General features: G+C 64.5%; 45 protein-coding genes and 3 pseudogenes. 14 read left to right on the forward strand and 34 right to left on the reverse strand.

The genetic code is table 11. The features are described from left to right. Positions 1 to 136: 136 nt before the first annotated feature. The 11 genes from MKK84_RS03130 to MKK84_RS03180 form a co-directional block, all read right to left on the reverse strand. Positions 137 to 574 (reverse strand): PAS domain-containing protein, encoded by a 438-nt coding sequence (locus MKK84_RS03130; protein WP_313899311.1) that lies wholly within the window; start codon positions 572 to 574, stop codon positions 137 to 139. 77 nt (positions 575 to 651) lie between these two features. Beyond that, positions 652 to 1,293: a chemotaxis protein CheX gene (locus tag MKK84_RS03135; protein WP_243916579.1), complete on the reverse strand. Its 642-nt coding sequence runs from the start codon at positions 1,291 to 1,293 to the stop codon at positions 652 to 654. Next, positions 1,290 to 1,673 (reverse strand): response regulator, encoded by a 384-nt coding sequence (locus tag MKK84_RS03140; protein ID WP_243916580.1) that lies wholly within the window; start codon positions 1,671 to 1,673, stop codon positions 1,290 to 1,292. Before MKK84_RS03140 ends, MKK84_RS03135 begins: the two co-directional genes overlap by 4 nt. Before the next feature lie 110 nt (positions 1,674 to 1,783). Continuing rightward, positions 1,784 to 2,026 (reverse strand): hypothetical protein, encoded by a 243-nt coding sequence (locus tag MKK84_RS03145; RefSeq protein WP_243916581.1) that lies wholly within the window; start codon positions 2,024 to 2,026, stop codon positions 1,784 to 1,786. Next, the gene (locus MKK84_RS03150; protein WP_243916582.1) at positions 2,023 to 4,302 is read right to left on the reverse strand and encodes a chemotaxis protein CheA; all 2,280 of its coding nucleotides are present in this window, start codon (positions 4,300 to 4,302) and stop codon (positions 2,023 to 2,025) included. Before MKK84_RS03150 ends, MKK84_RS03145 begins: the two co-directional genes overlap by 4 nt. Then, positions 4,299 to 4,703 carry a response regulator gene (locus tag MKK84_RS03155; protein WP_243916583.1) on the reverse strand — a complete coding sequence of 135 codons (405 nt, stop codon included), beginning with the start codon at positions 4,701 to 4,703 and terminating at the stop codon, positions 4,299 to 4,301. The genes MKK84_RS03150 and MKK84_RS03155 overlap by 4 nt, the downstream gene beginning before the upstream one ends. Beyond that, on the reverse strand, positions 4,696 to 5,559 hold the full coding sequence (locus tag MKK84_RS03160; protein WP_243916584.1) for a CheR family methyltransferase: 864 nt from the start codon (positions 5,557 to 5,559) through the stop codon (positions 4,696 to 4,698). The genes MKK84_RS03155 and MKK84_RS03160 overlap by 8 nt, the downstream gene beginning before the upstream one ends. Before the next feature lie 4 nt (positions 5,560 to 5,563). Next, the gene (locus MKK84_RS03165) at positions 5,564 to 6,037 is read right to left on the reverse strand and encodes a HEAT repeat domain-containing protein (protein WP_243916585.1); all 474 of its coding nucleotides are present in this window, start codon (positions 6,035 to 6,037) and stop codon (positions 5,564 to 5,566) included. A gap of 68 nt (positions 6,038 to 6,105) precedes the next feature. Next, complete coding sequence (gene cheB / locus MKK84_RS03170; protein ID WP_243916586.1) at positions 6,106 to 7,212, reverse strand: chemotaxis-specific protein-glutamate methyltransferase CheB; 1,107 nt, start codon at positions 7,210 to 7,212, stop codon at positions 6,106 to 6,108. After that, a complete protein-coding gene (locus tag MKK84_RS03175) occupies positions 7,209 to 8,672 on the reverse strand; it encodes a chemotaxis protein CheW (protein ID WP_243916587.1) in 1,464 nt (487 codons plus the stop codon). The genes cheB and MKK84_RS03175 overlap by 4 nt, the downstream gene beginning before the upstream one ends. Beyond that, positions 8,665 to 10,590 carry a methyl-accepting chemotaxis protein gene (locus tag MKK84_RS03180; RefSeq protein WP_243916588.1) on the reverse strand — a complete coding sequence of 642 codons (1,926 nt, stop codon included), beginning with the start codon at positions 10,588 to 10,590 and terminating at the stop codon, positions 8,665 to 8,667. The genes MKK84_RS03175 and MKK84_RS03180 overlap by 8 nt, the downstream gene beginning before the upstream one ends. 1,491 nt (positions 10,591 to 12,081) lie before the next feature. Between MKK84_RS03180 and MKK84_RS03185 the strand changes: the two are divergent. Continuing rightward, a pseudogene (locus MKK84_RS03185) lies at positions 12,082 to 12,490 on the forward strand (transposase); the annotation flags it as partial. 163 nt (positions 12,491 to 12,653) lie between these two features. Further along, on the forward strand, positions 12,654 to 13,067 hold the full coding sequence (locus tag MKK84_RS03190; RefSeq protein WP_055950637.1) for an ester cyclase: 414 nt from the start codon (positions 12,654 to 12,656) through the stop codon (positions 13,065 to 13,067). 111 nt (positions 13,068 to 13,178) lie between these two features. Here the strand turns inward: MKK84_RS03190 and MKK84_RS03195 are convergent, their stop codons facing one another. From MKK84_RS03195 to MKK84_RS03225, 7 genes are all read right to left on the reverse strand, one after another. Next, a complete protein-coding gene (locus MKK84_RS03195; RefSeq protein WP_243916589.1) occupies positions 13,179 to 13,748 on the reverse strand; it encodes a type 1 glutamine amidotransferase domain-containing protein in 570 nt (189 codons plus the stop codon). A 54-nt stretch (positions 13,749 to 13,802) separates the two neighbouring features. After that, positions 13,803 to 14,885: a catalase family protein gene (locus MKK84_RS03200; protein WP_243916590.1), complete on the reverse strand. Its 1,083-nt coding sequence runs from the start codon at positions 14,883 to 14,885 to the stop codon at positions 13,803 to 13,805. Positions 14,886 to 15,219: 334 nt separating this feature from the next. After that, positions 15,220 to 16,008 carry an alpha/beta fold hydrolase gene (locus MKK84_RS03205; RefSeq protein ID WP_243916591.1) on the reverse strand — a complete coding sequence of 263 codons (789 nt, stop codon included), beginning with the start codon at positions 16,006 to 16,008 and terminating at the stop codon, positions 15,220 to 15,222. A 275-nt stretch (positions 16,009 to 16,283) separates the two neighbouring features. Further along, positions 16,284 to 17,207: a molybdopterin-dependent oxidoreductase gene (locus tag MKK84_RS03210; protein WP_243916592.1), complete on the reverse strand. Its 924-nt coding sequence runs from the start codon at positions 17,205 to 17,207 to the stop codon at positions 16,284 to 16,286. Continuing rightward, the gene (locus MKK84_RS03215; RefSeq protein ID WP_243916618.1) at positions 17,204 to 18,022 is read right to left on the reverse strand and encodes a cytochrome b/b6 domain-containing protein; all 819 of its coding nucleotides are present in this window, start codon (positions 18,020 to 18,022) and stop codon (positions 17,204 to 17,206) included. The genes MKK84_RS03210 and MKK84_RS03215 overlap by 4 nt, the downstream gene beginning before the upstream one ends. 140 nt (positions 18,023 to 18,162) lie before the next feature. Beyond that, positions 18,163 to 18,396 (reverse strand): hypothetical protein, encoded by a 234-nt coding sequence (locus tag MKK84_RS03220; RefSeq protein ID WP_243916593.1) that lies wholly within the window; start codon positions 18,394 to 18,396, stop codon positions 18,163 to 18,165. 703 nt (positions 18,397 to 19,099) lie between these two features. Then, positions 19,100 to 20,431 (reverse strand): MFS transporter, encoded by a 1,332-nt coding sequence (locus MKK84_RS03225; protein WP_243916594.1) that lies wholly within the window; start codon positions 20,429 to 20,431, stop codon positions 19,100 to 19,102. Positions 20,432 to 20,606: 175 nt separating this feature from the next. Here MKK84_RS03225 and cyoA point away from each other — a divergent pair, with 175 nt between their 5' ends. From cyoA to MKK84_RS03250, 5 genes are all read left to right on the forward strand, one after another. Continuing rightward, positions 20,607 to 21,713: a ubiquinol oxidase subunit II gene (gene cyoA / locus MKK84_RS03230; protein ID WP_243916595.1), complete on the forward strand. Its 1,107-nt coding sequence runs from the start codon at positions 20,607 to 20,609 to the stop codon at positions 21,711 to 21,713. 68 nt (positions 21,714 to 21,781) lie between these two features. Then, a complete protein-coding gene (gene cyoB / locus MKK84_RS03235; RefSeq protein ID WP_243916596.1) occupies positions 21,782 to 23,776 on the forward strand; it encodes a cytochrome o ubiquinol oxidase subunit I in 1,995 nt (664 codons plus the stop codon). A gap of 1 nt (position 23,777) precedes the next feature. Continuing rightward, positions 23,778 to 24,410, forward strand: coding sequence for a cytochrome o ubiquinol oxidase subunit III (gene cyoC / locus MKK84_RS03240; RefSeq protein ID WP_243916597.1), 633 nt, complete (start codon positions 23,778 to 23,780; stop codon positions 24,408 to 24,410). Continuing rightward, on the forward strand, positions 24,407 to 24,787 hold the full coding sequence (gene cyoD / locus MKK84_RS03245) for a cytochrome o ubiquinol oxidase subunit IV (RefSeq protein ID WP_243916598.1): 381 nt from the start codon (positions 24,407 to 24,409) through the stop codon (positions 24,785 to 24,787). Before cyoC ends, cyoD begins: the two co-directional genes overlap by 4 nt. A gap of 118 nt (positions 24,788 to 24,905) precedes the next feature. After that, positions 24,906 to 25,448, forward strand: coding sequence for a hypothetical protein (locus tag MKK84_RS03250; protein WP_243916599.1), 543 nt, complete (start codon positions 24,906 to 24,908; stop codon positions 25,446 to 25,448). A 3-nt stretch (positions 25,449 to 25,451) separates the two neighbouring features. Here MKK84_RS03250 and MKK84_RS03255 read toward each other — a convergent pair whose 3' ends face one another. Further along, positions 25,452 to 26,159 (reverse strand): Crp/Fnr family transcriptional regulator, encoded by a 708-nt coding sequence (locus MKK84_RS03255; protein WP_243916600.1) that lies wholly within the window; start codon positions 26,157 to 26,159, stop codon positions 25,452 to 25,454. Positions 26,160 to 26,272: 113 nt separating this feature from the next. Here MKK84_RS03255 and MKK84_RS03260 point away from each other — a divergent pair, with 113 nt between their 5' ends. After that, a complete protein-coding gene (locus MKK84_RS03260) occupies positions 26,273 to 26,506 on the forward strand; it encodes a hypothetical protein (RefSeq protein WP_243916601.1) in 234 nt (77 codons plus the stop codon). On the opposite strand, the gene MKK84_RS03265 is transcribed toward MKK84_RS03260, so the two are convergent. Together MKK84_RS03265 and MKK84_RS03270 are read right to left on the reverse strand one after the other, a co-directional pair. Further along, positions 26,496 to 27,227 carry a Crp/Fnr family transcriptional regulator gene (locus MKK84_RS03265; protein WP_243916602.1) on the reverse strand — a complete coding sequence of 244 codons (732 nt, stop codon included), beginning with the start codon at positions 27,225 to 27,227 and terminating at the stop codon, positions 26,496 to 26,498. The genes MKK84_RS03260 and MKK84_RS03265 overlap by 11 nt on opposite strands. A 94-nt stretch (positions 27,228 to 27,321) precedes the next feature. Next, positions 27,322 to 27,603 (reverse strand): hypothetical protein, encoded by a 282-nt coding sequence (locus MKK84_RS03270; protein ID WP_313899312.1) that lies wholly within the window; start codon positions 27,601 to 27,603, stop codon positions 27,322 to 27,324. Between the two features lie 373 nt (positions 27,604 to 27,976). Between MKK84_RS03270 and MKK84_RS03275 the strand changes: the two genes are divergently transcribed. After that, complete coding sequence (locus tag MKK84_RS03275) at positions 27,977 to 28,261, forward strand: LysR substrate-binding domain-containing protein (protein ID WP_243916603.1); 285 nt, start codon at positions 27,977 to 27,979, stop codon at positions 28,259 to 28,261. 46 nt (positions 28,262 to 28,307) lie between these two features. Here MKK84_RS03275 and MKK84_RS03280 read toward each other — a convergent pair whose 3' ends face one another. The 3 genes from MKK84_RS03280 to MKK84_RS03290 form a co-directional block, all read right to left on the reverse strand. Further along, complete coding sequence (locus MKK84_RS03280; protein WP_243916604.1) at positions 28,308 to 29,696, reverse strand: MFS transporter; 1,389 nt, start codon at positions 29,694 to 29,696, stop codon at positions 28,308 to 28,310. Positions 29,697 to 29,907: 211 nt separating this feature from the next. Further along, positions 29,908 to 30,660: an SDR family oxidoreductase gene (locus MKK84_RS03285; RefSeq protein ID WP_243916619.1), complete on the reverse strand. Its 753-nt coding sequence runs from the start codon at positions 30,658 to 30,660 to the stop codon at positions 29,908 to 29,910. A 43-nt stretch (positions 30,661 to 30,703) separates the two neighbouring features. After that, positions 30,704 to 31,681: a 2-hydroxyacid dehydrogenase gene (locus MKK84_RS03290; RefSeq protein WP_409566433.1), complete on the reverse strand. Its 978-nt coding sequence runs from the start codon at positions 31,679 to 31,681 to the stop codon at positions 30,704 to 30,706. Between the two features lie 235 nt (positions 31,682 to 31,916). Here MKK84_RS03290 and MKK84_RS03295 point away from each other — a divergent pair, with 235 nt between their 5' ends. The 3 genes and pseudogenes from MKK84_RS03295 to MKK84_RS03305 all read left to right on the forward strand — a co-directional run. Then, entirely contained in the window at positions 31,917 to 32,267 is a 351-nt protein-coding gene (locus tag MKK84_RS03295) for a transposase (protein ID WP_243916606.1), read from the forward strand. Further along, positions 32,249 to 33,061 (forward strand): annotated as a pseudogene (locus MKK84_RS03300) (IS3 family transposase); the annotation flags it as partial. The gene MKK84_RS03295 and the pseudogene MKK84_RS03300, both read left to right, overlap by 19 nt. Positions 33,062 to 33,095: 34 nt before the next feature. Continuing rightward, positions 33,096 to 33,551, forward strand: a pseudogene (locus tag MKK84_RS03305) (response regulator); the annotation flags it as partial. 901 nt (positions 33,552 to 34,452) lie between these two features. Here the strand turns inward: MKK84_RS03305 and MKK84_RS03310 are convergent. From MKK84_RS03310 to MKK84_RS03320, 3 genes are all read right to left on the reverse strand, one after another. After that, entirely contained in the window at positions 34,453 to 35,439 is a 987-nt protein-coding gene (locus MKK84_RS03310) for an NADP-dependent oxidoreductase (protein WP_243916607.1), read from the reverse strand. 61 nt (positions 35,440 to 35,500) lie between these two features. Next, positions 35,501 to 37,135 (reverse strand): MDR family MFS transporter, encoded by a 1,635-nt coding sequence (locus MKK84_RS03315; RefSeq protein ID WP_243916608.1) that lies wholly within the window; start codon positions 37,133 to 37,135, stop codon positions 35,501 to 35,503. 108 nt (positions 37,136 to 37,243) lie between these two features. Further along, a complete protein-coding gene (locus MKK84_RS03320) occupies positions 37,244 to 38,398 on the reverse strand; it encodes an HlyD family secretion protein (RefSeq protein WP_243916609.1) in 1,155 nt (384 codons plus the stop codon). 144 nt (positions 38,399 to 38,542) lie between these two features. Between MKK84_RS03320 and MKK84_RS03325 the strand changes: the two genes are divergently transcribed. Beyond that, the gene (locus MKK84_RS03325) at positions 38,543 to 39,463 is read left to right on the forward strand and encodes a LysR family transcriptional regulator (RefSeq protein ID WP_243916610.1); all 921 of its coding nucleotides are present in this window, start codon (positions 38,543 to 38,545) and stop codon (positions 39,461 to 39,463) included. 33 nt (positions 39,464 to 39,496) lie between these two features. Here the strand turns inward: MKK84_RS03325 and MKK84_RS03330 are convergent, their stop codons facing one another. From MKK84_RS03330 to hmpA, 6 genes are all read right to left on the reverse strand, one after another. Further along, complete coding sequence (locus MKK84_RS03330) at positions 39,497 to 39,895, reverse strand: cupin domain-containing protein (RefSeq protein WP_409566434.1); 399 nt, start codon at positions 39,893 to 39,895, stop codon at positions 39,497 to 39,499. A gap of 130 nt (positions 39,896 to 40,025) precedes the next feature. Beyond that, a complete protein-coding gene (locus MKK84_RS03335; protein WP_243916620.1) occupies positions 40,026 to 41,156 on the reverse strand; it encodes a cytochrome-c peroxidase in 1,131 nt (376 codons plus the stop codon). 98 nt (positions 41,157 to 41,254) lie between these two features. Beyond that, positions 41,255 to 41,482 (reverse strand): hexameric tyrosine-coordinated heme protein, encoded by a 228-nt coding sequence (locus MKK84_RS03340; protein ID WP_243916612.1) that lies wholly within the window; start codon positions 41,480 to 41,482, stop codon positions 41,255 to 41,257. A 121-nt stretch (positions 41,483 to 41,603) separates the two neighbouring features. Further along, positions 41,604 to 42,758 (reverse strand): hypothetical protein, encoded by a 1,155-nt coding sequence (locus MKK84_RS03345; protein WP_243916613.1) that lies wholly within the window; start codon positions 42,756 to 42,758, stop codon positions 41,604 to 41,606. A 274-nt stretch (positions 42,759 to 43,032) separates the two neighbouring features. After that, the gene (locus tag MKK84_RS03350; protein WP_243916614.1) at positions 43,033 to 43,947 is read right to left on the reverse strand and encodes an AraC family transcriptional regulator; all 915 of its coding nucleotides are present in this window, start codon (positions 43,945 to 43,947) and stop codon (positions 43,033 to 43,035) included. Between the two features lie 392 nt (positions 43,948 to 44,339). Then, positions 44,340 to 45,581 carry an NO-inducible flavohemoprotein gene (gene hmpA, locus MKK84_RS03355; protein WP_243916615.1) on the reverse strand — a complete coding sequence of 414 codons (1,242 nt, stop codon included), beginning with the start codon at positions 45,579 to 45,581 and terminating at the stop codon, positions 44,340 to 44,342. Between the two features lie 93 nt (positions 45,582 to 45,674). On the opposite strand from hmpA, the gene MKK84_RS03360 reads away from it, so the two are divergent. Then, the gene (locus tag MKK84_RS03360) at positions 45,675 to 46,148 is read left to right on the forward strand and encodes an Rrf2 family transcriptional regulator (protein ID WP_243916616.1); all 474 of its coding nucleotides are present in this window, start codon (positions 45,675 to 45,677) and stop codon (positions 46,146 to 46,148) included. Positions 46,149 to 46,361: 213 nt separating this feature from the next. Here the strand turns inward: MKK84_RS03360 and terL are convergent, their stop codons facing one another. Beyond that, the gene (gene terL / locus MKK84_RS03365; RefSeq protein WP_243916617.1) at positions 46,362 to 47,063 is read right to left on the reverse strand and encodes a phage terminase large subunit; all 702 of its coding nucleotides are present in this window, start codon (positions 47,061 to 47,063) and stop codon (positions 46,362 to 46,364) included. Positions 47,064 to 47,228 lie beyond the last annotated feature (165 nt).

The raw sequence follows: 47,228 nt of genomic DNA on the forward strand, positions 1-47,228 counted from the left end.
GTCCTTGTGAGACCAGCACGTCGACCTGACGCAGCTTGCTCACGATCTCCTCGGGCTTGGGTCGTTGGGCCATCGATTCCGTCCTCTGTCGGCGCAAAAGCCATACTTCAGGGCGGACCACTTCAAAGGGGGACGATCAGCCCTGTGCGTCGGCGAGGCGGCGTTCGATGCTGACGAGGCGCTCCTGGGCCGCCTCTCCCCGGCGTGCGTGGGTCACGTCGACCTGCGACGCAAAGAAGTTGACGAGGTCGCCCGCCTCGTCGAACACCGGGCCAAGATACAGCTCGTTCCAGAACGAGCCGCCGTCTTTGCGGTAATTGAGAAGCGTGATCTTGATTTCCCTCCGTCCGGCGATTGCCTCCCGAACGAGGGCCACGGCGTCCGGATCCGTGTCAGGGCCCTGGAGGAAGCGGCAATTGCGCCCGAGGATCTCGTCGGCCCCGTAGCCCGTCAGCGCCAGGAAGGCGGGATTGGCGAAGATGATGGGGTTGTCGGGGAGCCGCGGGTCCGTAACCACCATCGGCTGCCGGGTGCGCTCCAGGGCCGCCACGAAGGGACCGGCTAAGCGGCGCATCGACGCCGTTGCTTCAGCCAGCTGGGCGGATGGCTCGACGGTTCGCCTGCTCTGGCCTCCGCTGGACGGGACGCCCGTCACGCTTCCATCCCGCCGATGGTGCGCTCGACGAAGTCGTCGATCAGCACCTTGAGGTTCTCCAGGGACGGTAGGTCCATCAGCATGGCGATATAGCCCCGGATGTCGCGCTCGCGCACGGAAAAGTTGATGTAGAGGAACAGGACGAGCCCGTCCGTGCCCTCGTCGCCAACCGGCCGGAAGATCCGGGGACCGTCGCCGCGCATGACCTCCGGCAGTGACATCGTCAGCGTCCGCTGCAAGAGGTTCGCCATCGTGGCGAGACAGCCGTTCAGGATGACGTTTCCGGTCTCCGTCAGCGCCTCGTCCTCCATCTCCGTGGCCTCCTCAGAGGAGAGATCCCCACCTGCCACCGCGTGAACCAACGCGCGCCCATGCTCCTGAGGGAAGATCAGGAGGGCGCGGCCGGTGAAGGCGCCGGAGAAGTCCTGCTGGACGACGACCAGCTCGGCCGCTTCGCGCTCGCCGATCATGCGCGCGGCCTGGGCCCGCGAGACGATCTCGACCGCTGGCACCGACAGGAGGACCTGGACGCCGATCATCCCACGCAGGCTCGCCGCGGCCTTGCTGACACCGATGTTCACCAGTTCAGTGAAGGCGTCGCGCTGGAGCTCAGTGAGATCGACGGTACCCGCCGTCACGGCGCTGCTCGGCGCAACCGGAGCGCGGCGCCGGACACGAAGCCCGCCAGCGCCTCCTCGGTGAGCGGCTTCGGCAGGAACGTTGCGCCCACGCCCCGGGAGCGGGCGATGATCTCATCCTGGATGTTGGCCGAGACCACGGCGATGGGCATGCCCGGATTGGCGGCGCGCAGGTCCGCGGCCAGTTCGAGACCGTCCCTGCCGGGCATGTTGAAGTCGAGCAGCGCCACGTCGATCCGACGCTCGCCGACCATCGCCGCCGCCGCGTCGGCATTGGCGGCCTCGACGACATCCCAGTCGGGCTTAACCTGCCGCAGGAGCTTGGCCGCGACGAGCCGGGCGAGCTTGCTGTCGTCGACGATGAGAACCGTTGTCGTCATTGGTGCGATGCTGATTGGGTTGCGCGCGATACGGTCGGCTACGTGGGGGTGGCCTCCTATATGCGTCGGGACGTCTCCGGAGCATAGCGATAAGTCCTCGCGCCGCCGCGTTATCCTGGCCCGGGCCGGTCCAGCCATAGATCGACGAAGGGGTCGCCGCAGGCGCCCAGGACGACGGGTCGCAGGCTAAGCAGGACTTGGTACACCGCGGTGTGCATCCGGGTGCAGCCGACCCAGTCCACCGGCCGCCCGGGATCTTCCAGGATGAGCGCGGCGAGGGTTTCCGCGTCCTCGACCGGGCAGGTTCCCTCCAGCCGTATCGTTCCGTCATCCGTCCTGAGCACCACGGTCATCGGCCTTCCCCGAATCGTCCCATGCCCATGGACGCCGCATCCGCGATCAGGGCGGTGGGATCGAGGACCAGCAGGACGCCGCCGTCGCCGCGGACTGTCGTACCGCCCACGCCGGGCACGGTGCCAACCAGGCCGGCCGGGGGGCGTACCACGGCGTCGAGGCGGTCCTGGATACGGTCGACGTCCAGCGCCACGGTTTCCCCGCCCGAGCGGATCACCAGCAGTAGCGCTTTCGCCTGAGTGCACGACGGGTCCGGCCGGTTGAGGAGCTCGGCCAGCCGCATTATCGGCACGGTCCGGCCTCGCCGGACCATCGCGTCCCCGCCGTCGACCGCCCGGATGCCCGACCGGGGCACTCGGACGACCTCAAGAACGGCGTCCATCGCGATGCCATACGATTCCTCGCCCACCCCGACGACGAGGATACGGGAGAGGGCGATGGTCCGGGGCAGGTGCAGGCTGACGGTGGTGCCGGCGCCGACCCGGCTCTCGACGGAGACCCGGCCACCCATGCGCCCCGCCGCGACGCGTACCGCGTCCATGCCGACGCCGCGTCCCGAGAGCGCCCCGACGCTGTCCGCGGTAGAGAACCCGGGCGCGAAGATCAGGTCGACGACGGCCGCGTCGTCCATGTCCGCGAGGGCGTGGGGCGAGCGCAGGCCTCTCTCGGCGGATCGGCGACGGATGAACGCCGGGTCGATCCCGCGCCCGTCGTCCGACACCGACACGACGATGCCGTCGCCGTCCGGCCCGGCCGCGATGCGGATGCGACCGACCGCGGGCTTCCCGAGGCGCAACCTGTCCTCGACGCCCTCCAGGCCATGGTCGACGGCATTGCGCACGACGTGCAGGAGCGGCTCGAACAGGTTCTCGACGATTTCCCTGTCCGCTTCCGTGCCCTCGCCCTCCATCTCCAGGACCACCTCCTTGCCGAGCCCGCGCACGGCGTCGCGCACCGGACGTGTGAAGCGACGGAACACCTGGGACAGGGGCATGAGCCGAAGCGAAACGGCGTTCCGGTGCAACGCCATGGAGAGGCGGCCCATGTTCGCGTCTGCGTCGCGGATCGCGCGGGCCAGCGTTGCCGCATCCTCGCCGGCCTCCGCCCGGGTCGCAACGTGGCTTAGGGCGTTGCGGGCCACGACGAGCTCGCCAACGAGGGCGACGAGGGCGTCGACGCGGGCGGCGTCGACCCTGAGGGTACGAACCGCATCCCCGCCAGCCTGCTCGGACCCTTCGGCCGCCGCTTCGGCCACCGCCGCGGGCATTTCCCCAGGTCGACCCGCCAGGACGGCCTCGATGGTAGCCCGAAGACCCTGACGACCGCCCACGGAGTCTAGGCGGCAGCGTTCGGCTTCCTCGGTACGTCCGGCAAACGCCATGGCGTTCGCCACCGACCGCGCGCACGCTTCGAGGCAACCCGCTGCAATCGTCGCGTCACCCGTCGCGGCGAGCACGCGGACCTGCTCCGAGAGGATTGCGGCGACGACAGGTTCCGTTTCCGCCAGGGCTGCGTCGCCCCTATCCACCCCGGTCGGAGCAGGCTGTCGGCCGCCGTCCGGTACGTCCACGACCGTCACCTGGTCGGCAACGAGGCGGAAGACCGCGTCCAACTCCGGGCGTCCGGAGTTCGTGAGGATGGCGATATCGAGGTTGCAGGCGTAGGCGTCGAACTCCTCGCCGGCGGGCCGGGGGCCGGCGGGTTCGACCGACACCGCCAACAGGCCGGGAACCTTCCTGACGAAGCCGAGCGGATCGTCCCCGGAGAAGAAGCAATCGCTCCGCGGCCGGTACCGCAACGCCGTCGTTGGGGTTCCAGCGTCAGTCGAGCCGACGAGCCGGGCCGCCCAGTCCGGAAGCGCCGAGGCGGCCGTAACCCCGGCTTCCGGCGCCCGATCCAGGAGGGAACGGTACCGGTCCGCTAGCGTGGCCGCCTCGGCGGTGGCCGTCTCCGGCAAGCGTTCGGTCGCCTCGACCGCATCCGTCCAGCGGGCGGTAGCGTCGAGGGCCTCCAGCGACAGGTCGACCAAGACGGCATTGACGGCCAGGGTTCCGGCCCGCGCCGCGGAGAGGCCGTCCTCGGCTGCGTGCAGGAGCGCGAACCACGCCGGGTAGTCGAACAGGCCCACGCCACCCTTCAGGGTGTGGAACGCGCGGAACACCCGGTTCAGGGCCTCGGCGTCGCCCGGTGCCGCCTCAAGGGACAGGAGGTCCTCCGTCCCGGACTGGACGAGCTCGCGCGTCTCGACGAGGAACTGTTCGAGCAGGTCGTTCACGCTTGCCGTCCCACGAGCGCCCGGGCGTGCGCGACCAGCGTCTCCTCCGGCACCGGCTTCACTAGGTAGAAGTTGGCGCCCGCGGACCGCGCGGTTTCGCGGTCGCCCTCGCCCGCTTCCGTGCTGGTCATCAGGGCGGGTATGGAGCGGACCGGAGGCTCGCGTCCCCGCAAGGCCCGCAGGAAGCTGAACCCGTCCATCTTCGGCATGTTCACGTCCACGACCAGGAGGTCGTAGGCCACCGTGAGGACGCGCTCCAGACCCTCGATGCCGTTGAGCGCCTCGTCCACGGCGAAGCCGGCCCTTTCCAAAGCGCCGCGATAGTACAAGCGCACGAGGCTCGCGTCGTCGACGACGAGGACTCGTGGCGGGGCGGGGGGGACGGTTCCGGGCTCAGACATGATCGCCCTCGCGGGGCCTTTGGTAGACGATGGCGTCATCGTAGCGGCAGACCCTGAACAGCGGGGAAATCCGGCTCATGCTCTCGGTGTGGCCGAGGCAGACGTAGCCGCCGGGAACCATGGCGTCGTAGATGTGATCGGCCGCGATCCGTCGGGAGGCGTCGTCGAAGTAGATCAGCACGTTGCGGCAGAACACGACGTCGAACCGTCCGTGCGCCGCCATGTCCGCCGCGTCCGTGAGGTTGCAGGGCGTGAAGCGCACGGACCCGCGCAGGTCGGCGATGATCCGCCATGCGGGTCCCAGGCGCGTCTCCTCCCGGACGAAGTAGCGCGCGACGAGGTCCGGCGTGAGCCGCATGAGGGCACGCTCGCCGTAGAGCCCTTCCTCGGCGGCGGCGAGCGCCCGGGTGTCGATGTCCGAGCCGACGATCTCGACGTCGTAGCGGTCGACGTCCGGCCAGTTCTCCAGGAGCCAGACGGCCACCGAGTAGGGTTCCTCGCCGGTCGAGCATGGCATCGACCAGATCCGCACCGTCGACCCAGGAGCCTTGCGTGCGACGACCTCCGACAGCAGTGACGCCGTCAGGCAGCGGAGCTGGTGGTCCTCCCGGTAGAAGTAGGTTTCGTTGATCGTGAAGGCGTTGATCAGCCGCTCGACCTCGCCGTCTGTGTCGGAGCGAAGCCGCGCGAGGTAGACCGGGAACGACCGCGACGCGGTGGCCAGCATCCGCTCGGCCAGCCGGCGGTCGACGAAGTAGCGCTTTGCCGGGGTGAACAGGATGCCGGTGCGGCGGTACAGGAACTCGCAGAATCGCGTGAAATCGGCGTCGGTGACCGGCGACGGAAGATCAGACACGCGTTCAGCGTCCCGGACCGATGCGGGCGAGCACCGTGTCGATGGCCATGGGCAGGAATGCCTCAGAAGCGAACCGGGCGCGGGTAATCCGCAGCGCCTTCACCGCCCCCGACGTCCCAACCTCCGCCAGCACCTCCACGGCCGCTCCGCAAACGTTCGGGTGGGTTTCCGCTTCCAGCAAACGCGCGAGCAGGGCATTGGCGGCCTCGGCAGGCTGGGTCCGGGCGATTTCGGTGGCCAGTAGCCGGACGTCCGGGTCCGGGTCCGAGAGCAATCCCGGCAGGACCGAGAGTGCCGCGTCGGGCATGGCCTGAAGCGTCTCGATGCAGGCGTTTCGCAGGCCCGCATCTTCCGAACGCAGGTGCTGGGCGAGTGCGGCCGCGGCGGACGCGTCGGCAATGGCCAGAAGCGACGCGAGGAGGGCCTCACGCCGGCGGAGATCCCCCTCCGATCCCAGGGCTGCGCCGAGCTCTTCCACGGACCGGACCGGCGACGTGACAGTTGCCGCTCCCTGCGGTCCGGGAGGGTCGCGACGGACGAGCGGCATCAGGGCACCATTTCCAGAAGCGCGTCGGCGATGTCTTCGAGCGCGACGACGACGCTGGCGCCCCCCGTCCTGACCAGCTCGCCCGGCATGCCCCACACCACCGCCGTCTCCTCACTCTCGGCGATGGTACGGCCGCCGCGCGCCCGCAACGCGGACATCGTCTCCGCCCCGTCCCGCCCCATACCCGTCATCAGGACGCCGACGAGGCGGTTCGGCTCGACGAGGTCGAGCGCACTCGCCACGAGGCGGTCGACGCTGGGATGCCAGGGGTAATCGGCCCGTGCAGGGACCGGTTGCACGACGAGGCCGGACCAGCGGCGGGCGATGGTGACGTCGGCATCCCCCTTGCCGACGTAGACATTGCCGGGCGCCAGCGACATCGGCCGCGACGCCTCCTGCACGTTCAAGGCGCACAGGCCGTCGAGTCGCCTTGCCAGAGGGCCGGTGAAGCTCCCCGGCATGTGCTGGGCGACCACGATCGGCCATGGGAAATCGGCGGGCAGCCGCGACAGCAGGGCGTCGAGGGCCGGCGGGCCGCCCGTCGAGGTTCCGACCAGCACGATGCCTTCCGGCGGTCCCGGCGCCGGCAGGGGGGCGGACCGTGGACTGGGCGCCGGCGTTCGCGTCGGTTTCCTCGCAAGCCCGGCCGACGCACCATCGAGGGAACCTGTCCGGGCGCGGATGCGCTCGGCGAGACGCAAGGTGGGACGCAGGCGGGCCCGGGCCGCCGCCCGGACCTTCTGAACGATCAATGGCCCGAGGCGGTCCATCTCCAGCGAGACGGCCCCTCCGGGCTTGGCCACGAAGTCCACCGCCCCCCGTCCCATCGCGTCGAGGGTGACCTCTGCGCCGTCCGCGGTCAGCGACGACACCATCACCACCGGGGTCGGACGGTCGAGCATGATGCGGTCGAGGCACGCCAGGCCGTCGAGGCCCGGCATGTTGACGTCGAGGGTGATTACGTCGGGACGGAAGCGCGCGTGCTCTGCAAGGGCCTCGTCGCCGTTGCGCGCGAAGGCCACCTCGAAGTCCCCCTCGGCCCCGAACACCCCGCCGAGGAGCCTGCGCATCAGGGCAGAGTCATCGACGACGAGAAGCCGGATCATGCCGTGGCGTCCAGCCCGGGCTGCGAACCGGCGATCCCCTTCACAGCCGCCCGCAGGCTGCGCTCCGTGCCGACGAGGAGCGCGTGCGCGTCCACGAGAGGTAGAAGGGTGCCGTCTTCGAGCGTTGCCACCCTGTCCACCGCCGCGCCAGGTTCCCCCGACATGCAGGGCACGGGGCGGACGGCGTCCGAAGGGAGGCGGAGCATGCGCGAGACCCCGTCGACGAGGATGCCGGCGACCGTTCCCCCGTCTTCAAGGAGGAGGATGCGCCGGCGTGGGTCCGCCTCGCCCGGGGGAAGGCCGAAGCGACGGCGCTGGTCCACGACGGCGAGGACGGTCCCGCGGACGTCGATGGCCCCCGCCACCAGATCGGGCGAACGCGGAAGGCGCGTCATTGTCGTTGGGACGCGCAGCACCTCACGCACGGCGGCGACCGGCACACCGTAGCTCTCGCCGCCGACGTCGAAGACCACGAACTGCTCCGTGGCGCCCGTCGTCCGGTCATCCGGATCCCTCGTGTCGGAGGCGCGTGGCGTCGATGCGGTCACGGTCGTTCCTTCGAGCAGGCGGTCCACGGACAGGATCGAGACCAGTGCGCCGTCACCGTCGAGGCGGCAGATCGCGTCGACGGCCGTCATGCCCCCACGACGCAGGGCGGCCGGCACCGGGTCGACGGCATCCGGCGCGACCCGCAGGATCGGTCCCAGGGCGTCGACGACCAGGCCGACCTCGGTTTCCCCGATGCGCGCGACCACGATGCGCGCATCCGCGGAAGGTGGGGGCGCGGCGTGGCCGAACAGGGCCGGCAGGCCCAGCAGCGGAAGCACGCTGCTCCGCAACGCGACCACGCCAAGGGCGGCCTTGTCCGAGCGGGGGACCGGCACGACGTCCGAAGGGAGGGCCATCACCTCGGACACCCGTTCCAACGGAAGTGCGTAGGACCGCCCGGCGGCGGCGAAGGAGACCAGCGCGATGCGTTCCGCATCCACGGCCACTGGCTCGCCGTTACCTGCGGCGAGGGTGGCGGTGGGCGTTTTTGTGCGGCGGGGAAACGCCTGTCCGACGAGTGTCGGCAGGTCGATGATGCGGGCACGTCCCGAGCCGACCGAGGTGTGAAGAGTACGGGTATTCGAGGTCGCATCCTCCTCAGCGGCCTTCGTGCCGCCAACGAAGGCTAGTACATGGTCGACCATGAGCCCGACCGGCTCGCTGGCTTCGGCCACGACGACGCGGGTTGCCTCCGAGGCCGGTTCGACGTCCGGACGCATGACGCGACGCAGGTCGATCACGGGCAGGGCCGTTCCGCGCAGGTTGGCCAACCCGGCCAGCGTGGCCGGCGCACCTGGGATCCGCGTCAATCGCGGTGGACGAAGGAGTTCCCGGACGCTGCCCGCATCGAGGGCGAAGTCGTCCGGCCCCAGGGTGAAGACAAGGTAGCGGTCGTCGCCCGTCTCAGGCATCCGCAGCCTGCAGCTCGTCAGCCAGCGCCGCGATCTCCTCGATGCTGGCCGCGAGGTCCTCGGCGCCGCGCGACTGCTGGCGGGCCGCGGTGGCCGCCTCGCCAGAGGCCCGGTCGGCCTGCTCGGCCGCAGCTGCGATCTGCTGCGAGCCCTTCAGCCCCTCGCGTGCGGCGATGACGATATCCTCCGCACCGGACAGGACGGCGACGTTGCCGACCTCCAGGTTCGAGACGTCCTCACCGACCCCGGCGAGGGTGGCGGTCAGACCGCGGTTGCGTCGGACCTCCGTCTCCGACTCGGCGACGACCTGTTCCAGGGACCGCCGCACGGCGGCGACGCCGTCCTGAATGTCCCGCACCGTGTCGCGGATGCGGTCGGCGTTCTCGGCGGCGTCGCGGGCCAGCACGCGGATGTCGTTGGAAACGACGGCGAAGCCCCGCCCGCCCTCTCCCGCACGGGCTGCCTCGATGGATCCGCTGACCGCGAGCATGTTCACCTGCACGGCGACCAGGGCAATGGAGCCGACGATCTTGTCGATGCGCCGGTTGCTCACCTCCAAAGCCGCGATGCGCCCCAGGCAGCCGCGGGTCTCGTGGAGCGAGCGCTCGACGCCGTCGGCGAGGGAGTCGATGGCCGTGCGCACGTCACCCAGTGTCACGCCGATGCCGGCGACGCTCTCGCGGGCGTTCGTCGCGTTCGTCCGGAAGATATCGGCGCTGCGCTCGACCTGCACCATCGCGGCGCTTGATTGCTGCGCCGCGGAGCTCTGGATGGCCGTGCCGCGGCTTATTTGGTCGATGGCCGCAAGGATCTCGCCGGCCGCGCCGGAGAGTTCCTGCACCGTCGCCGAGAGTTCCTCGGCGGCAGATGCGACCTCCTCCGTGCGCGCCTGCACCGAGCCGCTCCCTGTGAGGTCCTCGGCTAGGCTTGCAAGGGACTGCGCCGTGGCCTGGGCCTGGTCGAGCGACTGAACCTGTTGCGCCACCGCCTGCTGCGCCTGCCCCGCGGCGGCGGCCTGCTCCTCGGCAGCGGAAGCGATCTGCTCCGCTCCGCGCTGCGCCTCCCGGATGGCAGTCTCTGCCTCGATGGTGGCGGCGAGGATCGCCTGTGCGCCCTCCGACACCCCGCCGAGGTCCGTCCGCGCCGTCTCAAGCCTGACCGTAACGCGCCCGCCGGCCTCGGCCTCCGCCGTCGCCGTCCGGGCCGCGTCACGGATGATGTCGCCGATGCCCCGCACCTCGGTGCGGATGGCCTCGGCCAAGGTGCGGACCTCCGCCGCGCTCGCCTCGGACGTCTCGGCCAGCGCCCGGACCTCGTCGGCGACGACTGCGAAGCCACGCCCATGCTCGCCCGCCCGTGCCGCCTCGATGGCAGCGTTCAGGGCCAGCAGGTTGGTCTGGTCGGAGACGTGCTCGACGGTGCCGGTGATCTCGCCGATGCTTGCCGCCCCGCGGTCGAGTTCCTCGATCAGGGCGACCGTGGCGGACTGGCGCGCGGAGTTGGCCTGCACCGCCGCAACCGAGGCGGTGATCTGGACTCCGGTCTCGGCCAACTGCGTCTGGAAGGCCGCCGTGGACCGGCGCGATGCGTCCGCCCGTTCCCGCGCCTCGCCCAGACGGCCGAGGATACCGCCGATGGCCCCGAGGGATTCTTGTGCGGCCCCCGCGGCCTCCTCGGCGCCGGCGGCGATCTGTTCCATCGAGCGGCGAAGCTCCTCCGCGGCGGACGATGCCTCGGTCACACCGACGGCGAGTTCTTCGGTGGCCGCCGCGAGCCGTTCGGCAGCCTTCTGCCGTCGCACACGCGAACGCTCGCGAGAACGTCCGGCGGTGGCGGCCGGCGGCGGGGCCGGGGTCGTCGCGACGGCGTCGGCGGGTTCCCCCTGCGGCGCCAGCCGCGTCCTCTTCACCAACGACATCGACGGCTCCCCTACGCTCGACCGTCCTTCCCGCGGGGAGCAAGGTTGAGGATGGTTCGGAAATGGAGTTCGGCTTGTAAACCGGGAGACGAGCCGGTCAAGGAGGCCGGCAAGGGCACCGATCTCTGGCTGTCGCAGTTCATCGGATCACAAAGCGGTCGGGCGGCGACGTCGATGCTGAGATCCCGGCGGGAGGGGTATGTCGTTCACGCCCTACCTCACTGAAATCGAACCGGTCGTGGGACGCCGGTGCGCGACCGTGTAGCGAGAAGAAATTTCGCCGCCTGGGACCTGCCAAATGCATCCTGCCGATGGAGTTTGACTTGAGCGGACTTCGCAAACCACATCCTCTAGGACTTGGGGGCGGGACGACGGAGGCCGCCAATGCCAAGAGGGCGCTCGCCACCAAGACAAGGTCTCGATGGCCGAAGCCCTTAGGTTTGCGTCCGGTTAACCGCAGTCCATCGGATACCCGCGAAAGGCATGGATCGAGCAGGGCGTGGGCGTCGGTTCGACGGGCCGGGCGATGGGAACTCCGCCATCCTTCGCAGGATCAAGCCCAGCTTGACCGCAGCGATCCACCGACGTCCGACCCGCATGGCGGTGCCGCCCAATCCGTGGCTGTCCCAATCGGATCCACGGCTCGAACCCCAGCCGAGGAAGCGCCCCGCGATGACGGCCGCGCGCGTCCAGGCTGTCAAACAGCGTTGAACATTGGTTCATCCGCACTTCTGGTGCTGCGGGGGTCGAACCGTGCTTTTGGACGTTGATCCTCACCAAGACCGAGGAGGCGTCGGATGCCGATCTCGAACCCGTCGCTGCCGCCCCGAGGAGTCCGTTTGCCTCGAACCTATCCTTGCCAGAAGGGTCTGTAAGCCAGCCTGATGCAACCGGCCGGGACCAACCGTCGGGCTGCATCCCGGCCGCGCGCACATCCCTACCGCACCGCGGCGGATAATTCTGAAATGGGCTCAGGCCTGGCCGGAGGGGAGCTGCAGTGTGTCCTTGGCACTCTCGCAGGCGCGTGCTTCATCCGGTTAGACGTCCCACCGAACCTACGATAGCTCCATAAGCCGCCCTTATGCGAATGGGCCGCCGCCGCAGCCGTCACAGTGAGCGTCTGCTATGGAGGAGCGTCGGCAGCTCGTTGGATGACCGGATTGGGCGCAAAAAGGAATGTCTGGTTTTGCGCGCGGTGGCGATCCGGCGTGGCGTAGTCTGGCCGATTGCGGCTGGTCCGCTTCTGAACAGGAAACCAGAAAAGCGGACGCGGTTGTAACCCCCGCTCACGACCCTTCTCAGACCCTCGGAATGTCGGCTTCCGGGCAACTCGGCTGACTGTCGCCTGCGACCGGGTTGGGTGGATTTCCGCCAGTCCGCTTTCGGGTGGCGGATAGATCGAAGCGGATATAACCGCGGGGACCGCTTCCGACCCTGGCTGTGTCAAAACGCCGATGATGGTAGTTTTCTCCGGGATGATCGGAGGCTGGCATGGGAAGGTTTGTGGTTGGTGCCGAGCGCCATCAGATGACGCTGTTTCCCGCCTTGTCTTGAAGATTGGATCGCCGAGGACAACCCGGTCCGCGTACTCGATGCCTTCGTTGAGGCGCTGGATCTTAACACTCTCGGCTTTGCGGGCGTCGATGCGGCGGCGACGGGACGACTGGGCTACCATCCGGCCGCACTTCTGAAGCTCTACGTCTACGGATACCTCAACCGAGTCCCGTCGAGCCGAAGTCTGGAGCGTGAAGCGGACCGCAACGTCGAGGTCATGTGGCTGACGGGCCAGCTGTCGCCCGATCACAAGACCATGGCCGAGTTCCGCCGGCAGAACGGATCGGCCATCGGGCGCGTCTGTGCCCGCTTCGTCGCGTTGTGCTGCGAGATAGGCCTGCTGTCCCAGCCAGCGGCCGACTAGTTACCGCGCCACGATCCGGCGTCATGCCTAGCGGTCATCCCGACCCGGTCGTGCGCGGCATCGGCAACGTCCGACCGTGGCGGGAGTTTCCCGTGCATCGAGATACCTAGCGCCGTGTCGCTGCCCCCAAACCCCAAGGAACACCATGTCCCGCGAGACCAGCATCCAAGCGACCGAAAAGTTCGGCGAACTCGTCAACGGCGGTCGGTTCGATGCCTTCCCCGAGGTCGTCGCCCCGGATTGCCACGATCACGACCCGGCGCCGGGCCAGCACATGGGTCCCGAGGGATACCAGGCTTTCTTCACGCAGCTCCGTTCCGCCTTCCCCGACATGCAGGTCGAGGTGAAGAAGCTCGTTGCCGACGGGGACAGCGTCGCCTTCGCCTACACGCTCACCGGCACGCACCAGGGCGACTTCAACGGCCACAAGCCGACCGGGAAGGCCATCAAGGTCCGCGGCATGCAGATCGGCCGCTTCGTCGACGGCAAGATGGTCGAGCGGTGGGGCTCATCCGACGAGCTCGGCATCCTCAAGCAGATCGGCGCCATCGAGGGCTGATGGAGGCTTCCGCGAGGGCGTCCCGGCCACGGGACGTCGTCAAGGCTTGGCCCGGGGCGGCCCATGGACCGCCCCGGGCGCTCAACAACCGATCGCTGGCTACCCGACCCCTCAGGCGCTCCGGGCCTGGTCGGGATGACGGCCCTCAGCGAACTCCTCGATGATCTTGGCGCAGAAGGCCGGCAGGTCCTTGGGCGTGCGGCTGGTGACGAGCCCCTTGTCGCAAACGACCTCCTCATCGACCCATGTGCCACCGGCGTTCTCGATGTCGCGCCGGACCGTTGGATAGGAGGTCAGCGTCCGCCCTTTCACGACGTCTGCCTCAATCAGCGTCCATGGCCCGTGGCAGATGACCCCGACCGGCTTGCCCGCGGCGAAGAAGTCCCGGATGAACGACACGACGTCCTTGTTCGCCCTTAGCTTGTCCGCTCCGACGCAGCCGCCGGGGATGACGAGTGCGTCGAAATCCGTGGCCGATGCCCCATCGATGGTCCTGTCCACCTTGTAGCGGCCGGCCGGATCGAGGTCGTTGTTCACGGTCTCGGCCTCGCCGGCATCCAGACCGATGACCGTCACGGTCGCCCCGGCCTGCTTCACCGCCTCATGCGGCTTGGCGAACTCCGGCTCCTCGGTGCCGCGCGGTGCGATCAGGATCGCGATCTTCTTGCCATGCAAGCTCATGTCATCATCTTTCTGGGTGTAGGATTCATTCGCAAGCGCAGGTCGCGCCGTTCCTCACGCCGGGATGCGGTCGATGCCGGCGGTGTCCTCGGCCGCCACGCTGTTCTCGCGGTGGCGGAAGTCGCTCAGCGCCCTGTAGACCTGCAACCGTGCCCGCATCACCGAGCCGAGCGGCCGGTGCACCGCGAGACTGTGCGCAGGGCGGAAAGTCATCACCTCGTCGAAGTAGCGAACGCGCTCCGGGGCATAGGCTGCCTGGCGCGGCAGGCGCAGCGTCGCCACCGTGCGGTAGGGGCTGATCGAGACCGGCCAATCGACCGAGGCGTCCTCGATGGGCTGCCGTACGGCATCCGCCCAGAGCTGCGCCCTCAACTCGAACACCACCTCGTGGTCCCTGAAGAAGGCGACCGTGGCATGCCGGAAGCCGTCCTCGTCCTGATGCGGATCGAGCCGCCACTCGGACAAGGCACTCTGGCTCTCCGTCGCCGGCACGACCCCTAGCTTGGCAACGTAATCGCCATACCGGACCGGCGCCTGGCTGAAGTAGCTGTCGGCGAGGGGATGGCTGAAGGGATGACCGAAGAAGTCGGCGAGCGCGCTCTCCGTCCCGAAGGCATGCAGCGCGCGGTTGAGGTTGCGCATGGTCGAAGAGACGGCGCTCTTCACCCCTTCCGGCAATCCCGTCGACTTGCCGATGACGGTGCCGTCCCGCAGGAAGCCGGCTGCCGTCCCCGAGGGGAAGGTCGTGCCCGACGCCAGGACGAAGTCCTGGGTGTCGACGGCGTGGCCGGGCAGCTTCTCGCCGGGCACGTCGAACACCTTAATGGACATGCCGCGGTGGGTCGAGACCCGATCACCCAGGGTCTCGCCTGGCCCCTGAGCGAAACGGACCGCCACGGGGTGGGTGCCGGGCGTCGCGAAAAGCCCTTGCGCCAGTTCGGGCGGCAGGCCGGCGGAAATCGTCAACTCGCCGATGACGCAGGCCGAGCTCTTGGCGTGACTGGCGCGCACGGCATGGTGCTCGCGTGCCTCGACGGTCTCCGATTGCTGCGTCATCCCCTTGATGATGCCGTCAATCGTCTTCTGCTCGTCCGGATCGGGCTTCTCGACGTCGGGTGCGTATCGAAGGTAGGTCATGATCTTCCTCACGGTGATCGGGGCACTGAAGCGAACCGCGGCGGATAAGAGCGCTGCGGATTCGGGGGTCGACGTATCGAGTCGGAAACGGGATCCCGTTTCGAACATCGAGGCGGTCGGCGGCCGGGGACCATTCCCGGTCCGGGACGACTTCGCGTCCGTTGAAAGTCTGCCTGAGTTCGGCTGCGCTATAAGTTGGCTTCGAAGCGCTGCTTCGTCCTCGTGGCAATAGAAGACCGGTCCATGGACTGGCGGCGGGGCGGGGGCGGCAATCTCGGCCGATGTGCTTGACGGCCCGTGGATGACCGCGGGCTCGGGCATGCGACAAGCCATTTCAAGGCGCATCCGCCCCAACCGTTTCAAGGATCAAGCGCGCCGTCTCGGCAGGCTGATCCCAATGCGGGAAGTGGCCGCAGCGCTCGAACCAGTGCAGATGGGCCGACGGGAAGGCGACCCGGGCGCGTGCAGCCTGGCGCGGCAGCAGCAGGTGGTCCTGGCGGCCCCAGCCTAAGGTGATAAGGCCAGGGGTCTTAGCCGAGCCCTGCTGCAACGGCCCGCGTGCCAGCTCACGCAGCATCGCATCGAACACCGGTGTGGCCGCCAGGCTCTGCAGCTCCGCTACGACAAGCTGCGGTGGCAGCACCCACGGACGGGCCGACAGTTGGGCTAGCAGCAGCGTACGGGTGACGGCGTGGCGTGACAGGCCGGGATGGAAGGGCCGCAGCAATCGCACCAGGTGTATCGATGCCGCGAGCGACCAGTGTAACCAGCGCGTTTCCCATCCGCACCAGAAACCGCCTGGATCGAGCGCCACGCAGTGCCGACCGATGCCCCGCCGCGCCAGCTCCAGAACCAGCCGGCCCCCCACCGAACTGCCGACAAGGTCCGCTGTCGTCAGGCCTTGCGACTTCACGAAGCCGGCAAGCGCGTCCGCATAGGCCTCCACCGTCTGCCGGCCCGGGAGCGGGGCCGATCTGCCATGTCCCGGCAGGTCGACCAAGATCAGTTCGCGCGAGCCGCGCAATGCGCTTAAGAGCGGATCCCAGGTGCGGAGATTGGCCCCCAGCCCATGGACCATCAGTAGCGGCCGGCCCGTGCCGAGGCGTTCAGAATGTAGGGACATGACGGCATTGTCCTTCAATGTTCGCGCTGCAGTCCGAACATTGGTCCGTCGCAGATTTCGTCAGGCCGGGCGTGCCAGTCAGGTCCGCGGGTCGCCCATATTGGACGCTTCGAGGCCGAGTCGCCGGTTTGATAGCCAGTTACGCGGCGCGGGGCCGACCGTACTTTGCAGTTTTGCGAGCGCCGGATGTCGCCGCGAAGGCCCTACCGGAGTTCGCCAGGAGAGAGCTGCGCTTTCCAGGCTCGCGGAAACGAAGACGACACGTCCGTTCCCACTCAAATGCCGGCGTACCAAGCGTAGCCCTGGTCCTCCCAGTACCCGCCCTTGCCATCGCCGAGGTGGGCGAAGCTCTCGACCACCTCAATGCGCATCACGTATTTCGCCTGCTTGTAGCCGAGGTTGCGTTCCACGCGCAGGCGCAGCGGGGACCCGTTTGAGACCGGAAGCGCCTGGCCGTTCATGTCGTAGGCGAGGATCGTTTGCGGGTGGAACGCGTCGACGAGGTCGATGCTCTCGTAATACCGGACCGGCGATCCGCCGCTGGCCGCGTTATCATCCGTCGCCTGCTGGCCCCCGGAATCCTTCCTGCTCTCCCCGCTACCCGATTGTTTGGTCATGCTCGGGTTGGCATTGCCGGCGGGGGCCTCGTCAGTCTCCTCACCGTCTCCCCCGCCTTCGAGTGCATTGCCCTGGTCCATGGTGTCGGCGCAGTGGAACACCACGTAGCGCGCCCCGGGCTTGAGCTTGGCCCGGGACAAGAGGTCGGAGAGCGGCACCCCAGTCCATTTGCCGATGGCGCTCCAGCCCTCGACGCAATCGTGCCGGGTGATCTGGGTGCGGGCGGGAAGCTTGCGGAGCTCGGCCAGAGAGAGCTTGAAGGGCGCCTCCACAAGGCCATCGACCTCCAGGTGGTATTTGGCGAACTTAGCCTTCGCGAGGACCTTGTAGGCCTTGTCCGGCGGGTCCTCGGTGCCGTTCGGCTTGAACCACGGCGAGATGTCGGTCTCGGCGTATTCCGGTGCCAGCGTCCGGTCGGTGAGCAGCAGGCGCTGCACGAACAGGTTGGCGTCCTCGCCGGTCTTGAGCGTGCGCCGGAACCACTCCGCGTTGCCGAGGCGGTCGCACCCGCCGAGCGTGGCCGCTGCGGCCATGGCGGAGGCCCCCGTCAGGAGGGCGCGTCGACTGGGAGGGCGGCTCATGCCCGGGTCTCCCCGGTGACGGGTGCCGGCTCGATCTTACGCTCGATCACGAACCAGCCGGTGAGCATGCCGCGCATGTTGTTCCAGAAGCCCGAGAGCAGGACGAGGGCGACGTGAACGAGCACGAACAGGACCAGCAGGGCCGCCACGACGAAGTGGACCGTGCGCGCGGACTGGCGCCCGTCGAACAGCGTCAGCAGGAAGGGGAAGGCCGCGTCCATCGCGGGAGACATCGCGAGGCCGGCCAGGACCTGCACCGGCAGGAGCACGAACAGCACGACGAGATAGGTCAACTTCTGGATGACGTTGTAATGCTTGGCCTCGTCGCCCTGCGGGAAGCGCAGCGTCAGGTGCTCCCAAACCGATGCGCCGAAATGACGGATCTGGTCGCGCGACGGGATGACCCGGAACCGAAGCTGTCCGCTGACAAGTCCGTAGAGCAGGTAGGCGAGCCCGTTCAGGACGAAGGCCCAGGCGAAGAAGAAGTGCCAGGAGCGACCCCCGGTGAGGTCCTGGTCGCTGGGAAGCGTCGCCCAGCTGGGGAAGCCGCGGTCGGCGGCCTGGCCGTTGGAGCCGATTGAGGAGCCGAGCCAGCCCGTGGTGTCGAAGCCGTGGCCGAACATCGTCGTGATGCCCTTGGGCGGGTCGTCCTCGGTCGAGGACATCGCCATCACCGGCACGTCGAAGGTCGAGACCTTGCCCCAGTACAGTGCCGGGTGGGCGTTGAAGATCTGCAGGCCGCTCATGAGCAAGATCAGGAGGCAGACCGCATTGACCCAGTGCGTGATGCGGATGACAACAGGATGCCTGAACATCCATCGGCGACGCTCGATCTCGCCGGTCTCGGGTGCGGAACGGGTGAGGTAGGTTCGAGCCAAACGGTCTTCCTCGAAGTCGTGGCCGTTGGGGTGGAGGCCCCTGCATCGGGACGTCCAAAAGCATCAAACGTTCGAGTTCACATGCCGCGGTTCATCATCCGCTTCTTCATCATGCGGCGCTTCATCATATTCTTCCGCATCATGCGCTTCTTCATCATCATCCGCTCACTGCGGTCCATACGGACCTGGGTGACGCCGCTCTCGGACTGAATGCCGTTGACGGACATCGGGGCGGCCGTGGCCGAACCGGCGGCGAGGGCAATGCCGCCGAGGGCGGTCAAAGCGGTCAGCGCAAGGGTGAACTTCTTCATGTAGGATCTCCTGTGGAGGTGAACATCTTATACAACCCACAGGGCAACAGAATTATTGTATCGTTGTTCCTAAAAAACAAGAAATTACTTTTCTGTACTATGATAGTTTTGCAATAGGCATTCGGTGATCACATCAAGGCTTTTGGCCTGGGCGCGATCCTATTCTCGCACATCGATACGGAGCTGGTCCGCGACAAGTTTCAGCCCCCGGCAAGAATCTGCCGAGTCGGATCGCAACCTTGGACGAGTGGGCGACCCCGACCTGACGCCATCGAGGTCAACGGTATCGGGCTCACTCCTGCACCGGTGGCGGACCCTCTCCCACTTGCGGGAGAAGGCCCGCAGATGTGGTGCTACTGCCGACATCACGGATCGACGAACGACCGCTTTCGGCGGATGGCGTAGGGCAGTTTGTACGACGAGGTTGGGTCGTAGGCGGAACGTCCGCTTCGAGGCGAGCGCCTAACTTCCGCTCCCCACCCTTCTATGACGTTCGCCCTTCTGCACCCTTTGTCCGCTTCGGAGCAGGCCAGCGGCCCCGCTAAACGGCTGTCTTGGTCTCGAAGCGGCCGGCCGGAGCTGGCCGTAAGCCGTCCGTCCGGTTTCTGGCAACCGGTGGCGTGAAGCAGACAGGTTTAATCGCTCCCGCTCCCAGCGGAGCAACGCCAAGATGTTGCTGTCACGCAGCAGGAACTTGGAGCCACTACGCTGCACGGCCCCCCCGCCGGTTGAGGGCCAGCGCCAGGAGCGTGCAGACCGCCCCGGAGAGGAGGTAGGCTCCCACTGAAATCAGCCCGAAGGTGCTTGCCAGCAGCAGGGCGACGAGCGGCGCGAAGCCGGCGCCGATGAACCACGCGGCTGTCGCCGTCGTGCCCGCGCCCGTGTAGCGATGCCGGGACGAGAAGCTGTCGTTCAACGCGCCGGAGGACTGACCGAAGGCGAGCCCCAGAAGCCCGAAGCCGAGCAGCACGTAGGTCCATTCGCCCGCCAAGCCCCTGCCGAGCAGCTGGGGGGCGAAGCCGCTATAGGCGGCGATCAGGATGGCGGACAATCCGAGCACCGTTCGGCCGCCGATCCGATCGGCGATAAGCCCGGATAAGGCGACAGCCAGCAATCCGACGGCCGCCCCGACAAGCTCGATCACTAGAAAGTTCAGCGCAGCGTCGCTCGACGTGAGGACCACCCAAGAGAGCGGGAACACGGTGACGAGATGGAACAGCGCAAAACTCGCTAGGGGAGCGAACGCGCCGAGGATCACAGTCCGCCATTCCTCGCGGAACAGGCCGGCCACTGGGGACGGCTGGAGCTCACGGCTCTGGTACAAGCGCTCGAATTCGGGAGTCGAGATCAGCCGCAGCCTAGCGAACAGCGCCACGACGTTGATTACGAAGGCGACGAAGAACGGGTACCGCCATCCCCAGTCGAGGAAGTCCGCCGGTCTCAGCGTGAGGAGCAGAAACGCGAACAGGGCGCTGGCCACGAACATCCCGATCGGCGCGCCGAGCTGCGGGATCATTCGGAACCAGCCGCGCCGCTCCGGCGGTGCGCTGAGCGACAGGAGCGATGGCAAGCCGTCCCAGGTGCCGCCCTGGGCGAAGCCCTGCCCGATCCGCAACACGGCCAGAATAACCGCTGCGACACCTCCGACCTGTGCGTAGCCGGGCAGGAATGCCATGGCGGCGGTCGATCCCCCAAGTAGGAAGAGCGCGGCGGTCAGCTTGACCCCCCGTCCGTGCCTGCGGTCGACCCACATGAACGCGAGCGCGCCGAAGGGCCGGGCGACGAATGCCAACGAGAGGATCGCGAAGGAGTAAAGCGTACCGGTAAGCGCGTCGGTGTAGGGGAAGATCAGCGACGGGAACACTAGTACCGAGGCGATCGCGTAGACGAAGAAGTCGAAGAACTCCGACGACCGCCCGATGATGACGCCCACCGCGATCTCGCCGGGCCGGATCCGATGCTCCCGCGCGTTGACGAGGCGGGCGTCGCGCTCCAGCGGCGTCGAGCTCGCGGCACTGGCGGTCGTGGCTGCCATTCGTTCGATCCTCTCCTCCACCCCGCCGCGGGGCCTTGCGCCGGGCGCCCGCAAGACATCAGGGCCGGCCGCCGACCATAGCGGCTGAAAATCCAGCGCGGTTTGACCGCGGTCAAAGTCGACCGGAAGCTCGGCGGCTATTCGAAGGGCCATGCCCAGCCCAGCAACCAGCCTCATGAGACGGGCCACCGGCCTCCCACTCCTCGTCCTGCCGCTGCTGCTCAGCGGCTGCGACATGGTGGTTATGAACCCGACCGGCGATGTCGCCTATCAGCAGCGCAACCTGATCCTGTTCTCGGTCGGGGTCATGCTGCTCATCATCGTGCCGGTGATGGTGCTGACCGTGCTGTTCGCCTACCGATACCGGAGCGGTAACCCGAACAAGATCTACGATCCCAGCTTCGACCATTCGACGACGCTCGAACTGGTGATCTGGTCCTGCCCGCTGCTCATCATCATCGCGCTGAGCGCGGTGACCTGGACGAGCACCCACCTGCTCGACCCGTTCCGCCCACTGGAGCGCCTCGCACCGGGCGTACCCGTTCCGCCGGACGCCAAGCCGCTGAACGTCCAAGTCGTGGCGCTCGATTGGAAGTGGCTGTTCATCTATCCCGACCTTGGGATCGCGACCGTGAACGAGCTGGCGCTGCCGGTGGACGTGCCGGTGCGCTTCTCGATCACCTCGACGGACCAGTTCAATACCTTCTACGCACCGACCCTCGCCGGCATGATCTACGCCATGCCGACCATGCGCTCGGAACTGAACGCGGTGCTTAACAAGCCTGGCGAGAGCTGGGGGTACTCGGGCAACTACACGGGCCGTGGGTACTCCGACATGCGCTTCAAGTTGCGTGGCGTCGAAGGGGCCGATTTCGACCGCTGGGTGGCGGACGTGAAGGCAGCCGAAAGCGGTTTGGAGTTGTCCACCCTCGTCGAACTGGTCAAGCCGAGCGAGAAGGTGCCGGTGATGCACTTCGCCTCCGTCCAGGATGGCTTGTTCGACCGCGCGGTCAACCGCTGCATCGAACCCGGCAAGCCGTGCATGATCGACGTCATGCGGCGGGACATGCAGGCGAGCGGCGGACATCCGCACCATGCGCACCCAGCCCCCGCAATGCCGCCGGGCCGCGAGGCGCAGCCGTTGACCGGCACCAAGCCGAAGCCTGCGCTGGAGAAGGCACCCGACGAGAAGGGCACGAGCCCGAACGTCACCAAGCCGGTCGAGCTCGAGACCCCCGGCCAGCTTAAGCCGGGCGATGGGCGCAACCGCGACCTCCAATAGCCCGACATCAAGCCCTTTGCCGCTCCCGGGGCGCAGAGCAGGCCTAATCCCTCGTCCACGGGACCATCATGACTGAGACGACACTCAAGACGATCTTCGGCCGCCTGGGCTGGGAGTCGTTCCCGATCCACGAGCCGATCCTGTTCGGCACCTTCGTCGTCGTCGCGCTGCTCGGCCTCGCCATCGTCGGCGCAGTGACGTGGTTCCGGCTCTGGGGCTATCTGTGGAGGGAGTGGTTCACGAGCGTCGATCACAAGAAGATCGGCATCATGTACATCATCCTCGGCATCATCATGCTGCTGCGCGGCTTCGCCGACGCGCTGATGATGCGGGTTCAACAGGCGATCGCCTTCGGGGCCAACGAGGGCTACCTGCCCGCCCACCACTACGATCAGATCTTCACCGCCCATGGGACGATCATGATCTTCTTCGTGGCGATCCCGCTGGTGGTCGGCCTGATCAACTTCGTGATGCCGCTCCAGATCGGCGCACGCGACGTCGCCTTCCCATTCTTGAACAACCTGAGCTTCTGGCTCACCGCGGCCGGCGCGGTGCTGACGATGACCTCGCTGTTCATCGGCGAGTTCGCCCGGACCGGCTGGCTGTCCTACGCGCCGCTGGCCGAGCTGTCCTACAGCCCGGATACCGGCGTCGACTACTATCTTTGGTCGCTGCAGATCGCGGGCGTAGGTACGACGCTGTCGGCGATCAACATGGTGGCGACCATCATCAAGATGCGCGCGCCCGGCATGACCATGATGAAGCTGCCGGTCTTCTGCTGGACTGCGCTGTGCTCGAACGTGCTGGCGATCGCCATCTTCCCGGCGCTCACGGTCGCGTTCTTCCTGCTAATGCTCGACCGCTACGTCGGGACGAACTTCTTCACCAACGAACTCGGCGGCGCGCCGATGATGTACTGGAACATGGTCTGGATCTGGGGTCACCCCGAGGTCTACGTGCTCGTCCTACCCGCGTTTGGCATCTACTCGGAGATCACCTCGACCTTCACCGGCAAGCGTCTGTTCGGCTACACGTCGATGGTCTACGCGACTGTGGTCATCACCATCCTTTCCTACTTGGTCTGGCTGCACCACTTCTTCACGATGGGCGCGGGCCCAGCTGTCAATAGCTTCTTCGGCATCGCCACGATGGTGATCTCGATCCCTACGGGGGCAAAGGTCTTCAACTGGCTGTTCACGATGTACCGCGGCGACATCCGCTTCGAGCTGCCGATGATGTGGGTGGTGGCCTTCATGCTGACCTTCGTGGTCGGCGGCATGACCGGCGTGCTGCTCGCGATCCCGCCGGCGGACTTCGTGCTCCACAATTCGCTCTTCCTCGTGGCGCACTTCCACAACACCATCATCGGCGGCGTCGTATTCGGGCTGTTCGCCGCCATGGTCTACTGGTTCCCCAAGGCGTTCGGGTTCAAGCTCGACCCGTTCTGGGGGAAGGTCGCCTTCTGGGGTTGGGTGGTGGGCTATTGGGTCGCCTGGACGCCGATCTACGTGGTAGGCCTGATGGGCACCGCCCGCCGCGTCCACCACTTCGACGACCCGAGCATCCAGCCATACTTCGTCATCGCCGCGATCGGGGCGCTCATCATCCTCGTCGGCATCCTCGGCTTCGTGATGAGCATCGTCATGGGCTTCGTGAAGCGCGAGGAGCTGCGCGACACGACGGGCGACCCGTGGGGCGGCCGGACGCTCGAATGGTCCACCTCTTCGCCGCCGCCAGCGTACAACTTCGCCTTCCTGCCCGTCGTGCACGACCTGGACGCGTGGTACGACATGAAGGCGCGCGGCTATCAGCGGCCCGTGGACGAGTTCCGCCCGATCTACATGCCGCGGAACACCGGCACGGGCGTGATCCTCGCCGGCCTATCGCTCGCCCTCGGGTTCGGCATGGTCTGGTACATGTGGTGGCTCGCCGCCCTGACCTTCGTCGCCCTGCTCGCCGTGGCGGTCGGACACACCTTCAACTTCAAGCGCGACACCTTCATCCCGGCCGCCGAGGTCGCGGCGACGGAGAACGCGCGGCAGCCGCTGGCCGTGGGGGCGTGACATGACCCATCGCACAACCGACGCCCCCGGGGCCGCCATCACCTGGCACCACCTTGACGCCGACGATCACGATCACGGCGGCGGCGCCACGGTCCTGGGCTTTTGGATCTACCTGATGAGCGACGCGCTCATCTTCGCCTCGCTGTTCGCGATGTTCGGTGTGGTGAGCACCAGCTACGCCGGCGGTCCCGTCCCGCGGCAGATCTTCGATCTGCCGCTGGTCGCCCTCAACACGGCGCTCCTGCTCGCCTCGTCCATCACCTTCGGGCAGGCCATGCCGCACATGGAGGCGGGTCGGATCGGCCCGACGCGCCTCTGGCTCGCGGTGACGGGTGTGCTGGGCGCCGCCTTCGTCGGCGTCGAACTCTACGAGTTCTCGCACCTGATCGCCGAAGGGGCCGGTCCGCAGCGCAGCGCGTTCCTGTCGGCCTTCTTCACCCTGGTCGGGACGCACGGCGCGCACGTCACCGTTGGCCTGATCTGGGTCGTGACGATGCTCGTCCAGATCGGTCAGCACGGGCTGACGGGCGAGATCAGGCGCCGGGTCGTGTGCCTGTCGATGTTCTGGCACTTCCTGGACATCATCTGGATCGGCGTCTTCAACTTCGTCTACCTGTATGGAGTGATCCGTTGAGCACCCGTCCCGTCCATCTCGCACCCGAGGATCATGGGACCGCTCACGGGCATGGCAGCCGCCGCGGCTACCGGATCGGCGTCGCGCTCGCGATCCTGCTTACGGTCATCCCGTTCTGGCTGGTCATGTCCGGGGCGCTGCCCGATATGGCGGTCACGGCGGCGATCATCTTCGCGCTGGCACTCGTCCAGATCGTCGTGCACGTCGTCAGCTTCCTGCACCTCGATACGCAGTCCGAGGGCGGTTGGACGTTGCTCGCCTTCCTGTTCACGGCCGTGATCGTGGTGCTGACGATCGGCGGCTCAGTCTGGGTGATGTACCACCTCAACACGAACATGATGCTGATGCCGGATAGCGCCCCCTCGACGATGCGCTGAGCTGGTCGGTCGCGGTTGTGATGGGGGACTTCCAATAGCGGCCGAGCTGCGCCCGGCTCATCAAGCATGAATCCGCCGACGCCGGCATGACCACACGAGTGTGCGTCAGGAGATATCGATGATGGCGCCAGACACATCCAGCGACAGCCCGATACACGCCTCGGGACAGTCGTGCGTCATTCAGGAAGCAGACCTGGATCGTATGATGACACGTCACGAGCAGCTAGCGTGCCTATGCGATCTGTTGGAAGCCTGTGCCGACAGCTTACCCGTCTGGCCGACGGACACACAGGCTGAACGGCTGCGCCTGGCGCTCGGCGCGTTCGTCGAGGGAGAGAGGGAAGGCGATGCGTTCATCACCAGGATCTTCGGGTGGGGGGTGCAGGATCCGCTGGCGGCGGCATTGATGCGCCACGTCGATGCCCGCCACACCGATGACCTCGTGCACGCTGAGGACCTGATCGCGGCGCTGCAAGCGGGGCCGGTGCCGAACGGCAGGATCTCGGCCGAGACTTTCGGGTACATGCTCCGCTGCTTCTTCGCGGCGGGCCGCCAATCGATGGTTTTGGAGGAGTTTGCGGTCCTGGCACTCGGCCGCGATCACCTGACGGCCAGCGGCCAGTCGCTGCTCTTCGACAGCCTCTGCCGGCGGGCGAGTTGACGCCTATCGGGCTGCCGCCCGAGCACGAAGCGCATGTGTATCTTTGATCGTCACCGTCCGATTGCCCGAGAGGGCGAGCACGCCGGCGCCCTTCAGCTTCGTGAGTTGTCGGCTCACCGTCTCGATCGTCATCCCGAGCACGTCTGCCATATGACCGCGGGTCATCGGCAGATCGAAGGTTGCCGGTTGATCCGATCCCGGTCGCCGGGCACATCGCTCCGCTCGTGCAGCCATGTCGATGAGGAGTCCGGCCACTTTCTCACCGGCCGAGAGGCGGGCCAAGCTCAGCATGCGACCGCGCGCCTCCTTCAGCGCTCGTAATGTACGCTGGAGCAGGAGGTTCTCCATCCGCGCGTGCTCTTCCAGAAAGTGCTCGAAGGGACGTCTCTGGACCGTACACAGTTCCACATCGGTCAAGGCCGTGACGGTGAAGGCGTGCTCTTCTGCGTAGGGCTCACCGACGAAATCGGCCGGGTAGAACAAGCCTACGATCTGCTCTCGTCCGTCGGCCGTGGCGGCGACCATCTTCATGACGCCCGACAGCAGATTGGCACAGATCCGGCTCTCGTCGCCCGCCCACATCACGGTCTCACCCGCCGTGACGCAACGGCGCTGGCACAGACCGGTGAAGGCGATCACACCCTCGTCGTTGAGGCTGCTGCACAGCGCGTGTTCGCGGACGGGGCAGTTCGCGCAGATCTCGGTCGGCACCGATCCAATCCTTGAAGGTGACAGCAGGCAGGCGTGCTGGCCGGGACCTGCGTGAGATGAGATGCATGGATCGTCGGTCACGAGCTTGCACTCGCACCCCAGGGCGGGTCGACATGGTCACCGAAGTGGGCAGCAGGCTCGCAGTGCCCGGCGCCGCCTACGACAAGCCGAGCTTGCGCGAGGATGGCTGGGACGGTTGGGCTTGCAGGTCGGGCATCGGTGTCTCCGTGATCAATTTCTCCGAACTGATCCCGTCGGGCCGCCGGGTCCTTGTTTCAGATCAAGGCAACAGCTCCAAATGTCAGGGCGTCCGCGCGCCGAAGCTCATTGGCTGCGTCATCCACTGAGGCGCTCAAGTCGGGGCATGTCGAGCAGGCGGACCCCGCCAGGTACGATCAGGATGAGCTTCTCGCGGTCTAGGCGTGTCAGCGTGCGGCTTACCGTCTCGATGGTGAGGCCGAGATGGTCGGCAATGTCCTGTCGGCCCATAGGCAGCTCCAGCGTCACCGAAGTCAGGCCGATTCGCGCGTAGCGTCCGCGCAGGGCAACCAAGAAGCTCGCGACCTTCTCCTCGGCCCCACGTCGAGCGAGCAGCAGCATCAGCTCCTGCGCGAGGCCGAGCTCGTAGCCGGCGCGCTCATGCAGGCGCTGCAGGAGATGGGGCTTTCGGACCATAAGATCTTGGAACGCACGGCGATCGAAGCGGCAAACGGTGACGGGTGACAGGGCCTCGGCGGTCACCGTCTGCCGCTCCGTCAGCACGAGGCCGAGGAAGTCTCCGACAAGAGCGAAGCCCATGACGTGGCGGCGTCCGTCCGGAAGCAGGCGCGAGAGGCGTAAGGCTCCCCCGGTGACGTTGTAGACGGCCGTGGTCTCCTCGCCCTGCGAGAAGAGAGTCTGGCGCGCATCGAGCACGACGTGCCGGCTGAGCAATTCGAGCTCGTTCAGTTCCTCTGGTGTGAGTGCGGAGCAGACGCTCACGAGGCGAACTTGGCAGTGGGCGCAGCCACCCTCGGTGCGTCCATGCCGACACGGATGCCGCTCAGGGCCGCAGGTCTCGCTCGGCATCAGCCAGGTCTCGGACTTCCTCACGGAATGACGAGCTTACCCGATCCACTCTTGAAGCGCACAACGGAAACCCGCCGCATCCTGCGCACGGCACTTATGCACCCTGATCGCGCGCTGTGTCATGCCAAAGCCCCGCCTCCGTCCCAAACGGGTATCTTAGCGGTGCGGTGAAATGCGCCAGCTCCACGACCTCGCAGGTATCGGCTCGCAGCCGCCAGTCCGAAATGCCGAGGGCTCGGCAGAAGAGCGCTTTGGCCTCCCAAACTGCGCTGACGTCCGATCGCGCGCGAAGCTGCGTGCGGCGTTGCACGATGCACCGATCGTGCCCGGCGCCATCCAGGACGATCTTGTGAAAGGTGACGAGATATTCGCGCATGAAACCTCCCCGCATGGGACGCTTCAAACCTACCGAATTTATCTGACTACGCCTTGATCTGAAACAATGCACCCACGGGAAGCGGCCGGCTGAAGTTGGCCGAAAGCCGCTGGTCCGCTTCGGAGGCGATCCGCCGGAAGAGCCGACGGTCCCCTGCCGGCCCGAAATGGGCACGTTCGCTTCGGAGAAGATCCGCCTCAGAAGCGGACCTTAGGACGAGCTAGGGCTGGGGCCATATGCCGAGCTTCTGCGATTCCTACAGGAATGCTGCACTGACGGCGGTGGCTAACTACGTCGTCGGCCACTTCGGCGGGGAAGACCGGCGCGGACGGGTCAGCCGCTGCCACTCGAGTTCACGCGCGGCGGCGAGGTCGTGGAAGTCGCGCTGCCTGCGCGGGTTCTGGTCGGCAGCATGGATGCGAGCGCTGCGGCAACGCAGCTCGGGCTCGGTCTCGTGCAGGCGCCGCGCTACCGGTTCGCCGACGATGTCGCGCGCGGGACGTTGGCGGGGGTGATCGGCGACTTCTTGCCGACACCGGCGCCGGTGTCGGTGCTCTACCCCTACAGGCGTCAGCTCTCGCCACAGTTGCGTGTCTTCGTCGATTGGCTGGTCGCGACGCTCGAATGCTGCTTCAGCTCGAGCCGCCTCCCAAGCTGAACTTCCGCCCCCGAACGGACCAACCTTCAGGAGATCGCGGTGCGCCTCAGTCCAATTCGATGCGCCGCAGCGGCCCGACGATGACCAAGTAAGACAGCGCGCCGCAAATGCACACCGCGCCGATGAAGTTCAGCGCCCAGTAAAATGATCCTGTCGAATGCAGGACGTAGCCGATGACGAGCGGCGTGGTGACACCGGCCAGGTTCGCCGCGAGGCTGGTAATGCCGCTCGCCAAGCCAATGTACTTTCGGGGCGCGACCTCGGAGACGGCCGTCCAGGACGACGCCGCGACTCCTTGAGAAAAGAACGACAGCGTCAGGATGGCGATCACCGCGGCATCGGAGGTGATGACGTTCACGAGCACAATGCTGGACGCGAGGAAGCTTCCCACGATCAAGGGGAGTTTGCGGGCGCTCGACATGCTGACGCCACGCCGGATCAAGAAGTCGGACAACAGACCGGCGACCAGGATCCCAGCCGTCGCGCCGAGGAAGGGCAGCATCTGGTAGAAGCCGGCCTTCATGATCGTCATCTTTCGTTCCTCGATTAGGAACGTCATGAACCAGGTCGTGAAGAAGACGAGAACCGAGTTGCTGCAGAATTTTCCGAGGCAAATGCCGATGATCTGGCGGTACGCCAGGAGTTGTAGGAGCGCCTTGCCGTTGAAGGGCGCCCGGGACGGGTTCGTTGTTAGGCCGCCGCCCTTCTCGATGTAGTCGAGCTCGGCGGCATTTGCCCGTCTGCACTCGCGCGGGTCCTGATAGATGAAGTACCAGCACAGTCCGAGCGTGAGACCTGCGAGGCCGGTGGCGTAGAAGACGCTGCGCCAGCCGTGCTCCTGGGCAAGCCACAGCAGAAGCCCTGCGAAGATCGGCGTGCCGATGTACTGCCCGGTGATGTAGAAGCTCGTCGCCATGCCGCGTTCCTTCGTCGGGAACCACATGGTCACAGCGCGAGCATTGGCTGGGAAGGCGGGTGACTCCAAGACACCCATCGCCAAACGAGCGCCGAACAAACCATTGAAGGTGCCAGCAAAACCTTGGGCGACCGTGGCTAAGGACCACGTCGCGAGCGCCCCTGCGTAGGCCAGGCGCGAGCCGAGCATGTCGGCGATGTAGCCGCCCGGGACAAGGGCGAAGGCGTAGGTCAGCCCGAATGCCGCGAAGATCTGACCCATCTGCGCCTTGTCGAGCTGAAGCTCCTTGCTCAGGAGCGGCGCGGCGATGCCCAGATTGGTGCGGTCCACATAGCTGATGACGGTCGCGATCAGGATGAAGAACAGCATGAAGAAGCGCATGCGGGTCGGCTTGGCGTCCGTGTCGGACGGTATGGTTCCTGCCGTGACCTGCATCGGCCGCGCGTCAGCCTTGACCCGCTCCGTTCCCGCGTCGCGCGGCTGCGGAATGGTCCTGGCGAGGGCGTCTGGCTGAGACATCGGATTCCTCTCCATATTCGCAGCCTATGGCCGCTATTCAAGCGCCTCTCGCGGGCGCCTCACTGTAGGGGCAGTCACACCGGCCGACGCATGAGGTCGCCCGGCGTCGAGTTGCGGGATGCAGGGCCGGCCACCGGCCTGCATCGGGAGAGGTTGCCGGCTCGGGCGTCGCGGCACCTGCCGGTCATCTCGACGGCGCCACTCTGGGGCTTCAGCCGCGTCCCACGAACGGCATTGCCGTGGCCATGATCGTCATGGTTAGGATGTTCGCGTCGAGCGGTAGGCTCGCCATCGTCAAGACGGCGTTCGCGACGTGCTCGGGGTCGATCACAGGTTCCTCGCGCAGCGAGCCATCGGCCTGAATGACACCGGCCTTCATCCGCCCACCCATTTTGGTATCGGCGTTGCCGACGTCGATCTGACCGCACGCAATGGCGTAGCGTCGCCCGTCGAGGGCGGTGGACCGGGTCAGGCCGGTGATCGCATGCTTAGCAGCAGTGTAGGGAGCCGAGCCGGGCCGCGGCGCGTGGGCCGAGATCGAACCGTTGTTGATGATCCTGCCGCCGCCGGGCTTTTGCGCCTTCATGATCCGGAAGGCCTCGCGTGTGCACAGGAAGGTGCTGGTCACGATGGCGTCCTGCACCGCTCGCCATTGATCGAAGTCGATCGCGTCAATCTCGGCCGCCGGAATGTTAGACCCGGCATTGTTGAACAGTAGATCCACCCGTCCGTGTCGGTCGAGTACCTCGGCGAATAGGCGCTCGACCGATCCTGGGTCGGTCACGTCCACGACGATGGCTTTGGCCGAACCGCCGTCGTCGCGAATGGACGCGGCAGCATTCTCAAGCTCGACCGCACGCCGGCCGACCAGCACGACCGCGAAGCCGCTACGCGCCAGGGCGCGCGCGGACACCTTGCCAATGCCGCTGCTCGCGCCCGTGACGATCGCAATCTGTCGAGACATGTCAGCCTCTCCGCGCCCCAAGGGCGATGCACGTGACTTGTTCTCAAGCGGCGGAGCGTCGGAACGGGGTTTCTGCAACGGGCGTGAGAGGATCCTGACCCGCGAACCAAGCCACGAGATTGTCCACGACGAGGCGCGCCATGGCGTTGCGCGTGTAGTGGGAAGCGGAACCGATATGCGGCAGGAGCACCGCATTCTCGCAGGCAAGCAGGCCCTCGGGAACCTGCGGTTCGTGCTCGAACACGTCGAGTCCGGCTCCGACGATGGTCCCGTCGCGAAGCGCCTCGGCGAGGTGCGCCTCATTGATGATCGAGCCGCGGCCAACGTTAACGACGATGCCGTTCGGACCAAGCGCTTCGAGCACGGCGCGGTCGACGAGGCCATCGGTCGACGGACCGCCGGGGGCCGCGATGATCAGGGTGTCGACTGCGCCCGCCAGGGCGACCAGGTCTTCGTAATACGGGTAGGTCACCTCGGCCTGGCGACGACGTCCGCAATAGTTGACCGGCACGCCGAATGCCTCGATGCGGCGCGCGATGGCCTTGCCGATGCGGCCGAGCCCGAGGATACCAACCGAGCGCTCGCGCAAGCTCAATGTCAGCGGAAACGTACCGGTGCGCCAGTGACCGGCGCGCAGGAAGCGCTCGGCTTGTCCGGTCCGTCGCACCGTGCCGAGCAAGAGCGCGAGCGCGATGTCGGCGACATCCTCGGTTAGGACATCCGGTGTGTGGGTGACCACGATCCCGCGCTGCGCCGCCTCAGCGGCATCTATGTGGTCGTATCCGACACCGAAGCTGGCCACAATTTCGAGGTTGGGCAGCCAGTCGAAGAATTGCTTGTCGATTGAGTCGTGGCCGCCACCGGCAGCGATGGCGCGCACGGCCGCGGCCTCTTCGTCCGAGAGGACCGAGAAATCGGTGTTGTTAGGGATGCGAACGGGCACGAAATGCTCGGCTACCCCTACGTCAATCAACGGCTTCGGTATGCCATAGTGCAAGACGTGAGGCGCCGGACTCTTCATAAAAACAGCCTCTTCCTCCTGGTCCGCCCTATCGAACCGGGGGCAGGTGCTATAGTATTCATGCGAACATTATTGAGTGGCGAAGTCCAACTTTATTTCGGTATCGATCGATGCACCTTCGGCATCGATCAACGCGCGGCCAATCCTGGTGGAGACTTGGAGTGGGCCCCTTGGGGTGGACAGAAGCGGGATTGGGAATTGACCGGGCAGCCGGGTTTTCGAAGGATGAAAGCCCATGGCACAGCACCGAAGCCACAGCGTCGCGTTCAAGCGGCAGGTGTCGCAGGAGTATCTTGGCGGCGAGACGCTGCACGGGATCTCGAAGCGCCACGATCTCTCGCGCAACCTGACCCGGATTTGGGTCGAGAAATATCAGGCCGGTGGCCTGGATGAGGACGTCGCCGCCGCCGATCTTCTCCAAGTCTATGAGGCACGGATTGCTGCGCTTGAACGACTGGTCGGACGGCAGGCACTCGAACTGGAGCTTTTAAAGGGGGCTCTGCGGCCCGAACCCCGTCCGAGAAGCGGGCCTACCTCCGCGATCATCGGCCCAGCGGTCTCAGCCTCGCTGCGGGATGCAGGCTGATGGGACTGGCCCGGTCCACAGTCTATGACGTGCCGGTGCGCGCGGTGGACGACACCGCCATCGTCGAGGCGATGGCGACGATCTGCGACGCGTTCGAGCATTATGGCTGGCGTCGCGTCCAGGCGGCACTCCGTCAGAATGGCCTGCAGGTCAATCACAAGAAGGACCGCCTCATGCGCGAGCACGACCTTGAGCCTAAGATACGACGCCGCGTTACGAAGACGACCAACAGCAATCATGATCAGCCGATCTTTCCGAATCTTGCAAAGAAAGCCAGCATCGACGGCCCCGACCAGCTCTGGGTGGCGGACATTACCTACGTGACGATCATCGGCGGCTTCGTCTACGTCGCCGTCATTCTCGATGCCTGGTCACGGCGAGTCGTCGACTTCGCCCTTAGTCGCGCAATCGACGCGCGTCTCACCCTGGCCGCCCTCGGCATGGCAATCGAGGCCCGCAAACCACCGAAAGGCTGCGTCCACCATTCCGACCGTGGGTCGCAATACGCTGCCAAGACGTACCGTGAGCATCTCGCCAAGCACGGCTTGGCTGGCTCGATGGGACGACGCGGCAACCCTTATGACAATGCCAAGGCCGAGAGCTTCATAAAGACGCTCAAGGTTGAAGGTGTCTATCCCATGGCCTTCGAGACGTTCGCCGACGTACTCGAAAGCTTGCCGCGCTTCATCGAAGAGACCTACAATACGCGACGGCTCCACTCGGCACTCGGCTATCTCAGCCCCGCGCAGTTCGAGGATCAACATACCCGGCTGATGGTCAAACCAGCAGCCTGATCCCGTCCACCCCGAGGGGCCCACTCCCGCCGATAAAGGGACCTCGGTGAAGCTCTACCTGTCACGGTTTTTCGGTGAGTTCGAAGTGCCTGGCACCACCAGGGGCGAGACGCCCCGTGCCGAACTTGGCGAGACGGTCTTGGTGGTCGAGGACGACGATACGGTGCGAACCCTCGTCGTCGAGGTGCTGGGTGAACTCGGCTACGCCACCCGGGAAGCGCCCGACGGGCCTTCCGGCCTCTGCATCCTGCAGTCGGACGCGCGCATCGACCTCCTGGTCACGGATGTAGGTCTGCCTGGGCTCAACGGCCGACAGCTCGCGGACCAGGCCCGAACCGGGCGGCCGGACCTGAAGGTACTGTTCATGACAGGCTACGCGGAGAACGCCGCCTTCGGTGCAGGCCACCTCGCACCCGGTATGCAGATGATCACTAAGCCTTTTCCGGTCGAAGGACTTGCGAGCAAGATCCGCTCAATCATCGAAGCATAAAGGTCGCCGAGTTACCCAGGTACGCTTGACGCCAAAAAATCGAGCTTGTAGGCGCCAATGGACATACGGGTTAATCAATCGTCCACGGCCGAACGTCAGCTTTCCGCGTCCTACGAACCGCAAGCAGACGGACTGCAAACCACCCATCTGAGACGCTCAGGCCGGCGCTTCGTGTAGGCTGCATCTGGCCGAAAGCGGAATGGCTGCTTCGGAGCTCAGGCTGTAAGTAAGCGGACGTTTTTCTAGGCTGAATTGAATGTCAGAGAAGAATTATTCCAGACTTAAATTCAGTGACTTAAACTATTCGCGGTGATGCTACGGCGATCTCACCGCAGGCATAGTTTCCCTGCTATGAAAACGCGTACCAATAGGTGATCACAGCGATCAAAATTGCCAACATGATCGCCAAGCGAGTGCTGGCGGTGCTGGAACATAGCTGGCTGATAACCGACTTAAAGACCTAATTTTGAACTCAAAATATCTAAATTTTGGTAACTTGCAGCAAATTCAGATATTTAGCTGATGAGGCGCGCGCATAGACTGTTTTCGGATCGAACGCACCTGCGTCTTCAACGCCCGCGGCCATATAGATGATGAGTTGGGCTTTTGACCTGGAGTAGTCGTCACTCCCACGACGAGCGACAAAGATTCATGATGCGCTGCGGCAGCAGGCCCTCTCAGGAGTCTCGGTGTCATTGAGGCGTGAAGCCTTTCAATTCGTCTGAGCGCTTCGCCTTCGTGCAAAGGCCCAAAAAAGGTGCGTCGACGGTTATTTGAATCAGGCCGAGTGGGTATTCTGCAGTCATGCTGACTAAGCGATTAAGAACCATCGTCCTCACCAGGTTGCCGCAAAAATTAGAAATTTCGCAAGAACCACTCAGCTTGGCGAGATGTAGACGGATCAGGGTACAACCCGCAGAACAATCTTTCCGCGAAGACGCGGGTGAGATCCCTCTAGGATCTCATGCGCCGTGCGCGCGCCGGCCAGCGGGAGGATCGCGCCAATCTGCGTTACGATACGACCGGCGACGACTTCAGCTGCGATCTGACCCAGGAGGTCCGTGGTCACGTCCACGAAGAAGAACTTAGCCGTGACATTATGTGCAGCGGCCAATGTAGGGTCAGGCCTCGATACGGCTGAGACCAGTGTTCCGCCTGGCTTGATTATCGAGAACGAGCGTGCCTGGAGCTCTCCACCGACAAGGTCGATGACTGCATCGACGGGGTTCATTTTGTCCTCGAAGCCCTCCGCGCGGGCGTCGACAACGTCACTGGCACCCATGCTGCGCAGGTAGGCGTGATCGGCCGTGCTCGCCGCGGCGATCACCCGGGCGCCTGCCGCACGGGCGAATTGTACGGCGTAAGTGCCGACATTGCCCGCGGCGCCATGGATCAGCACCGTCCGGCCGTTGCTGATATGAGCATGATCGAAGAGTGCCTGCCACGCCGTGACAGCGACAACCGGCAAGGATGCGGCATCCACATGCGCGAGGCGGTCTGGCTTTATCGCCAGCATGCCGGCCGATGCGAGGGCATACTCGGCGTAGCCGTCCGTGAAGCGTTTGTTGGTCACGCCAAAGACCGCGTCGCCTGGAGTGAACTTAGAAACGCTCGGGCCCAGAGCCGCAACCGTACCTGATACATCAGAGCCGAGCGTCAACGGCAAGGGCTGCGGCAGCAAGCTCCGCCCTGCCCGGATCCATGCATCCCATGGTCCGACCCCGGACGCGTGCACCTTCACGAGGACCTCGCCCTCGCCCGGTTCAAGACGAGGAACGTCCTCCAGCGTGATGACGCTCGGCGGCCCGAACCTGTGGACACGGCACGCCTTCATCATATGCGATGTACGTCTGGTCTCGTGAGTCTGATCGAAAATTGATGTCGTCATGACGTGTCTCCTTCGTTTGCTTGCATGTTTTGCGTGCTTCAGGGGGCAGCGTGGGACAGGCTCAATGCGCGCCTCCCGCATCGAGGTGATTGGGTTTCCTGAGGAGGAGGCTTGCCAGGAGCGCCAGCACGAGAGCGGCGCCAAGCAGGAAGAAAGTGTCCCCGAACGCCATGACGTTGGCTTGCTGCCGCACCCTGAGGGCGACGGCGATAGCCGCCTTGTGGCCGGCCACGGCGGGGTCTGAGACGCCGTGGTCGAGGAAGTAGCGCGTCAGGTCCATCAAGCGTGCGCGGGTCGCTTCCTCGAACAAGGAGACATGATGCGTCAGGATGTTCGAGTGGAACTGCTCGCGCTTGGATAGGAAGGTCTGAAGCGTGGCGATCCCGGTGGCGCCGCCTAGATTGCGCATCATGTTGAATAGTGCGGAGGCCGAACCCGCGTTCTCCTTCTCGATGCCCGCAGTCGCCACGGCCGAGAGCGGCGCGAACACCAATGCCTGACCGAGGGCACGCACCACGTTTGGCCAAAACAACTGATCGGCTGCCGTATCGGCCGTCATGTAGATGTTCATGAAATTGGACGCCGAGAACAAGGCAAATCCGGTCCCGATCACCCAGCGCGCATCGAAGCGCCGCATTAGGCGCGGCACGAGCGGGATCAGGAGAAGCTGCGGGAAGCCAGTCCAGGCCAGCACGAAGCCGATCTGCTCGGCGTTGTAGCCTTGGATGCGCGAGAGATAGACCGGCAGGATGAAGACCGAGCCGTAGAGCGCGACCCCCAGCAGGAAGTTCGCCAGGATGCCAAAGCCGAAGTTGCGGCGGCCAAGGAGGCGCAGGTTCAACAGCGGTCGCGTCGCGGTCAGCTCGATCCAGACGAACAGCGTCAGTGAGACCGCCGCGACGACGGAAAGACGCACGATGAAGGGCGAGCCGAACCAATCGTCCTTGTTACCCTCCTCCAGCGCGGTCTGAAGGGCAGCCAGACCGACCGCCATGGTGACGATGCCGGCCCAGTCACCCTGACGCAGGAGCGACAGTTTCATCGGCGTGCGGTCGAGAGAGAACCACAGTAAGGCGACCATCAGGGCGCCGGGCACGAGATTGACGTAGAAGATGTACTTCCAGCTGTAGGTCTCGGTGAGGTAGCCGCCGATGGTCGGACCGATGGCGGGCGCGAAGGTGGCCGAGAGCGCAAACAGCGCCAGGCCGACCGGTTGCTTGGCTTTGGGCAGGAGCGTGATGATGATGGTGAAGGCCATCGGGATCAGGACACCGCCGGAAAAGCCCTGGACCGCGCGCAGCACGATCATCTGCGAGAGGTTGGTCGCGAAGGCACAGGCCACGGAGAAGACCAGGAACAGCACCGCATTGACGAGCAGGTACCGGCGCAAGGAGAACACCTGAGCGAGCCAGCCCGAGAGCGGGATCACGACGATCTCGGCGATGAGGTAGGAGGTCGAGATCCAGCCGCCGTCGTCCGTGCCGGCGCCTATCGCTCCCTGGATGTCGGCGAGCGAGGCGTTGACGATCTGGATGTTCAGGACCGCCATGAAGGCACCGAGCGTGGCGCCGATGACCGCGGACCACATCTTCAGGCTGGAAGGCGCGCGGGTCTGCTCAACGTTGGCTTCGCTACGTTCTGCAAAAGCAGAAGCGGCGGACTGAGCCGGGGCGGCATCGGTGACGAGGGCGGCCATTGGAAGCTCCTTCCTGCTCTTGTGAGGCAGGATGCGCCGCCGGCACGCCGGCGAGAATGCAGGGATTGTGGGAAGGACTATCCGGTCTGAGTTGAAGATGGCGCCGGTTCAGGGCCGGCTATCCGTGTCGGGCCGGGCATTCTTGATATCGATGGTCGCCTCGACCGACATCCCGGCACGCAGAGTTCCGGACGCGGCCCGGTCCTCCAGCACGATCTTGACCGGGATGCGCTGGACGATCTTCGTGAAGTTGCCGGTGGCGTTGTCAGGCGGCAGCAGTGCGAACTCCAGGCCGCTAGCCGGAGACAGGCTGTCGACGCGGCCCTTAAGCCTGTGTCCGGCGAAAGTATCGACCTCGATCTCGACCGGCTGGCCCGGACGGACGTCGGTGAGTTGTGTCTCTTTGTAGTTCGCCACGATGTATGTGGCGTCGAGCGGAACCACCGCCATGAGCTGGGTGCCGGCTTGCACGTATTGCCCGACGCGGAGGGTTCGCGAGCCTACCGTTCCGTCCACGGCCGCGGTCACGACCGTGTACGACAGGTTGAGCTCAGCCTGCCGGGCCAGCGCGCGAGCGTGGTCACGCTGGGCTTCAGCCCGACCGACCTCGGTGGTCAAAACCTCGATCTGCTGTTCCGCGGCGAGTTCAGCGGCGCGGTCGCGGCGTAGCTGTGCGGTCTTCTCGCTCAGGCCGGCTTCGGTCGCCTGTGCTCGCTGGAGCGTGCCGGATCCGGTCTTGACGAGCGATTGATAGCGCTCGGCCTCTGCGTTCGCGGATTTGAGGGATGCCTGCGTGAGGGCGATCTGCGCATCCTGCTGGTCAACGACCGCTCGCTGGAGAACGATCTGGGCCCCGAGATTGCGAACGGTAGCTTCGGCAGCGGCGACGTCGGCCTGCGCTCGGGCAAGCGACGTGCGGAAATCGCGGTCGTCGATGCGAGCGAGGACCTGCCCGATCCTGACGGTCTGGTTGTCGGCGACCAGCACATCGGCGATGTAGCCGGACACCTTCGGGGCAATCGTCGTGTAATCCGCCTTTACGTAGGCATCGTCGGTCGAGACGAGATACTGCCCTGTCGTCCAATACTCGTAGCCGTAGTTCGCTCCGGCGCCCGTGCCTGCGAGCAACGCGAGAACGAGGGCAATGCGCTTGAACGCGTGTCGCTGGACCGGAACTCGGCTGGACGTACCGACCTCCGGCCGCGTCCATTCGGCGGCGTCGACTGCTTTTTGGAAGGTCTCGGAGCGGGGCATCTCGGACATGGCATCCTCCTGTCTTGCGAAGCGCCTTCCCTGTTGAGGAACGGCTTCTCGGCATGGCGTGAGAGTGCGACTTCGGGGCTGAAGTGATAATCCTGAGAATCTGGGAAGGACTGTAAACCGGGAGCGGATAATGTCCGGCCGCAGATGGATCGGCTGACGAGCCTTGCTGTATTCGGACGCGTCGTTGAGGGCGGCGGTTTCTCGGCGGCCGCCAGGCGCCTGAACATGTCCGTCACGATGGTCAGCAAGCATGTGCAGGCCCTGGAGGACCGGCTCGGCGCGCGTCTCCTGAACCGCACGACGCGCAAGGTCAGTCTCACGGAAATCGGACAGGCTTATTACGAGCGGTCCAGCCAGATCCTGGCTGAGCTCGAAGAGGCGGACCGCGTAGCGAGCGCCCTACATGCAACGCCGCGCGGACAGCTGAGGCTTCACATAGCGGGGCACATCTCGACCTTCATGGCGCCGGTCCTGCGGGAATACCTCACGCTCTACCCGGCCGTTACGGTCGATCTGACCGCCGGGGACCGGATGGTCGACCTGATCGAGGATGGGTACGATCTCGCGATTCGGGTAACGCCGCCGCCGGACTCGGGTCTGATCGTGCGACGGCTGACAGCGTGGCGTCACGTCCTGACCTGCGCCCCGGCCTATCTCGATACCCATCCGACGCCGGTACGGCTCAGCGACTTGGCGCACCACAATTGCCTACGCTACGCCTTCTACCCCTATGGAGACGAGTGGCGGTTCGAGACGTCCGAAGGCAAGACCGCGTCGGTCAAGGTTGCCGGCAACATGGTCAGCAACAGCGCCGCGCTTCTTCGTGCGCTCACACTCGATGGTGGCGGCGTCTTCCTGGCACCGATGTTCCTGGTAGGCCAGGATTTGGAGACCGGGAGCTTGGTGCGGCTCTTGCCGGAGCACCGACCGGTGGAATTCGCCATCAACGCCATCTACCCGCACCGGCGCCATCTCTCGACGAAGGTGCGAAGCTTTCTTGACCTGTTGGCGGAGCGCTTCACCGAACACCGCCGATGGATCGATGCGGTGGCAACAAAGACCTGAACCGAGCCGATCCGAAGAGATCAAGATGCGGGGCTATCGGTCGGGTGTGGTCAGGGGGTGGTCCCCCGTGTCGAGAATGAATACCGCCAACAGTCGCGCCGGCTCCGTGTCGCTGGCATTCTCGCTGATCGAGTGATGAGCGCCGGGAGCCTCGGTGAAGCTCTCGCCGGTTCGATAAACCTGCGCCGGGCCCTCGTTGACCTGACTGCGAACCGCACCCGAGAGCACGTAGGCGTATACGAAGGCCGAAGAGGCGTGATGATGGCTCGGCGACTTGGCTCCCGGGGGGTACTCGACGACGGCGGTGACGATGCTTTTGCCTTGGATGTTCGGAATCAAGCCTTGGAATGCGGGTGTCACCGTCTCGTGACGCGAGGTTTCGGCGCGAAGTGGTGCGCTGTAAGAAAGCGAAACGAGAACCATCGCCTTGATGAGGGACACTGCTGGGTAGCGTCTCATTGTCGATCCCTCGAAATAAATAACAGCGATTCAAACTTAAATCTGAATGCTGTCGCGATGCCAGATTCAGGAGACCGCAGCTTGGTGAGACTATAGATATACTCTATTTGTCCGTCGCGATTTTCCCCGCCCCTTCGCCAGGTTTCGATGCGTTCTTCGCAGATATTTCCGGTCGCGGGGTCTGTGCCGTACTTGGCGGCAGGATCGGCAACTCGATCCGAGGTGCCTGACCCGTCAGTGTCCTCAGAAATGCGGCGATGACGCTTGTTTCCTCGGCGGTCAGTTCTTTTCCGAGCTGTGCCGTCCCCATGATTGCAACTGCCTGTTCAAGGCTCCAGACTTTGCCGGAATGAAAATATGGTGCGGTCAGCGCGACGTTGCGAAGCGGGACAGCGCGGAAGACATACTCGTCACTGGAAGTCTTGGTCACCGCGAAACGGCCCTTGTCTTCTGGCGGGAGAATATTGCTGCCTGGTCTTTCTATAACTCCGAAAGGGAAATAGTCTTGGCCACCGACATTAATGCCGTTGTGGCAGCCTGAGCATCCGGTATCCATGAACAGCCTCAAGCCTCGTTTTTCCTGCGCCGTGAGGATATTGAGATTTCCCTCCAGAAATTGGTCAAAGCGAGAGGCCGGCGTGATCAGGATTGCCTCAAAATCTTCAAGGGCTCGGGTAACATTGTCGAACGTGACGGCGTCCGGCTCCCCAGGAAAGGCGGTCGCAAACTTATCCCCGTACTCCGGGATGCTTTTTAGCACAGCGATGACGTGATCCGGGGTGGAGGCCATTTCCACGGCGGCCTGAATCGGACCCCGGGCCTGGGAACGCAGATCATCGGCTCGTCCATCCCAAAACTGCGCCGCATTGAAGATCGCGTTGAGCACCGTAGGTGAGTTGCGAGGACCTTTTTGCCAGCCATGTCCTATGGAAGTCTCGACGTTGTCGCTGCCTCCGGCCGCTAGGCTGTGGCAGGAATTGCAACTGATGACCCCGCTGGCTGAAAGACGCCAGTCAAACCACAACATTCGCCCGAGATCCACTTTTTCTCGCGTAACAGGATTACCTTTTACAGAGGGCACGATGGATGGAACCGGTTTGAAAATCTCGTTTGCCGCGTTAAGCAGGCTCAAGGTATCGCCATCGCTACGGGCGGCAGGTTGAGCGGCTGCGAGAACTTCCGCGCCTACTTGTAATGTCAACAGTTTCACGAACAGAGAACCGACCGCGACCATAATCCCTGCGGTCCGGGGCAGGTACGTCAAATCTGTTCGCATGCGCATAAAAATAGCCTCGATTTTATCGAATAAATAAAGCGACATAACGAAAAATGTCAGCGCCACCAATTGTTGGCCGCTGCGACTGTTTGGAAGTTGAGAGCAATGACTTGGGAGGTGGCGATGAGTTGATGGCTGTCCCGCTCATAGACCGTGCGTAGATGCGTTCGAATTTCGTCGGACGGCTGCGTGACTTTTACGCCGACCCGGGAAAGCTTGACGGCTAGATCGAACCCGGCCTGGGGCGTGTCGGTGATCAGAGTGGGTAGCCAAAGTTCGCTCATTGTAAACCTCATGCATGTTGCTGGAAATCGACACTTGTAAGCATTAGATTGCGCCGATGTGTTCAGAGATGTTCAAGAGCGCCTAAAAGGACAGATCATTTTCTGGGTCATGCTCGATAATTCATCGTATGACCTCTTGACCACGTGTCGGCGGCGCACCTATCCCACCATTTGCCTGTGGGCCGTGCGGCTGATCAGGATTGTGCGAGTGGGTAGCCCGCTCCTGTGTTGCCGGGCCGACGTAACCCTCGGAGCCGTATAAAGCCAGATGCAACCCCCAGTATCCCGTCACGAAAACTGCCAATGCTGCGCTTAATCCAATTGGAATATTTGATATGCGTGTCTTGAAATTTGAGAGCAGATGCGAAGACATACTATGGTCTGCGGCTACCGCTAAAACGATGGCCATGATTAGCCCATGACCGATGATCTCAATGCGACCGAACGGCCAGACTGCGGACGTAAAAATCACCAAGAGGGCAAGCGCGGAGAGCCGCCTGATGAGCGGCGTCCAGATCAGGCCAAACCCCATGGTGAACTCGGCCACGCCGGCCATCGGTATGAACCCGTCGCGCGGCAGGCCGAAGGTGAGGAAGGGCTTCTCCTCCACGAGGGGATAGAACCACTCCGGGTAAGCAAATTTTTCAAGGCTCGACCACATTAGGGCTATTGCAAGCCCCCAACGCAGTGCCTCGAACCGATGAACGCGCCAACTTTCTCGGCCCGAAGAGGCAAGCAGGAGATAAAGAGCTACGCCCAGTCCCAAAGCGAGGTAATCGAAGAGATGGAAAAGATCGTAATCGCGCAGGGCTAGTAGCCATAGAGCTACGATACCGACCGCAGCGATTGGCATCGTCCGCTTCCAGAATATCGCGCCCGCGATTACCAATTGCATCCAGGAAACCCATTCCGCGGGAGTTTTCAGGTCGGGCGTAAGATAGATCCCGCCAACTGAGAATATCGCAACGAAGAAAGCCGCGACGATTGCCCTGATATAATCATCGAGGCGATCCCAAAGTGGTCGCGTCAGGCGATCAAGGATATCAAGCGCCACTGGGCCATAAGCACCGGCCTCAACGGCTCTCGCCGTAACAAAAAAAACACTGACGAGACAAATGCCGAACCAGAACCAGGCGTCAGCTATCGTATAGCTGACAGGCTTTGGAGGGGCGCCCACGATATAAGGAGCAAACCATTTTACGTGAGCGGTGGCGGGAGTTATCGACGCGAAGAAAGCCAGCATGAATACCGCGAGATGGATCAGGTTCCGAGACATCTTCATTCCCAATTTTTCACTCCGCGGGAAATAGTGTGGTGCTCGTCCTTGAGGTCTGATCGCCACGTCATGCCCACGAAGGGGAGGGATTGCGCTACTATAGTAAGTTTGAATATAGCGCGACATTTGTTTGCCTAACTATCTACCTCTGGAGCTGCGGTCTAATTCCCCGATATCTGTAAAAACATTGATCTATCGAGGACGCGGCGTATTTTCCGAAACTGCGGTTTCGAGCTCCAAAATTGCTCGGCTCCTCGTCAGGTTGAATCATCAGTCATTTCGATCTTTGTCGGTATTGCCCCGGGGGTACCCCGACCACCCGTCTAAATGCTTTCGTAAAATTGGACTGTGAAGAAAATCGGCACGTTAATGCTATGTCTTGAAGTGATATCTGCCCGAGCCTCAGAAGAAGCTTGGCTCTCTCAAGACGAAGATGACTTACGTAACTGTGCGGCGATATCCCGGATGCTGCCTTGAAGGCCCTTATAAAATGGAATTTGCTCAAACAGGCGACCCCAGCCAGTTCGTCGACGCTGATGTCGTTGTCTAGGTTAGCGTCTATAAATTCGCGGACGCGATCCAGCCTCTTTTTGTCGAGCGCATGTATGGCTTGCGCATGGTATCCGTACGATAGTGAGATGCACGAATACTTATGTGCGAGAAATGCCGCCAAGGTTACGCCTGCAGCCTCGACTAAGAGCTTGCCCGATGACGTTTCCCGCGTTAGCTCCGAGTCGAAGATGTGCCCAATTTCAGCAATCAGAGTGTCGTGCGAACCGGAGCGGTACGAAATTGTCGTCGCATCCAGATCTGGGTAGTTGTCTTCCAGCGATAGTTGAGTGAATGGATTTCGCGGCAGGTAGATGTGTAGCATTTCGGGAATGTCCGCCGTGATCCGGATCGAGTCTTCTGCGACACCCTCGGGACAGAGCCAGAAGGTTCCGGTAACGGCCGTGGTCGCCTGCCGCTCTCCGTTTCCACGACGATGGATGACCGCTTCGGAGGTCCCCCGCAGGGTCAAGGCGATGACCGTTCGGTCCGAAATCATTTCCGGGACTTCACCGGCAGAGTGTCGACGTTTTTCCGCAGCTACACCGGACCATCGCCTATCGTTCGAAGACGAAAGTAGATTGCCTTGCGGAAGCTTCCACCGCCCATCTCCGATCAAGTCGCTGACTTTGTCTCGCATTGGTCCGGTTCCTTACTGCCTACACGAGCATTCAGTGGGTTGCCCGGCCGAACAGCATTTTCCCGTCGTCGATTCCATCACGGGATCTGGATTGAGGAAAGGCGGATTTCAAATTTCAATTTTTTGCCCGGACTAAATTCTATGAGCGATCCGGCAACCAGCAGTCGCTTATCTAGTTAGGTACGAAATAGAGCGGAATTTTCGAGAAAGCACCGCTCCATTTTTCGAAATGCGTTTAGACCTGAAAAACAAGCATTCAATGATATTAGGTATTTTAAATAATTTCAAAATTGAGTCTTGTTGTTTCGGAAATTTTTTGCGTCTGGAATGTTGATCGTGGACGGATTTACTGTGGACGGGGTGCCAACCTGTGCGGTGTGGCACCCCTTCCTTCAGGCCGCGTGCCGCTGTTGTTCGATCAGTTCGTCGGCGGGGCCGAAGAACTCGAACCGCACCCGCTCAGTCGGGACGCCCAGTCGCAGCAGCCCGTTCACCAGGGCGGCCAGGAACGGCTTGGGGCCGCATAGATAGTAGGTCGCATGCTCGTGCGGCGTGTGCCCTACGAGCCAATCCGCCGTGATGCGGCCGTGCGTGTCGTAGTGCCGTCCCCGGCGGTCGTGCTCACTCGGCTCCGAGTAGAACGTATGCAGCTGCAAAGCTTCGTTGCCGGCAACGAGGGTTTGGGCGTGGTCACGCATCGCGTGCACGCGTCCATGCAACGCGCTGTGCACGTACCATGTTGGTCGGCCGGGCGTAGCATCGGCTATCGTCTCAAGCATGCTGATCATGGGGGTAAGACCGACACCGCCGCTGACGAGAACGACCGGCCCGTCATCCTTCCGGTCGAGGAAGAATTCACCCGCAGGTGGCGCAACTTTCAACAAGGTCCCGGGGTGCGCTTGGTCATGCAACCAGTTCGAGACGACGCCGGCAGGCCGACCAGCATGGCCTTCTCGTTTGACTGTGATGCGATATGCGCGGTCGTTCGGGGCGCAGGAGATCGAATAATTACGCTTGAGCACCCCGTGGCCCGGTGGGTCGAGCTGCAAGCCGAGATACTGGCCCGGTTCGTGACGCAGTACCGCCCGGCCATCAGCAGGCACGAGCACGAAGGATCTAATGGTCTCGCTCTCCGTCAAGACGCTCTCCACCACGAATTCGCGCCAGCCGTTCCAGCCGCCGGGTCTAGTGGCGAGATCTCGGTAGATTGCGGCCTCGCGCCCGATCAGGAGCTCAGCCAAGAACCAATAGGCTTCGCCCCAGGCGGCGCAGATCTCGGGAGTAGCTGCTTCGCCGAGCACCTCTTGAATTGCGCCGAGCAACGCCTCGCCCACGTAAGGATAGTGCTCGGGTAGGATGTTGAGCGCGACGTGCCTCTGGATGATGCGCTCGACCGCCCCCGAGAGCGCGCTGAGTTTGTCTATGTTGCGCGCGTAGGCGAGCACGGCCTGCGCCAGGGCCTTGGGCTGAGAGCCCGCTTCGCCATGGTGCGACTGGTTGAAGAGATCGCGCATCTCCACGTTTTTGAACAGGCGTTCGTACATGCGGTGGGTGATTGTCAGACCGTGCGCTTCGAGCGCTGGCACTGTCGCTTTGACCAGAGCGACTGCAGGAAGGGAAAGCGGGGTGGGCATCTCAACCTCAAAGGTTCATACGGTATGAACCTTTTGGCGCGGGCTTTTAAAACATGCAAGCGAAATGTATCTTAAGGACGTTCCGGAGACACAATGCGTCTGACCCGATACACCGACTACACCCTACGCGTGCTGATTTATGTCGGGCTGCATGAGCCGCGGCAGAGCTCAATCGCCGAGATCGCACGCGCCTACGGCATCTCGGAGAGCCACCTCACAAAGGTCGTGCACCAGCTCGGGCGCCTCGGGTTGATCCGCACGATCCGTGGTCGCGGGGGTGGTCTGCGCTTGGCAAGGCCGCCCGCGGACATCGTCGTTGGTGCAGTGGTGCGCCAAACCGAGGACGATCTTGCGCTGGTCGAATGCTTCGCTGGCAATGCCTGCGCGATCACCGCGCCGTGTCGTCTGCGCCGGGCGCTTTCTGAGGCGCTAGGAGCGTTTCTCGCCGTGCTCGACCGCTACACGTTGGCTGATCTGATCGACGGCCGCGAAGGCGTCGAGATCGCCAAGCTGCTGGATCTTCCGGATCCGAGGATCAGGGAGACGGAGAACCCGACGTCTGCATAGCTTCGCGCTTCAGGCCAACGGAAATGGCTGTTCAATCCGGAGGTCCGGCCGACTCCCGAGAGACCACTATTCACGCGTATGCAGATGGTCCAACGTCGCCATCTTGATGCTACATGTCTGCTATGAAAGGGCGTCCGATACTCCTTGAATGACCGGGATGGGCGCATTGCAGAATGACTGCTTCCAGACACAGAACCCGCTCTCATGTTGCCTTCACCGCGGCCGCGGGTCGCCCGGTTGCCACGAAGCTGGCACCTTGTACTCGCGTGGCTCTGTGGTCGGCCTGTCATCCGGCTCTTGCGGTGAGAGCGCCTCCTGGGCACGGCGACGGTTTACTTTCGGAAGGATGCTCGCCCGGCTGCGCCGGGCGGGTGGCTGCATCCGTGCGCTCCGCTCCCCGAGGTAGAGCAGGGCGCAGCTCGTGGCGTCGACCTGATCGTCGTGCTGCCCGGTCGGGAACGCCAGAAGCTCGTTGAGATACGTGGCCAACCACGGCGCTTCGGTCGGGAGGTGGATCTGCCCGGCCTCGAACAAAGCCGACTGGGCGAGCAATCGTGCCATCTTGTCGAAGCGCGGCTTGCGTAAGATTGGACGCAGTTCTCGCCCATGTCGCAGCATCTGCGACACGGCCCGGCCCAGCTCAGTATCCTCGATCAGCGTCGCATCCGCTTGCCAGCGCTCGCTGAGCGCCAGGATCGCTTTGTGCAATCCGGGCGCTTCCAGCCGGGCGCGTAGGACATCGAGAAGGTAGAAGTCCGTACCGACCATGCCCCACACCGTTCCGACCGACCAGTCACTACGCTCCGACAGCGTCGAGGCGGTGTCCCAGGCGACGACGAGCCGATCGAACTGGCTCGGCGGCCGATCGTATGTGCGCAGCCATTCGCGACGGATGACATTGCCGCCCGGCGGCACTGGATCCTGTTGGTATTGGGCAGAGAACTGTGATTAGGCGTGGAATAAGGACCCCGTTCTCGGGGTGATCGGCGTCCAAACGGGACCCCCAGGACAAGTCATCCACAATGCCTTCCGGCTCGAACGGGAGGCTTGCGCGGGATGTTGGTCGTGGAGACGGTCGCA

The sequence above is a fragment of the Methylobacterium sp. E-065 genome (assembly GCF_022829605.1).
In the GTDB taxonomy this organism is placed as follows: domain Bacteria; phylum Pseudomonadota; class Alphaproteobacteria; order Rhizobiales; family Beijerinckiaceae; genus Methylobacterium.

Bases quoted from the DNA above. Each gene is read 5' to 3' on its own strand.
- MKK84_RS03130 (WP_313899311.1), bottom strand. From the start codon at position 574: ATGCGCCGCTTAGCCGGTCCCTTCGTGGCGGCCCTGGAGCGCACCCGG.
- MKK84_RS03140 (WP_243916580.1), bottom strand. From the start codon at position 1,673: ATGACGACAACGGTTCTCATCGTCGACGACAGCAAGCTCGCCCGGCTC.
- MKK84_RS03145 (WP_243916581.1), bottom strand. From the start codon at position 2,026: ATGACCGTGGTGCTCAGGACGGATGACGGAACGATACGGCTGGAGGGA.
- MKK84_RS03155 (WP_243916583.1), bottom strand. From the start codon at position 4,703: ATGTCTGAGCCCGGAACCGTCCCCCCCGCCCCGCCACGAGTCCTCGTC.
- cheB (WP_243916586.1), bottom strand. From the start codon at position 7,212: ATGATCCGGCTTCTCGTCGTCGATGACTCTGCCCTGATGCGCAGGCTC.
- MKK84_RS03175 (WP_243916587.1), bottom strand. From the start codon at position 8,672: ATGCCTGAGACGGGCGACGACCGCTACCTTGTCTTCACCCTGGGGCCG.
- MKK84_RS03180 (WP_243916588.1), bottom strand. From the start codon at position 10,590: ATGTCGTTGGTGAAGAGGACGCGGCTGGCGCCGCAGGGGGAACCCGCC.
- MKK84_RS03190 (WP_055950637.1), top strand. From the start codon at position 12,654: ATGTCCCGCGAGACCAGCATCCAAGCGACCGAAAAGTTCGGCGAACTC.
- MKK84_RS03195 (WP_243916589.1), bottom strand. From the start codon at position 13,748: ATGAGCTTGCATGGCAAGAAGATCGCGATCCTGATCGCACCGCGCGGC.
- MKK84_RS03200 (WP_243916590.1), bottom strand. From the start codon at position 14,885: ATGACCTACCTTCGATACGCACCCGACGTCGAGAAGCCCGATCCGGAC.
- MKK84_RS03205 (WP_243916591.1), bottom strand. From the start codon at position 16,008: ATGTCCCTACATTCTGAACGCCTCGGCACGGGCCGGCCGCTACTGATG.
- MKK84_RS03210 (WP_243916592.1), bottom strand. From the start codon at position 17,207: ATGAGCCGCCCTCCCAGTCGACGCGCCCTCCTGACGGGGGCCTCCGCC.
- MKK84_RS03215 (WP_243916618.1), bottom strand. From the start codon at position 18,022: ATGTTCAGGCATCCTGTTGTCATCCGCATCACGCACTGGGTCAATGCG.
- MKK84_RS03220 (WP_243916593.1), bottom strand. From the start codon at position 18,396: ATGAAGAAGTTCACCCTTGCGCTGACCGCTTTGACCGCCCTCGGCGGC.
- MKK84_RS03225 (WP_243916594.1), bottom strand. From the start codon at position 20,431: ATGGCAGCCACGACCGCCAGTGCCGCGAGCTCGACGCCGCTGGAGCGC.
- cyoA (WP_243916595.1), top strand. From the start codon at position 20,607: ATGAGACGGGCCACCGGCCTCCCACTCCTCGTCCTGCCGCTGCTGCTC.
- cyoB (WP_243916596.1), top strand. From the start codon at position 21,782: ATGACTGAGACGACACTCAAGACGATCTTCGGCCGCCTGGGCTGGGAG.
- cyoC (WP_243916597.1), top strand. From the start codon at position 23,778: ATGACCCATCGCACAACCGACGCCCCCGGGGCCGCCATCACCTGGCAC.
- MKK84_RS03250 (WP_243916599.1), top strand. From the start codon at position 24,906: ATGATGGCGCCAGACACATCCAGCGACAGCCCGATACACGCCTCGGGA.
- MKK84_RS03260 (WP_243916601.1), top strand. From the start codon at position 26,273: ATGGTCACCGAAGTGGGCAGCAGGCTCGCAGTGCCCGGCGCCGCCTAC.
- MKK84_RS03265 (WP_243916602.1), bottom strand. From the start codon at position 27,227: ATGCCGAGCGAGACCTGCGGCCCTGAGCGGCATCCGTGTCGGCATGGA.
- MKK84_RS03270 (WP_313899312.1), bottom strand. From the start codon at position 27,603: ATGCGCGAATATCTCGTCACCTTTCACAAGATCGTCCTGGATGGCGCC.
- MKK84_RS03280 (WP_243916604.1), bottom strand. From the start codon at position 29,696: ATGTCTCAGCCAGACGCCCTCGCCAGGACCATTCCGCAGCCGCGCGAC.
- MKK84_RS03285 (WP_243916619.1), bottom strand. From the start codon at position 30,660: ATGTCTCGACAGATTGCGATCGTCACGGGCGCGAGCAGCGGCATTGGC.
- MKK84_RS03290 (WP_409566433.1), bottom strand. From the start codon at position 31,681: ATGAAGAGTCCGGCGCCTCACGTCTTGCACTATGGCATACCGAAGCCG.
- MKK84_RS03295 (WP_243916606.1), top strand. From the start codon at position 31,917: ATGGCACAGCACCGAAGCCACAGCGTCGCGTTCAAGCGGCAGGTGTCG.
- MKK84_RS03310 (WP_243916607.1), bottom strand. From the start codon at position 35,439: ATGACGACATCAATTTTCGATCAGACTCACGAGACCAGACGTACATCG.
- MKK84_RS03315 (WP_243916608.1), bottom strand. From the start codon at position 37,135: ATGGCCGCCCTCGTCACCGATGCCGCCCCGGCTCAGTCCGCCGCTTCT.
- MKK84_RS03320 (WP_243916609.1), bottom strand. From the start codon at position 38,398: ATGTCCGAGATGCCCCGCTCCGAGACCTTCCAAAAAGCAGTCGACGCC.
- MKK84_RS03325 (WP_243916610.1), top strand. From the start codon at position 38,543: ATGGATCGGCTGACGAGCCTTGCTGTATTCGGACGCGTCGTTGAGGGC.
- MKK84_RS03335 (WP_243916620.1), bottom strand. From the start codon at position 41,156: ATGGTCGCGGTCGGTTCTCTGTTCGTGAAACTGTTGACATTACAAGTA.
- MKK84_RS03340 (WP_243916612.1), bottom strand. From the start codon at position 41,482: ATGAGCGAACTTTGGCTACCCACTCTGATCACCGACACGCCCCAGGCC.
- MKK84_RS03345 (WP_243916613.1), bottom strand. From the start codon at position 42,758: ATGTCTCGGAACCTGATCCATCTCGCGGTATTCATGCTGGCTTTCTTC.
- MKK84_RS03350 (WP_243916614.1), bottom strand. From the start codon at position 43,947: ATGCGAGACAAAGTCAGCGACTTGATCGGAGATGGGCGGTGGAAGCTT.
- hmpA (WP_243916615.1), bottom strand. From the start codon at position 45,581: ATGCCCACCCCGCTTTCCCTTCCTGCAGTCGCTCTGGTCAAAGCGACA.
- MKK84_RS03360 (WP_243916616.1), top strand. From the start codon at position 45,675: ATGCGTCTGACCCGATACACCGACTACACCCTACGCGTGCTGATTTAT.